The organism is Plantibacter cousiniae (nom. nud.) (assembly GCF_977070315.1).
This window is the reverse complement of record NZ_CDRVEU010000001.1, coordinates 688,670-745,643: the sequence shown is the minus strand read 5'-3', so window position 1 is coordinate 745,643 and position 56,974 is coordinate 688,670. Positions and strand designations below refer to the sequence as shown.

Genomic DNA, 56,974 nt, shown 5'->3' with positions numbered 1-56,974 from the left:
TGCATCGCTATCGCGACATGGGCTTCTCCATTGCGTTGGACGATCTCGGTGCCGGTTATTCGAGCTTGCGACTGTGGTCGGAGCTGCGCCCGGACTATGTGAAAATCGATCGGCACTTCATCGACGGCATTCATCAGGACGCGGTGAAGCGCGAGTTCGTCGGCTCCATGCTGCAGATGGCCAAGGCTTCCAGAGCGACGGTGATTGCCGAAGGCATCGAATTGCCCGAAGAGCTGGCGACGCTGAAAGACATGGGCGTGAACCTGGTTCAAGGCTATCTGCTGGCGCGCCCTCAGGAGCGCCCGCCGCGCGACACTCGCGCCATGCTGCCCAGGACAGAGATCGCAGTGACGCCGCTCAACGAAGAAGCGGCCGACCTGTCTGCCCTGCTCAACCCGCAGCCATCGGTCAGCCAGTCAACTCCCACTGCTGAAGTGCTGGAAGCGTTTCGCAGGCAGGCCAACCTCAACTCTTTGGCGGTGCTGGATGACGACGCCCGACCGTGTGGCATCGTCCACCGGCACTCATTGTCCGAGGCTTTGCTCAAGCCCTTCGGCACCGAGCTGTTTGCCCGCAAACCGATCAGCCGTCTGATGAGCAGTGACTTTCTGGCCGTGGAAGTCAGCCAGTCGCTGCAACAGGTCAGCCGGCTGTTGACCAGCCGTGCCCGGCAACGCATCGAGGAGGATTTCATCATCACCTCGAACGGTGCCTATCTTGGGCTGGGCCGGGTGATCGACGTGCTCAAGCTGATTACCGAAATGAAGATCCAGCAGGCACGTTACGCCAACCCGCTGACCCTGCTGCCCGGCAACGTCCCGATTCAGCAGTGCCTGACTCGACTGCTGCAGCAAGGCCGCGCATCGATGATCTGCTACGTGGACATCGACAGTTTCAAGCCCTTCAACGACATCTACGGTTATGCCCGTGGCGACGAGGTGCTGCTGTGTCTGGCGCAATGCCTCAACGACCGCATCGATCCGGCCAGGGACTTTGTCGGGCACATCGGCGGAGATGATTTTCTGATGGTGCTGGGCTTTGATGACTGGGAACGACGCCTGAAAAGCCTGCTGGATGATTTTCAGAATCAATGCCGTCGTTTCTACCGCGCAGAACACCTGGAAGCCGGGTGCTTCATCGCCCTCAACCGGCAGGGCCAACGCCAGGAATTCCCACTGCTGTCGCTGTCGATCGGCGTGGTGCACTTGCATGAAGAAAGCTGCACGTTGGTCGATGCCAGCCAACTGGCCGACCTCGCTTCACAGGCCAAGCACTTCGCCAAGGATGTCGCCGGCGCAAGCATTCACGTCATAGATTCGACGCGGCTGGATTTGTTGATGCAGGCGTGAGGGCCGGTGCCACTCCCCTACTGCGCTTCAACTTCCGGATAACTGTATTCGAACACCCGAACCACTTCCGAGGCATGCCATGAGGCTGCCGCGACGCCGTCCGAAGGTCCGGAGAAACGGCCCAGGCGTTCGGCACACTCGAAAAAACCAGGACGCGGCAGGCGGCTTGCGCCCTGGCTGATGACCAGCGAACTGCGCAAGGGCTGTTCAGCGCGGGCATCCATGGCGGCGAGGTGCTCAAGAGCCGCCGTCAGGGTCTGCATGGCCGGACTGGGCAGTTGCAGGCGTTCCACCAGCGCGCGATAGGTCAGCAGATGCCGTTGGCGACGGGCCAGATCGAGCTCATTGAGCAGCCCGTCCCAATGCTGACGACTGATGCGCACGCTCACGACTCACCTCGCCAGCCCGGCACCCCAAGCTCCCACGCCAGGCTGCGCTTGATGGCGCCGTCCGGCTCACGAGTACCGTTCTCGATCAATTCCAGATAGGACGGGCTGATCCCGACGGTACGCGCCAGGCTCGCCGCTTCAAGGCCCTTGGCCTCGCGCAGTGCACGCAACTCATCGAACCCGGGAAGCTCATCGGCGGTAGTGCCGGAAGTCGATACAGCCGGCTCGCTGGAAGGTTTGCCGGCCAGTCCGGCAGCCTTGAGCAGCGCTTGATACTGCACCCAGGGCAGCACTGCATATTCAGGCTCCCCGTCTCGGGATATCACTTGAAGATCCATAGAGTCACCTTGTACTACACGACCGCATACTGATCAGGCCTGATCCATAGGCAGTCATCTTAACAGCGGAACGCCAGGGCTTGTGTTCAATCCGTGAGACTTACACCTTACCCCGCTCTTGCTCCAGCAGTGCCTGAGTCTTCGGCAGTTGCTCGACCACGATGAGTTTCTCGGGCGATTGCTGCGCCCGCCATGCACGAAAGGCATCCAGTTCATTGCTCAAGTGCTTGGTAACCCATGCAAGCACGGCGATGTCATCGAGCATGCCGAGGCCGGGTATCCAGTCGGGGATCGCATCCAGCGGGCTGAGGAAGTACATCAGACCGGCGACGATGGACAGAATCGCTTTGGGGCTGATGCTGCGGTATTCGCCCCGCCAGTAAGCCAGGCACAAGACCTGCAGCAAACGCAGGTCTTCCTTGAGCTTGCCGAGACGATTACCTTCACTGTTGCCCTTGCGCGCGACAGCGAACAATAGCCCTGGCAATCGCCCGGCTGCCAGCAGACGCCGGGCTCCGGGCAGATAACGGATAAAATTCCACGGTGCTTTCATACCCACTCCCGCTCAGCAAAATGTCGTTCGATAAAAGCAGATCCGCTGGACCTGTCTGGCCAAAGCCACAAGGTTATCCACAATAATTGTGGATAACCTTGTGAACAGTGGCTTTTTTCCAGCCTCAACCCCCCGTTTTCGGGGGGCCACAGTCAAATCGGGCGTTTTTTACTCACAAAAAAACTACAAACGTGTGAACCCGACACCCTCTATGAGACGAGTGCCTTGATCCTGCCGGACTGTCGGACAATGCTTTTGCATGCATCCATGGTAGTGGGACTGCCCGAATGGCCAAGCGTTCGGGAAATAAGCCGGACACAAAAACGCCCTGTCGAGACAGGGCGTTTTCTGTAGCCAGGTAGAGCGTTACTTCTTGGCCGGAGCCGAAGCGGCAGGGGCTGCCTCTTCTTCTTCGTCGGCATCAGCACCCGCAGTCGGTGCCGCTGCAGGGTCTTTGATACCCAGCAGTTCGAGATCGAACACCAGTACCGAGTTGGCCGGGATCGCCGGGCTCGGGCTCTGTGCGCCGTAAGCCAGATCACTCGGGATGAAGAGTTTGATCTTCTCGCCGACGTGCATCAGTTGCAGGCCTTCGACCCAACCCGGAATCACACCGCCAACAGGCAGGTCGATCGGGCTGCCGCGCTCAACGGAACTGTCGAAGACCTTGCCGTCGATAAGCTTGCCTTCGTAGTGAACAGTCACAACATCGGTAGGCTTGGGCTGAGGGCCATCGGCTTTCTTGATGATCTGATACTGCAGGCCGGAAGCGGTGGTGACCACGCCGTCCTTCTTACCGTTCTCTTCGAGGAATTTCTTGCCAGCGGCAGAAGCCTCTTCGCTCATCTTCGCCAGACGCTCTTCGGAACGCTTTTGCAGCGCAGAGAAGGCTTCAACCAGCTCTTCGTCCTTGAGTTTCTGATCTTTCTTGCCGACAGCGTCTTCGATACCCAGGGCTACAGCCTTGGAATCCAGATCATCCATACCTTCCTGAGCCAGGCTTTTGCCCATGTTCAGACCGATGCCATAAGACGCTTTTTGTGCTGGGGTTTTCAGCTCAACGGTGCTGGCTTGCTTGTCACAACCTGCGAGTACCAGACCGACCAAGGCAATCGCCGCTGCCAACCGATGCTGTTTCATGCTAATTCCTTGTTCATGCGCCAAAAGGGCAAACGAGTAAAGCCGCGAGCTTATCAGGCCGCCGCGATCAATGGCTACCGGCATGAGAGGGAGAAAACGCCGATAAGTTCAGGTATCCAAAGGTTTTCCCGGATCTGTACCGCATTGTTCAGTTGCAGTTCAGTTTGTGATTCGCGACGGCAAGGCGCCGGCACGCTGCACAGGGCTCAGGCCACGGGACTGATCACACCGGCATCGGGCCAGCGCTCACTGGTCTGCAGCACGCGCAGATGCCCGGCCCGCGCCACCCGAAGAACGAAATCCTGCACGCTGAGGGTACCGGCCGCGAGTTGCGCCTGAATGGACCCGGCCCCCGAATAGACACGCGATACGCTTTGCAACAGTTGAAACTCCTCGTCGGACTGGCTGGGTGTGTAACAAAGCAGTGCGCCGTCGGCTGCCGAGAAATAAACGGCGGACATTTCGAAACCATAGCGAATCGGCACGCCTTTGCGGCGCTGGGCCGGTTTGTGCCGATAGCTGAACATCCGATGCAGGTCATCCGGCTCGAAGAAATCGTTCATCACTTCACGCCCACCCTCGACGGCCAGATTGGCTGAACAGAAATACATACCGTCCACACGATAGCCGTCAGGCAATGCAGGCCGGTAATACGCATCGGGATGGAACGCCGAACACGGCGCATACACTGGCATGCCGTCATCGAGCATCGGCTCGGCAATCCGATAGGCTCGGGTGACCGGATTGAACAGAAGAAAACCGATGATCTGTGAATGAATACGACTGCCGATACGGCCATGTGCGTAGCGTGCAGCCTCATCGGCGCTGTCGAACGGCGCGCTGAGGCTCAAAGATCGGGGCGGCCATTGCACGTCGCAGCTTGCGGGCGATTTGACCGGCGCCGCGCGAACAGCGGTTGCGTCAGGATATGGGTGCCAGTCGGCCAACACTTTGCCCGCCCGCCCCCACAGGAGGCTGGGCACTATCACGCGCAGATCCCCGGCACCGGCCAGCAGACGAACCACATCACTGGGCATCATGCTGAGGTTCTGCAACGCCTGGTGGATCTGGCTGAGTTCACACAGGTGCGGCATGCTCGGCGGACCGGAGACGCGCGCAAACAAGGCGTCTTCGGCGGCAGAGCGAGACAGTGTGTATTTGATCAGGGAACCGTCAGGCCCGGAAAGATAGGTCGCCGAACACACCTTCTGATCATCGATCACTGCGTAAATGTCGCCGACTGAAAGGCTGTTCGGGTAAGTAACCTTTTCACTCTCCGGCCACTCGTCGAGCCCGGCCTGCAGTGACGGGTGAGAATGGTAGACCGCATAGTCGTCATGCCCATGCGGGTAGAGCACATAACCTTCCTGCTCGTTGCGCGGGAAGACTTCATTGGGATCGAAGCTGAACTGGCTGCCATTCATGGGTTCGGTCGCGATGTATTTGCCATCCCTGCGAACCAGAATGAAACCGCCGTATTCGCGATCACGCCGGTCGCCGATCCGCTCATGAGCATAACGCGCCGCATCATCAGGATGATCGAACGGCGCGCTGAGCGTCGGCATATCGGGGTGGTGATCGATGGATCGCTTGAAGAGTCTTTTTCTGGGGTGCATGCACGGTTCCTTGAAAGCCTGACTGATTGAGCCATGAGCGTAAGGAAACCCGAGACAGCGAGTGACATAGATGAATATGACGTTATGTAGATCGGCCAGCGCCGAACAACATGAAATTAAAGATAATTTTTAAGCGTTCCGGGATGTGCTTCGATCCGCGGCGTGGGTGAATCGGCCCAGACCCTGCGTCGACCATCGCGACTGGCGACCAGGGCTTACGCAGTTTGTCGTGCTCAGGAACATTTTTATGCAACCGACCACTCGTTTTCGCTCAACGCGCTCGACAGCTCGCCAATTGGCAAGCCTGGCCTTGATCGCCACAGCAGCCCTGTTGCCGGTCAGCGCAGCCTATGCCGCCAAGAAGCCGCCGTTGGTTGTCACTGAGGGCATCAAGGCCTACCGCCTGTGCACAGGCCCCGACAATCTGTCACACGTCATCGAGGGTTCGATCGATCAAAAAGCCATGACCGATGTCAGCACCCTGCACTTCAAGGAAACCCCGGCTCACTCCACCTATGACTGGCATCCGGCACCCGAAGAGCAGTACGTGATCACCCTGTCCGGCACTCTGGAATTTTCCACCACCGGCGGCGAGAACTTTGTCCTGCACCCCGGAGAAGTGTTGCTGGCGCAGGACACCACCGGCCCTGGCCATCGCTGGAAACTTATCGACGACCAGCCGTGGCGACGCGCGTACATCATCACCAAGCCAGGTGACAAAGGCGCGTTCGTGCCGAAAGACGGAGCGCCTGCGAAGGGCTGCTGATGCAGTGATGCAGCCGCCCTCATAGAGTGCGATTAAATCGACACATCCGCCGCTGGCTCGGAAATTTCGATCAGGTTCAGATCCGGGTCACGCACATACACCGACCAGATCGGCCCGGTAGCACCGGTGCGCTCGACCGGGCCTTCGACGATCGGCCAGTCCTGCTCCTGCAGGTGCACAATCACCTGCTCCAGCGGGATGGTGGCGATGAAACACAGATCCAGCGCACCCGGTACTGGCAAATGAGCCTTGGGCTCGAACTCCTTGCCGCGTTCATGGACGTTGATTTTCTGATTGCCGAAGCGGAATGCCAGACGCCCCTGACGAAAGCGTTCAGGGGTCATACCCAGAACGCGTACGTAAAAGTCCTTGCAGGCGTCGATATCGGCAGTGGTCAGTACCAGGTGGTCCAGATGATCAATCACGGGATCAGCTCCGTTTGAAATAGAGTTCTTTTTTACGACAACGGCCACGTTTCGGATCAGATAATGCCGAGCCGACGCCATTCGGCACGTGTGGCAGCGTCTATACCATGCGCTTCAAGCACGGCATCGGTGTGTTGACCGAGTGTTGGCGCAGACGATGTTACCTGACCCGGCGTGGCTTGAAGTTTAGGCACAATCCCCGGAAGGGTGACGGGTGTTCCGTCGTCCAGCGTGCCCTGCAACAGCATGTCCCGCGCCTGATAATGCGGGTCACTGGCAATGTCGGCAGCGTCGTAAATCTTGCCTGCCGGAATGCGTGCTTCGTTGAGCGCCGCAAGGACTTCGTCCATCGAGCGTTCGGCGGTCCAGGTCGAAATGGCCGCATCGATGCGCGCAACGTGCCTGACCCGCCCGTCGTTATGCTGAAGTTCGGGGTCGCTGGCCAGGTCCATGCGGCCGATCTTTTCCATCAGGCGCCGGAAGATGCTGTCGCCATTACCCGCGATCAGCGCGTACTTGCCGTCATTGCAGCGGTAGGCATTGCTCGGAGCGATGCCAGGCAGACTGCTGCCAGCCGGCTCGCGGACAGTATCGAATACCGAATACTCGGGAATCAGACTTTCCATCATGTTGAACACTGACTCGTACAACGCGACATCTATCTGCTGCCCCTCGCCACCGTTCTGCTCGCGGTGACGAAGCGCCAGCAGAACGCCGATCACACCGTGCAGCGCAGACAGCGAATCGCCAATCGATACGCCGACACGTACTGGTGTGCGCCCTGCCTCACCGGACAGATGACGCAAACCGCCCATCGCCTCGCCGATCACGCCAAAACCCGGCCGGTTGCGATACGGGCCGGTCTGCCCGTAGCCAGAGACACGCAGCATGATCAGTTTTGGATTGAGGGCGTGCAGCGCTTCCCAGCTCAACCCCCAGCCTTCAAGTGTGCCGGGGCGGAAGTTCTCGACCAGTACATCGGCATCCCGGATCAGCCGCCGTACCATTTCCTGCGCCTGAGGCTGGCGCAGATCGAGGGTCACGGACTGTTTGTTGCGGGACTGCACCGCCCACCAGACGGACGTGCCGTTATGCAGCAAACGCCATTTGCGCAGGGGGTCCCCGGTCAGCGGCGGCTCGACCTTGATGACCTCGGCACCGAACTCGGCGAGGATCTTCGCCGCGAACGGCCCGGCAATGAGCTGACCCAGCTCCACCACCTTGATGCCCTGAAGAGGCAGGCTCATGACACGTCCTTTCTTGTTGGGAGGTGGAGGAATGATCTGCGCAAATGCGCTGGATGGAAAGCCGGACGGTGCGCTGCCAGATCGGACCGCCGTAAAAAACCCCGCACCAGGCGGGGTTCATTGAATCAATTACTGCAGGCCAACTGGAAACTCATCGAGGCATCACCCGAGGCTCCCCGTTTGCCGACCATAAGCCCCAATACATTGACCTGCTCTGTTGTTGCAGCGCCGCCCAACTTGGCGTGCCCGTAGAACAGCCGCTCATGATCACTGGTATCGATGGAAGATACCGAGCAAAAACCTGGAGACTTTTCAAACTGCCCTTCCTTGAAGAGCACTTTATAAGTCGCGAAGTAGTCTTTCTGACTGCTGTAACTTACAGACTTGATCCACGGCGACGACTGAGCAACGACATTGCCGTGCTGGTCGATGGTTGCGGTGTGCAGTGCTGGCGTGGCCAGCGCGCCCGCAGAGAGGATCAAGGCTGTGGTGCCTGCAAGCAGTTTAAAACGATTTTTCATAGTTATCCCTTAACTCACTACCGTATCAGACCGCCTCGATTCGGCGGTCGGCTTGGATTAATTATTCTGGGTAATCAAGAGCACTCCTGATGCCTGAATACCCGATCAACCCATGCAGCTAATACCAGCAAAGAGGATAAATCAAGCGTTCACCGGAGCTAACTAACAAGCCTGGTTTTAACTTCAATATTTAAGGAAATTACTTACATTCGCGAAGAGTAATTCTTACAGAACTTCAATAGAACTGCCGCAGGGGCATTGCACGAGGAGGGTTGGGATTTCCAGACGACAAAAAGCAAAAAGCCCGCACTAGGCGGGCTTTCTGTTTGCTTCAAGGAGTTCAAGGGCCTTGAAGCGCAATATGGCGCAGCGGACGGGACTCGAACCCGCGACCCCCGGCGTGACAGGCCGGTATTCTAACCGACTGAACTACCGCTGCGCGTAACACTAAAAGCGAGTTTGGTGGGTGATGACGGGATCGAACCGCCGACCCGCTGCTTGTAAGGCAGCTGCTCTCCCAGCTGAGCTAATCACCCTTCACTCTCGGTGTGGCGCGCATTCTACGGAGCGATCTGTACTCTGGCAAGCACTTTTTCAAATAATTTTTATAATCCTTCCAAAGGCTTACAAACGCTCTGTACAGGGTTGGCCCCAGCGGCTGAGGAGCGAATAATGCCCGCCTTTGTATAGAAAGAGAGATTCACCTCATGTGGTTCAAAAACCTGCTTGTCTATCGCCTGACCCAGGACGTGCCTTTTGATGCCGAAGCGCTGGAGACAGCACTGGCGACCAAGCCGGCGCGCGCCTGCGCCAGCCAGGAGGTAGCCACCTATGGTTTCGTCGCTCCTTTCGGCAAGGGCGAAGACGCTCCATTGGTACACATCAGTCAGGACTTCATGCTGATCGCCGCACGCAAGGAAGAACGCATTCTGCCGGGCAGCGTCGTGCGTGACGCGCTCAAGGAAAAGGTCGACGAGATCGAAGCCGAGCAGATGCGCAAGGTCTACAAGAAGGAACGTGATCAGCTCAAGGATGAAATCATCCAGGCGTTCCTGCCGCGCGCCTTTATCCGCCGCTCCGCCACCTTCGCCGCCATCGCGCCGAAACAGGGCCTGATCCTGGTCAATGCCTCCAGCCCGAAACGCGCCGAAGACCTGTTGTCCACCCTGCGCGAAGTCATCGGCTCGCTGCCGGTACGTCCGCTGACGGTCAAGGTTTCACCGAGTGCGACCATGACCGACTGGGTCAAGACCCAGAAAGCAGCCGACAACTTCTTCGTGCTGGACGAGTGCGAGCTGCGCGACACCCATGAAGATGGCGGTATCGTGCGCTGCAAGCGTCAGGACCTGACCGGCGACGAAATCCAGCTGCACCTGAGCACAGGCAAGGTCGTGACCCAGCTGTCGCTGGCCTGGCAGGACAAATTGTCGTTCGTGCTGGACGATAAACTGGTGGTCAAGCGTCTGAAGTTCGAGGACCTGCTGCAGGATCAGGCCGAACAGGACGGTGGTGACGAAGCGTTGGGGCAACTGGACGCCAGCTTCACGCTGATGATGCTGACCTTCGGCGAGTTCCTGCCGGAGCTGTTCGAGGCACTGGGCGGCGAAGAGATTCCGCAAGGCATCTGATACGCGCTTTTGCAACATTGCCGCTCGAAACACCGCGCCGTCTCGTCAGACGGCGCATTCATTTCATCCCGGTTATTCAACAAGAAGGAGCAGGCCATGCGTGCGTTGGCAGCCTTGAGTCGTTTTGTCGGCAACACGTTTGCCTACTGGGTTTTGTTGTTCGCCATTCTGGCATTTCTGTTTCCGCAGGTTTTCATCGGCCTGAAAAGCTGGATCGTGCCGCTGCTGGGGCTGGTCATGTTCGGCATGGGCCTGACCCTGAAACTTGACGACTTCTCCGAAGTGGCGCGTAACCCGTGGCGAGTGGCGCTGGGTGTGATCGCGCACTTTGTAATCATGCCCGGTGTAGCCTGGTTGCTGTGCCAGGTGTTTCAACTGCCGCCGGAGATCGCCGTGGGCGTGATTCTGGTCGGTTGCTGCCCGAGCGGCACTTCATCCAACGTCATGGCCTGGCTGGCAAAGGGTGATCTGGCGCTGGCGGTGGCAATCGCTGCGGTCACTACCCTGCTCGCCCCGCTGCTGACCCCGACCCTGATCTGGTTCCTCGCTTCGGCGTGGCTGCCGGTGTCTTTCCTCGATATGTTCTGGTCGATCCTGCAACTGGTCATGCTGCCGATTGTGCTCGGTGTGGTTGCACAGCGCCTGTTGGGTGCGCGGGTCAGCTATGCCGTGGACGTGCTGCCGCTGGTCTCGGTGGTCAGTATTGTGATGATTGTCTGCGCCGTAGTCGCCGCCAGCCAGGCGAAAATCGCTGAATCCGGCCTGCTGATCATGGCAGTGGTGATTTTGCACAACACGTTCGGTTTTCTGTTGGGTTATTTCACTGGCAAGGTTTTCAAGCTGCCATTGGCGCAACGCAAGTCGCTGGCGTTGGAGGTCGGTATGCAGAACTCGGGGCTGGGCGCTGCGCTGGCGAGTGCTCATTTCTCGCCGCTGGCGGCGGTGCCAAGTGCGCTGTTCAGTGTCTGGCACAATATTTCCGGGGCGTTGCTGTCGACGTATTTCAGGAAGATGCCGGAGGAAGAGAATACGTCCAGGCCGCAGTGACGCTTTGCTTCATACAGCTGTTCTGTGACATCAGGCGGATTGGGGTTCAGGCTCGACTAGCGTTCCCACGCTCCGCGTGGGAATGCCGTTCGTGACGCTCCGCGTCACACGGCGGTTCTGTGACATCAGGTGGATGTGGGTTCCGGCTCAGGTCACCTTTGGCTATCGTGCCAACGCGAAGTGGTTGGCACGTCAGTCGTACGGAGCGCCGACGCTACTGCACTTTCCCTCTCAGTGCTTTCACTTCTTCGCGCACGTCCACGGGGGTTGCCACGTCTGCTGCAATGGGCGAGCCGGCAACCAGCACGACGCGAGACCACAGGCGGCGAAACAGGGTCTTGCTCGGGTCGCGGCTGAAGAAGCTTCCCCACAGGCCTTGCAGTGCCAGTGGAATGACCGGCACCGGGGTTTCCTGAATGATGCGGCTCATGCCGTTCTTGAAGCCGTTGATTTCGCCGTCGGTGGTCAGTTTGCCTTCCGGGAAGATGCACACCAGTTCGCCTTCTGCGAGGTACTGGGCGATGCGTTTGAACGATTTCTCGTAGATGTCCATGTCTTCGTTACGCCCGGCAATGGGAATGGTCCCTGCAGTGCGAAAGATGAAGTTAAGCACGGGCAGTTGGTAGATCTTGTAGTACATGACAAAGCGGATCGGGCGCCTCACTGCGCCGGCAATCAGCAATGCATCGACAAAGGACACATGGTTGCAGACCAGCAGCGCCGCGCCTTCGTCAGGGATACGGTCCAGATTGCGGTGTTCGACGCGGTACATGGAATGGCCAAGCAGCCAGATCATGAAGCGCATGGTGAACTCGGGGACGATCTTGAAGATGTAGATATTGACCGCGATGTTCATCACCGATACGGCCAGAAACAGCTGCGGGATCGACAGTTTGGCAACGCTCAGCAGCAGGATCGAGACAATCGCCGAGACCACCATGAACAGCGCGTTGAGGATGTTGTTGGCGGCGATGACGCGCGAGCGCTCTTTCACCGGCGTGCGCGACTGGATCAAGGCGTACAGCGGCACGATGTAAAAGCCGCCGAAGATGCCGATACCGAGAATGTCGAACAGCACCAGCCAGCCCTGCCCGGAAGACAGCACCGCCAGCCAGTCGTTGGCCTGCACGTTCTGCGGGAAACCGCCCGAATGCCACCACAGCAGCAGGCCGAAAATCGTCAGGCCCATCGAGCCGAACGGCACCAGCCCGATCTCGACCTTATGCCCGGACAAGCGCTCGCAGAGCAGCGAGCCCAGCGCGATGCCGATGGAGAACACGGTCAGAATCAGGGTAACGACCGTTTCGTCGCCGTACATCCATTCCTTGGCATAGGCCGGGATCTGCGTCAGGTAGATCGCCCCCACGAACCAGAACCACGAGTTGCCGACAATCGAGCGCGAAACCGCAGGCGTTTGCCCCAGCCCCATGCGCAAGGTCGCCCATGACTGGGTGAAGATGTTCCAGTTGAGCTTCATCTCCGGCGAGGCGGCATCGGCGCGCGGTATACCGAAGCTGGCCAGGAACCCCAGGCAGGCGACCAGCACGATGGCAGCCGCCACCACCCAGGCATAGTGCGAAGAAGACATCATCACACCCGCGCTGATGGTGCCGGCCAGAATCGCCAGAAAGGTGCCCATCTCGACCAGCGCGTTGCCGCCGACCAGTTCGCTCTCGCGCAGGTGCTGGGGCAGGATCGAATACTTGACCGGTCCGAACAGCGCCGAATGCGTGCCCATGGCGAACAGCGCGGCGAGCATCAACTCCAGATGATTGAACAGAAAACCTGCGGCACCGACCGCCATGATGACGATCTCACCGAACTTGATGATCCGGATCAACTGGTCCTTGGGGTACTTCTCACCGAACTGCCCGGCCAGCGCCGAGAACAGAAAGAACGGCAGGATGAACAGCAAAGCGCACAGATTGACGTAGATCGAACGATCCCCGTCGATGCTCAACTTGTAAAGGATGGCAAGGATCAATGACTGCTTGAAGATATTGTCATTGAACGCCCCAAGGGACTGCGTAATGAAAAACGGCAGGAAACGGCGTTTCCCGAGCAGGCTGAATTGTGACTGTTGGCTCATCGTCCGTGGTCCTGAGAGGCTGGGGTGAACTGACGCAGCGGCCAATCCGAGGCACATTGAAGACGTAACGCTGACGAATGTCGATAGGACATTTCTTTTTACAAAACCTGTGTCGCTTTTTTTATCACCTCGGGCTTGGTCGGGGCAGCTGCGACACCGCGCCACGCTCGACCTTGGTCGACAAAGACGAAGCGCAGCCATCGTGCGAGACTGCGCGTTATCGATACGGTGTGGAATTTGATATGTCGCTGTCCAGCGGGCTGATTGCGGCCGTTGCCTTGTCCTATATGGCCATCATGTTTGCTATCGCCTTTTACGGCGACCGCTACAGCGCGTCGCTGCGCCCGACCATGCGCGCCTGGGTCTACAGCCTGTCGCTGGCGGTCTACTGCACCAGCTGGACGTTTTTCGGCGCAGTGGGTCAGGCCGCCGAGCAGTTGTGGTCGTTCCTGCCGATCTACCTGGGGCCCATCGTGCTGATGGTACTGGCACCCTGGGTGCTGCAAAAAATGGTGCTGATCAGCAAACAGGAAAACATCACTTCGATCGCCGACTTCATCGCGGCGCGCTATGGCAAATCCCAATCCCTAGCAGTCATGGTGGCGCTGATTTGCCTGATCGGCATGCTGCCGTACATCGCGCTGCAGCTCAAAGGCATCGTGCTGGGGGTGAATATCCTGATCGGTGCCGTGGCCGATTCCACCGGTATTCGTGCTCAGGACACCGCGCTGGTGGTGTCGCTGATTCTCGCGCTGTTCACCATCGTCTTCGGTGCGCGCAATCTGGATGTCACCGAACACCATCGCGGCATGGTGCTGGCCATTGCTTTCGAGGCGCTGGTCAAGCTGTTCGCCTTCATGGCAGTCGGTGTGTTCGTCACGTTCGGCCTGTACGACGGATTCGACGACCTGTTCAATCAGGCCAAACTGGCGCCACGCCTCGAGGAATACTGGAAAGACACGATCAACTGGCCGTCGATGTTCGTGCAGACCGGCGTGGCGATGATGGCGATTGTCTGCCTGCCCCGTCAGTTCCACGTGACGGTGGTCGAGAACATCGAGCCTCAGGACCTGAATCTCGCCAAATGGGTGTTCCCGGCCTATCTGGCGCTGGCTGCGCTGTTCGTGGTGCCGATTGCGCTGGCCGGACAAATGCTCCTCCCCGGCTCCATGCTGCCCGACTCGTTCGTGATCAGCCTGCCGCTGGCGCACGCTCACCCGTCGCTGGCGCTGCTGGCCTTCATCGGCGGAGCATCGGCAGCAACCGGCATGGTGATCGTCGCCTGCGTGGCGCTGTCGACGATGATTTCCAACGACATGCTGCTGCCGTGGCTGTTGAGACGCAAAAACACCGAGCGGCCGTTCGAGGCGTTTCGTCACTGGATGCTTTCTGTAAGACGCATCAGCATCGTGATGATTCTCCTGCTGGCCTACGTCAGCTACCGGATGCTGGGGTCGACGGCCAGTCTGGCAACCATCGGCCAGATCGCCTTTGCCGCGATCACCCAGCTGGCGCCCGCGATGTTCGGTGCCTTGTACTGGAAGCAGGCCAATCGGCGTGGCGTATTTGCAGGGCTGGCGGCCGGTATCTTTATCTGGTTCTACACCCTCGTGCTGCCGGTGGCGGCGCATGGCATGGGCTGGTCGCTGAGCACTTTCCCACTGCTCTCCTGGCTGCACAGCAACCCGTTCGACCTGCCTATCTCGCCGATGACCCAGGGCGTGGTGCTGTCGATGGCCGGCAACTGTACGTTGTTCGCCTGGGTGTCGATGTTGTCGCGCACGCGAGTAGCCGAGCACTGGCAGGCGGGTCGTTTCATCGGCCAGGAAACCCAGGGACGCGACTTCAGCCGCCCCCTGCTCGCGGTGCAGATCGAGGACCTGCTGAGCCTGTCGGCACGCTTCGTTGGTGAGGACCGCGCGCGACAGAGTTTCATCCGCTTCGCCCACAGGCAGGGCAAGGGTTTCAACCCCGGCCTGAATGCCGATGGTGAATGGATCGCGCATACCGAGCGGCTGCTGGCCGGCGTGCTCGGCACCTCTTCGACCCGCGCCGTGGTCAAGGCCGCTATCGAAGGTCGCGACATGCAGTTGGAAGACGTTGTACGCATCGCCGACGAAGCCTCCGAAGTTCTGCAGTTCAACCGCGCGCTGCTGCAGGGTGCCATCGAAAACATTACCCAGGGCATCAGCGTGGTGGACCAGTCCTTGCGGCTGGTGGCCTGGAATCGTCGTTACCTTGAGCTGTTCAACTACCCCGAAGGCCTGATCGGCGTTGGCCGGCCGATTGCCGACATCATCCGTTACAACGCCGAGCGCGGACTCTGCGGACCGGGCGAGGCAGAGGTTCACGTTGCGCGGCGTCTGCACTGGATGCGCCAGGGCCGCGCTCATACCTCGGAGCGGTTGTTTCCCAATGGCCAGGTGATCGAACTGATTGGCAACCCGATGCCGGGCGGCGGATTCGTCATGAGTTTTACCGACATCACCGAGTTCCGCGCCGCCGAACACGCCCTCAAAGGCGTCAATGAAAGCCTTGAGCAGCGGGTAGCCGCACGTACCCACGAATTGTCCCAGCTCAACCAGGCGCTGACCGACGCCAAGGGCACCGCTGAAGCCGCCAACGAATCGAAAACCCGCTTCCTGGCCGCGGTGAGTCATGACCTGATGCAGCCGTTGAACGCTGCACGGCTGTTCTCCGCTGCGCTGTCACATCAGCAGGAGGGGATTTCCAGCGAAGCCCAGCAATTGGTTCGGCACCTGGACAGCTCGTTGCGCTCTGCCGAAGACCTGATCAGCGACCTGCTGGATATTTCCCGAATCGAAAACGGCAAGATCACCCCGGATCGTCAGCCGTTTCCGCTCAGCGCACTGTTTGACACCCTGGGTGCCGAATTCAAGGCGCTGGCCCAGGAACAGGGTCTGAGCTTTCGTGTGAGGGGCAGTTCACTGCGCGTCGACAGTGATATCAAACTGTTGCGCCGGGTGCTGCAGAACTTTTTGACCAACGCTTTCCGCTATGCCAAAGGCCCTATTCTGCTGGGTGTCAGGCGCTACGGTGACAGCCTGAGCCTGGAAGTCTGGGACCGGGGGCCGGGCATTCCCGAAGATAAACGCAAGGTAATCTTCGAAGAATTCAAACGCCTCGACAGCCACAAGACTCACGCGGCCAAGGGGCTGGGTCTGGGGCTGGCGATTGCCGATGGTTTGTGCCGCATTCTCGAGCATCCTTTGCAGGTGCGCTCATGGACCGGCAAAGGCAGCGTGTTCAGCGTCCGGGTACCGCTGGCCGCGCCTCAGGCGGCAGTCCCCGCAACACTGCCCGATGTCAGCCGCCCCGCGCTGAACGGCACACAGGTGCTGTGTGTCGACAACGAGGACAGCATCCTGATCGGTATGCACAGTCTGCTGTCACGCTGGGGCTGTCAGGTCTGGACCGCACGCAATCGCCAGGAATGCGAGGCGCTGTTGAACAATGGCATCCGGCCGCAGATTGCTCTGGTGGATTACCACCTGGATGAGGGCGAAACCGGTACTGAACTCATGGCCTGGCTGCGCACCCGACTGGGTCAACCGGTACCGGGCGTGCTTATCAGTGCCGATGGGCGTGCGGAGTTGATCGCTCAGGTGCACGCGGCGGGGCTCGATTACCTGCCCAAGCCGGTCAAGCCTGCAGCGCTGCGCGCGCTGTTGAGCCGTCATGTGAGCCTGGACGGGTAACGGAATGCCGGTTGTTCGCAGAGGCTGCGAACAACCGGATCAGAGGGGGAATAACCGGAAAGACTGTCGCTTAACCGAACAACCAGTAGCCCAGCAGCGTCAGTACCACGACTGCCAGAACAGGGCGCAGTACGCGGTAAGCCTTGGGGTTGGCGCGCTTGAACTGCTTGACCTTGCCACTGAAACCATCGCTGAAACGCTTGCTGAATGCATACGCCTGATTGATTCCGCCGACGCGCTCGTCGTCAAGGTTCTGCGGAGCGGTGGCGCGGCCCAGAAACGCGCTGACGCTGCGGTTCATACGGGTCATGAAGCGGTTGGTCAACGGACGCTCGACATCACAGAACAGAATTACACGGGTCTGGTCGGTCTCGTTCTTGACCCAGTGAACGTAGGTCTCATCGAACATGACGTCCTGACCGTCACGCCAGGCGTATTCCTTGCCATCGACGAAGATCCGGCAGTCATCGGAGTTGGGTGTCGACAGGCCCAGGTGATAACGCAGCGAGCCGGCGAACGGATCGCGGTGCGGATTGAGGTGACTGCCACCCGGCAGCAGCGCGAACATCGCGCCCTTGACGTTGGGAATGCTGTTGACCAGTTCAACGGTTTTCGGGCACAGCGCCTCGGCAGACGGCAGGGCCTTGTCGTACCACTTCAGGTAAAAGCGCTTCCAGCCCTTCTTGAAGAACGAGCCAAAACCGGCGTCGTTGTTTTTCTCCGCTGCACGAATATAGCCTTCGTCGAATAGGTGCATGGCTTCGTCGCGAATGGTTTCCCAGTTGTCCTTGAGGATGTCCAGCTCAGGGAATTTGCTGCGGTCCAGATAGGGCTCGGACGGGACGCGGGAAAACAGGTACATCAGTGCGTTGTACGGTGCGAACAATGCCGAATGGTTGACGAACTGCCGCAACAGAGGCAGTCGGGCCCGACCGCGCAAATGAACGTACAGCGTGCTGCCCAGAAACAGCATCAGGATCGATGCCTTGGCAACAAATGAAAGGGTCATGAAGCTCTCCTTGAAGCGGGCAGATAACGCCAAACGTCACGCGGGCAGTGCTGATGCATGATTCTGAATAATGACTGGAGCGCCGGGCGGACAGCGCTGATCGTCCGGCGAGTCGTAAGCTGGCCATCATAAACCCTTGCGTTGCCCGCATGAAGTACGCACTTGCGAAGATGTGTTACTGGGAAAGCTCCTGATCGGTAAACAGATCGCTGAACAGCATGCTCGACAGGTAACGTTCGCCGGAGTCCGGCAGGACCACCACGATCGTCTTGCCCTGCATCTCCGGTTTTTCAGCCAGACGAACGGCGGCCGCCATCGCCGCGCCGCAGGAAATACCACAGAGAATGCCCTCCTCCTGCATCAGACGCCGGGCCATGGCCTTGGACTCTTCATCGGTGACACGCTCTACCCGGTCGACAATCGACAGGTCGAGGTTTTTCGGGATGAAGCCGGCGCCAATGCCCTGAATCTTGTGTGAGCTGGGGGTGATCGTTTCACCGGCCATCGCCTGGGTGATAATCGGCGAACCGTCCGGCTCGACTGCGACCGACAGGATCGGCTTGCCTTCGGTGTGCTTGATATACCGGGAGATACCGGTGATAGTCCCGCCAGTCCCTACGCCTGCTACCAGGACGTCGATGGCACCGTCGGTGTCTGCCCAGATTTCCGGGCCGGTGGTTTTTTCATGGATGGCCGGGTTGGCCGGGTTCTCGAATTGCGCCGGCATGAAATATTTCTCGGGGTTGTCTGCCAGCAGTTCTTCGGCCTTGGCAATCGCACCTTTCATCCCCTTGGCCGCTTCGGTCAGCACCAGTTCTGCGCCCAGTGCCTTGAGTACCTTGCGACGTTCTATGCTCATGGAAGCGGGCATGGTGAGCATCAGTTTGTAGCCACGGGCAGCGGCAACGAAGGCCAGACCTATGCCGGTGTTGCCCGAGGTCGGTTCGACGATGGTCATGCCCGGCTTGAGCCTGCCGCTGCTTTCGGCGTCCCAGATCATATTGGCGCCGATACGGCATTTAACGGAATAACCCGGATTACGCCCTTCAATCTTGGCCAGAATGGTGACACCGCGCGGCGCGATACGGTTGATCTGCACCAACGGCGTATTACCGATGGAATGGGCGTTATCAGCGTAGATACGGCTCATGAGGGTGTCCTTGTGCACATCGGTTAAAGACCCAAAGCCTATGCCGCCAACTGTGGGGCGTCCAGTCTGACCGAACGGATGACGGCGCGAGCAGTCAATCCTTCATTGAAACAGGAGACTCATGTCATGAAACGTCGCTACAGCTGGCCGCTATGGACCCTGGCCGCTCTGGTAGTCCTGCTGATCGCTGTCAATATCGCCCTGCCGTATCTGGTGCGTGACTATCTGAACGACAAACTGGCCGACATGGGTGACTACCGGGGCGAGATCACCGATGTGGACCTGGCACTGTGGCGAGGGGCGTACCGGATCAAGGGGCTGAAGATCGTCAAGACCGACGGCAAGGTCCCGGTGCCCTTTTTCGACGCACCGATGATCGAACTGGCTGTCAGCTGGCATTCACTCTGGTATGACCATGCAGTGGTCGCGAAAGCACTCTTCACCGGCCCGCAGATCAATTTCGTGGACGGCGGCAGCAAGCAGGACTCGCAGACCGGTCAGGGCACCGACTGGCGTACCCAGATGGACAAGCTGCTGCCCATCACCCTCAACGAATTGCGCATCGATAACGGGCGCATCACCTTCAATAACTTCAACTCCACGCCCAAAGTAAAAATCGAGGCGGATCAGGTCAATGCCAGCATCTATAACCTGACCAACGTGGTCGACGTGGAAGGCAATCGAGATGCCGAGTTCAAGGGCAAGGCACGTCTGCTGGGCCATGCCGATCTGGAGAGCTCAGCCAGATTCGATCCGTTCAGCAACTTTGAAGACTTCGACTTCAAACTGCGCGCCACCGGCATCCAGCTCAAGAAACTCAACGATTTCTCGTCGGCCTACGGCAAGTTCGATTTCAACGCCGGCGATGGCGATGTGGTGATTGAAGCGCAGGCCGACAAAGGCCAGCTCAAGGGCTACATAAAGCCGCTGCTGCGCAACGTGGACGTGTTCAACTGGCAGCAGGATGTCGAAAACAAGGACAAGGGTGTTTTCCGCTCGATCTGGGAAGCGCTGGTCGGAACCAGCGAAACCGTGTTGAAAAACCAGCGGGAAAACCAGTTCGCCACACGCGTCGACCTCAGCGGCAGCGTTCATCAGCAGGACATCAGCGGCTTCCAGGCGTTTCTGCAGATCCTGCGCAATGCTTTCGTGCAGGCATTCAATGCGCGTTATGAGAGCAGCAAGGGGTCTTAGCGGTTTTTTCAGGCGCGCCAACGATGAAAAAGCGTACGTTTTCATCAGGGGCAGCGTTAACTTAACTGTCGGAAAACAAAGTATCCGCGCCTATCTGGATGTCCAGTTCAGGCCATTCGACGCTCCAGCCATGGTCGCCCAACTGTGCCTGGGAAGGCCTGCACATCGGAGCTCATGTCGAAGGTGTGTTGCTGATCATCTATCAACGTCAACGCCAGCCGGTGGCCGGCCAATACTTGAACATCCTTAAAGCAGCGTTACAATTTCGACCCGGTCACTGCGTGACGCCCCATTCAAGAACTGAATGAGGCGTCTTCGTTCACAGCCATCGGGCCGCCACGTTATAGTCAGGGCATTGCTTGCCCTATTACGGCGCGCGTGCCGACCGGTTACGCGCACCCACGCGAAAAGGATGGATCAATGAAGTTCGAAGGTACGCCGGCCTACGTTGCCACTGACGATCTCAAGCTGGCGGTCAACGCGGCCATCACGCTGGAGCGTCCACTGTTGGTCAAGGGCGAGCCCGGCACCGGCAAGACCATGCTCGCCGAACAACTGGCCGAGTCCTTCGGCGCGAAACTGATTACCTGGCATATCAAGTCCACGACCAAGGCCCATCAAGGCCTGTACGAGTACGATGCGGTGAGCCGTCTGCGCGATTCGCAACTGGGCGTCGACAAGGTCCACGACGTACGCAATTACCTGAAGAAGGGCAAGCTCTGGGAGGCCTTCGAGTCTGACGAGCGGGCGATTTTGCTGATCGACGAGATCGACAAGGCCGATATCGAATTCCCCAACGACCTGTTGCAGGAACTCGACAAGATGGAGTTCTACGTTTACGAGACGAATGAAACCATCAAAGCCAGGCATCGACCGATCATCATCATTACCTCCAACAACGAGAAGGAGCTGCCGGATGCCTTTCTGCGTCGCTGCTTCTTCCACTACATCGCCTTCCCGGATCGGGCCACGCTGCAACGCATCGTCGATGTGCATTACCCGGACATCAAGAAAGACCTGGTGAGCGAAGCGCTGGACGTATTCTTTGACGTGCGCAAGGTGCCGGGGCTGAAGAAGAAGCCCTCCACCTCCGAGCTGGTCGACTGGCTGAAGCTGCTGATGGCCGACAACATCGGTGAAGCCGTGCTGCGCGAACGCGACCCGACCAAGGCGATTCCGCCATTGGCCGGCGCGCTGGTCAAGAACGAGCAGGACGTGCATCTGCTGGAACGTCTGGCGTTCATGAGCCGTCGCGGCAATCGCTGATCGTGTCTATCCAACCTGCCATGTAAAAGGGCGACAGCCATGCTGCTCAACCTGTTCAACGAAATGCGCGCGGCCAAGGTGCCGGTGTCTCTGCGTGAACTGCTGGACCTGATCAATGCGCTGAAACAGCGGGTCGTGTTCGCCGACATCGATGAGTTCTACTTCCTGGCGCGCACGATTCTGGTCAAGGACGAGCGCCATTTCGACAAGTTCGACCGGGCCTTCGGTGCGTATTTCAACGGCCTGGAAAACCTCGACGAGCATTTGCAGGCGCTGATCCCGGAAGACTGGCTGCGCAAAGAGTTCGAGCGTTCGCTGACGGACGAGGAACGCGCGCAGATTCAATCGCTGGGCGGCCTCGACAAGCTGATCGAAGAGTTCAAGAAACGCCTGGAAGAACAGAAGGAACGCCATGCCGGTGGCAACAAATGGATCGGCACCGGTGGCACCAGCCCGTTCGGCTCGGGCGGCTACAACCCGGAAGGCATCCGCGTCGGCGATGCAGGCGAGCGCAAAGGCAAGGCCGTCAAAGTCTGGGACCAGCGCGAATATAAAAACCTGGACGATCAGGTTGAGCTGGGGACGCGCAATATCAAGGTGGCCCTGCGTCGCCTGCGCAAGTTCGCTCGTCAGGGCGCTGCGGATGAACTGGACATCGACAGCACCATCGATCACACCGCACGCGATGCGGGCCTGCTGAACATTCAGATGCGTCCGGAGCGGCGCAACACCATCAAGTTATTGCTGCTGTTCGACATCGGTGGCTCGATGGATTCACACATCAAGGTCTGTGAAGAGCTGTTCTCCGCATGCAAGACCGAGTTCAAGCACATGGAGTATTTCTACTTCCATAACTTTATTTACGAATCGGTGTGGAAGAACAACCAGCGCAGAAACTCGGAGCGGACCGCCACCCAGGACCTGCTGCACAAGTATGGCGAGGACTACAAAGTGATTTTCATCGGCGACGCCTCGATGGCGCCCTATGAAATCACCCAGCCCGGCGGCAGCGTCGAACACTGGAATGAAGAGCCAGGCTATGTGTGGATGCAGCGCTTCATGGCCAAATTCAAGAAGATCATCTGGATCAATCCCTATCCGAAAGATGCCTGGGACTACACCACCTCGACGCATGTTGTGCGTGATTTGATCGAGGGTCAGATGTATCCGCTGACCCTTAGCGGTCTGGAAGAAGGCATGCGCTACCTGGCGAAGTGAAGGCGGCGGGCGCGCGACCATAGCGACGCCCGCTCTGCTTGTCACAACGGCCTGCAGTCAACTCCTGTGGCGTTCGAACTGCGGCTTGCGTCGTCCGCCGTGGATCACCCAGCCGAGCAACAGCACGAAGCTTTCGATCACCAGCGCCAGCAGCAATGCACTGATAATGCCCCAGGCAATGACCTCGGGGGCCAGCAGAACCTGCCACGTATAACCGTTGAAGGTTTCGCGACGGATATCCGGATCGGAAGAAGTGGCCACGAACAAGGCTCTGGAATACCAAGGCCCCTGAAGCCCGAGCCACTGACGCTCAAGGATGTGGGTGCGGTTCATCAGGGTGTCGATAGTGTCCGCATCGCTGCGAAAAACCGGGTCCTCACTGCTGCGATAATGCTGGATCAGCGCCTGAATATCGCCCTTGAAGAACTGCTGCGCGGTGGCGGTATAGCCCTTGACGGATTGCTGCGCCTCGATCAGATGCGCTTCGACACGCTTGCTGTAGTCACTGATGAAACCGGGAATCTGTACCCCGAACAGCAGGCCCATGGTGAACAGGACCAATCGCAGATAACTTCGCAGCATCAATATCCCTCTTCTTTTTTATCCAGTAAGCCGATGGGCCGGTGTCTCAGGGCCTGGTCGTTTCAGTGACGGTGTCGACCGAGCCCTGCGCCACGCACTCACCCTTGCGCCACAGGCTCCACTGGCCCGGCTCATAGCGGTTCCAGTTTTCGTTCTCGGTCAAAGGTTCGGTCGCGATGACCGTGACCACGTCGTGCGGCGTCGTTTCAGCCTGAAAATCGACAATCACGTCGACATCTTTCAACCTCGCCGGACCGAATGGGGCACGGCGGGTGATCTGAACCAGTTTGGTACTGCAAAAGCAAAACAGCCAGTCACCGTCGCTCAACAAACAGTTGAACACGCCTTTGCTGCGATATTCGGCACACGCCTGGATCAGAGAAGGCAGCAATTCCTCGACTTCGACCGGTTCGGGAAAGGCTTCGCGGACGCGATTGAGCAGGTCGCAGAATGCCGCTTCGCTGTCGGTATCGCCCACCGGCCGATAAAAGGTAACGCCCGGGGTAAAATCCGCCAACTGACCATTATGGGCAAAGCACCAGTTACGGCCCCAGAGTTCACGCACGAAAGGATGGGTATTGGACAGGCAGACCTTGCCGACGTTGGCCTGACGAATATGGCCAATCACGACTTCGCTTTTGATGGGATAGCGCTGCACCAGTTGTGCGACTTCCGATTCGCTGCTGGCTGCCGGGTCCTGAAACAGGCGCAGGCCGCGGCCCTCGTAGAAGGCAATGCCCCAGCCATCGCGATGCGGACCAGTGCGGCCGCCCCGCTGCATCAGCCCGGTAAAGCTGAAGACTATGTCGGTCGGGACATTGGCGCTCATGCCCAGTAGTTCACACATGCTCAGGTTCTCGCTTCAAGACGTTTTGCAGCAGGTCACGCGCCGCTGCTAACGGTGCTTGCCAACGAAGCGGGAGCTACAGCCGCGGCTCGACCCGTGCAGCCCTGGTCGGCGGAAGGGGCGCAGCGTTTCTGCGAGCGTAGTGATCGTCTTCGGCAAACGGTTCGTCAGCAGGGTCGGTGTCCACAGGCTGGGCCGCAGGCTTGGGTTGGCGAGCCTTGCGGCTGCGTTCGATCGGCCAGCGGATCAGCACGAACAGCAGGTACGCGGCGAAGGCGAACATGCCGTACATGGCAAGGTCCGACACGGCGGTCCAGACATTGCTGCCGACCTTGAACATCAGGTCGAGCGCGGTGATCGCCACGGCTGGCGCCATCGCGTCCTTGGCAGGGTCGACCATGGTCGGCGTAAACAGCAGCACCGCGACCGCCACCAGCAACGGCTCCTTGAGATACCGCCACATCCAGCGGGTCATCAGAAACCATACCAGCAGGCAACCCAACGCGGCGAAGGCGTAGACGCTCCAGGCGATCAGATAGTCGTTTTCGGTCATGACGTCCGTGGTAAGCCAGGTAAGGAGGCGCTTATGATAACGGCTTTTGCCTGACGCGGCTTGCCTCGCTGCAGTATTCGGTTCAGCGTGTACCGATATTTTCCTGATTGATGCCTTAACAGAGAGCCTAGCATGTCCTTCTCGAATGCAACCTCCAGCGCCCCGATCGCTCGCAAGGCCGACGGTTCCGACCCCTACGCCTGGCTGCAGAACCGCGACACTGACGAAGTGCTCGACTACCTCAAGGCCGAAAACGCCTGGCAGGAGCAGCAACTGGCAGAGCAGGCCGGACTGCGCGATAGCCTGTTTGAAGAGATCAAGGGCCGTATCCTCGAAACCGACCTGTCGCTGCCCTCCCCCTGGGGGCCGTACCTTTATTACACCCGCACCACACAAGGCGACGAATACGCCCGGCACTACCGCTGCCCGCGCCCGGCCGACGACAGCAACACGGTGGATGAAAACGCTGAGGAGCTGTTGCTCGACCCCAACGAGATGGCCGATGGCGGCTTTTTCTCACTGGGCGCGTTCAGCATCAGCCCGGATCACCAGCGTCTGGCCTACAGCCTGGACACCAGTGGCGACGAGATATACGAGCTGTACGTCAAAGAGCTGAGCACCGGTCAGATCAGCAGCCTGCCTTTCGAAAACTGCGACGGCAGCATGACCTGGGCCAACGACAGTCAGACCCTGTTTTTCGGCGAGCTGGACGAAACCCATCGTCCGGGCAAGCTGCATCGCCATACTCTGGGCACGTCATCAGCCGAGCTGGTGTTCGACGAGCCGGACGGCAGATTCTTCCTGCATTGCTTCCGCAGCAGCTCAGAGCGCCAACTGATCATTCTGCTCAACAGCAAAACCACCAGCGAAGCCTGGGTACTGGACGCCGATCATCCGCAACAGGCCTTCACCTGCCTCGCGCCACGCAGCGAAGGCCACGAATACTATCCGGACCACGGGCTGCTCAATGGCGTCTGGACCTGGTTCATCCGCAGCAATCAGAGCGGCATCAACTTCGCGCTGTATCACGCTGCGCAACAAGCCAGTGATGTACCGGGGCGCGAGGACTGGCAGACACTGGTCGCGCACGACGACCAGGTCATGCTCGAAGGCGTCAGCCTCAACGCCAAAGGCATCAGTCTGAGCCTGCGCGAGGGCGGCCTGCCGATCATCGAAGTGCGTCCGCAGGCCCTGCCGACTTATCGCGTACAGCTGCCTGACACCGCGTACAGCCTGTACGTGCAGGACACGCTGGAATTCGACAGCGACAAGATTCGCTTGCGCTACCAGTCGCTGAACCGTCCGGCCCAGGTCCGCCAATTGACCTTGGCCAGCGGCGAGCAGGTAGTGCTCAAGGAAACCCCGGTACTGGGCACCTTCGACGCCGATGGCTACGTCAGCCAGCGTTTGTGGGCCACGGCCAGCGATGGCACCCAAGTGCCGATCAGCCTGGTGGTCAAGCGCGAACTGGCCGGACAGGCCACCCCGCTGTATCTGTACGGCTACGGCGCCTATGGCGAGAGCCTCGACCCGTGGTTTTCCCACGCCCGTCTGAGCCTGCTCGACCGTGGCGTGGCGTTCGCCATTGCTCATGTGCGCGGCGGCGGCGAGCTGGGCGAGGCCTGGTATCGCAACGGCAAGCAGGAACACAAACAGAACACCTTCGGTGATTTCATTGCCTGCGCCGAACACCTTGTTGCCCAGGGGCTGACCAGCGCCGAACAATTGGTGATCAGCGGTGGCAGCGCCGGTGGCCTGCTGATCGGTGCGGTGCTCAACCAGCGGCCAGAGCTGTTCAAGGCAGCGATTGCCGAAGTGCCGTTCGTCGATGTGCTGAACACCATGCTCGACCCGGACCTGCCGCTGACCGTCACCGAATACGACGAATGGGGCAACCCGCAGGAGCCCGAGGTCTACGCGCGTATCAAGGCTTACGCGCCCTACGAAAACGTCACGGCCCAGGCCTACCCGGCCATGCTGGTCATCGCCGGTTATAACGACAGCCGCGTGCAGTATTGGGAAGCCGCCAAATGGGTCGCGAAGTTGCGCGCCACCAAGACCGACGACAATCCGCTGCTGCTCAAGACCGAACTGGGTGCCGGGCACGGTGGCATGAGCGGTCGCTATCAGGGCTTGCGTGACGTGGCGCTGGAGTACGCGTTTATCTTCAAGGTATTGCAGATCGCTGAATGAACTTGGTGTGAAACACCTGTCTTACTAGGATCGGGGGCAGCGGAGTTGCCCCTTTGTCAGGATTACCAGACCTCACATGTCAGAACCACTGTCCAACCTGAACAACGCCATACGCGACATGCTGCTGGATTGCGGCCTGTTCGACACGCTGCTGCCGGGCGATTTCTCTACCGTAGCCGGCTATTTCAGCATTACCGATATCGATAAAGGCGAGACCATCTTCGCCGAGGGCGATGCCGGAACCTTCATGTGCATCATCCATCAGGGCACCGTGTCTGTGCAGAAGCTTGCTGCAGACGGTCAACAGGTGGAAATCGCCGTTCTGCGGCGCGGACGCGCCTTCGGAGAAATGGCGGTGCTGGATGGCGAGCGCCGCTCCGCCAGTTGTATCGCAGCCACCAGTTGCCAGCTATTGAACCTGGGCCGTGATTCGCTGGACAAGATGCTCGAGGACGCGCCGAAAATCGCCGCCAAGATCATTCGCGCCCTGGCCATCTCGTTGTCCAAGCGCCTGCGCATGGTCGATGGTCAATTACTCTCCCAGCAGGTGTGAGTTTGCCCATCTGGCGCTAAACTTGCCGACATTCCGCTTTCAATGCGCACACGCACAGGTGACACCATGAGCACGGCCAATCCTCCTTCCCATACTGCCAAGCTGGACCGCATCCTGGCCGACGCCCAGCGCGACCGCGAGATGGGCTACCGCGACAAGGCGCTGCGCATGTACCCGCACGTTTGCGGCCGCTGCGCGCGCGAGTTCGCAGGTAAACGCCTCAGCGAACTGACCGTACACCACCGCGACCACAACCATGACAACAACCCGCAGGACGGCTCCAACTGGGAGCTGCTGTGCCTGTATTGCCACGACAACGAGCACTCGCGCTACACCGATCAGCAGTACTTCGCCGATGGCTCCCTGGGCAGTCCGAAAACCGCCAAGGCGACCCACAACCCGTTCGCTGCACTGGCCGGGCTGATGAAAAAGGACGAGTGACCTCGGTACCTTCAACGCCCCGCGCTCCCACGCCCTACCCGCACTTCTCCTGGCCTGCGGCCACCCGACCGACCGGATATTTCGCCATGCCCACCCGAACCTCAAGACGAACCTTTGTGAAAGGGCTGGCCGCCAGTGGCCTGCTCGGCGGCCTCGGGCTATGGCGCAGTCCGGCGTGGGCGGTGACCAATCCGGGTCAGCCCAACGGGTTGTCCGGCACTGAGTTCGATCTGTATATCGGCGAAACCCAGGTCAACATCACCGGCAGCGCCAGGACCGCGCAGACCATCAACGGCGGCATTCCTGGCCCGCTGCTGCGCTGGCGCGAAGGCGACACCGTGACCCTGAGGGTCAAGAACCGGCTCGACGAAACCACGTCCATCCACTGGCACGGCATTATCCTGCCGGCCAACATGGACGGCGTGCCAGGGTTGAGCTTTGACGGCATCGCGCCGGATGGCCTGTATGTCTACCGCTTCAAGGTCAGGCAGCACGGCACCTACTGGTATCACAGCCACTCCGGCTTCCAGGAACAGTCGGGGGTCTACGGGCCACTGGTGATCGACGCGAAAGAGCCGGAGCCGTTCGAATATGACCGCGAACACGTGATCATGCTCAGCGACTGGACCGACGAAAAGCCGGTCCAGCTGATGAAAACGCTCAAGAAACAGTCCGATTACTACAACAATAACCAGCGCACCGTTGGCGACTTCATCAACGACGTGGGTGAAAAGGGCTGGAGCGAGACCACCAGGGATCGCTGGATGTGGGCGAAGATGAGAATGGACCCGACCGATCTCGCGGATGTCAGCGGCGCAACCTACACCTACCTGATGAACGGTCAGGCGCCGAACATGAACTGGACCGGGCTGTTCAAGCCTGGCGAGCGGATCCGACTGCGGCTGATCAACGGCTCGGCAATGACGTACTTCGACGTGCGTATTCCGGGCCTGAAGATGACCGTGGTGGCCAGCGACGGCCAGCACGTCAAGCCGGTGACCGTCGATGAGTTGCACATCGCAGTGGCGGAAACCTTCGACGTGATTGTCGAGCCGGCGGAAGGTGCCTATACCCTGTTCGCCCAGTCGATGGACCGCACCGGTTATGCCCGTGGCACCCTGGCCAGCAGGCCCGGCCTGCTGGCTGTCGTTCCGCCCCTCGATCCACGCCCGCTGTTGAGCATGGATGATATGGGCATGGCGGGCATGGATCATGGCAGCATGAACCACGCCGCAGCCCCGACAACGCACGACATGTCAGGCATGGACCACAGCAAGATGGGTCACGACGCGATGCCCGCAATGGACCACACGCAGATGCCGGCCCCGAAAACGCCGAACCCGCAATCGCACCCCGCGAGCGAAAACAATAACCCGCTGCTCGACATGCAAGCCATGAGCACCTCGCCCAAGCTCGACGATCCGGGCATCGGCCTGAGGGGCAATGGCCGTAGAGTCCTGACCTACGCTGATCTGCGCAGCACCTTCGAAGACCCGGACGGTCGTGAGCCAAGCCGCACGATCGAGCTGCACCTGACCGGGCATATGGAAAAATACGCCTGGTCGTTCGACGGTGTGAAGTTCTCGGACGCCAAACCGCTGATGCTCAAATACGGTGAGCGGGTGCGTGTCGTGCTGGTCAACGACACGATGATGACCCACCCCATCCATCTGCATGGCATGTGGAGCGACCTCGAAGACGAAAACGGCCGGTTCATGGTGCGTAAACACACCATCGACATGCCACCAGGATCACGCCGCAGCTATCGGGTGACCGCCGATGCGCTGGGCCGTTGGGCTTATCACTGTCACATGCTGTACCACATGGAAATGGGCATGTTCCGCGAAGTGCGGGTGGAAGAATGAGGACCTTGATGTTGAGCAGAACGCTGAATTCGCCCCGCCTGCCGATGCTGTTGCTGGCTGCCGGGCTGACCGCTGCACCGTGGACCTTGAGCATGGCCGCCGGTATGGAAGGCATGGACCACGGCAGCCATGCGATGCATATGGATGCCAGCGACAGCGAGGACGCGTCCTCGACGCAGTCTGCGCCCGCCCAGAGCCGAACCCCGATCCCGCCGATCACCGATGCGGACCGGGCTGCGGTGTACACCAGCCACGCCGGCCATCAGGTCCATGACAGCGCCATCAACAGTTACTTTCTGGCCGACAAGCTGGAATGGCAGGACGCCAATGACGGCAGCGCGCTGGCCTGGGACCTGTCCGGCTGGATCGGCGGTGATATCGACCGCCTGCTGCTGCGCTCCGAAGGCGAGCGAACCAACGGCAAGACCGAAGAAGCGGAAATCCAGGCGTTGTGGGGCCACTCGATCAGCCCTTGGTGGGACGTGGTCGCCGGAGCACGTCAGGATTTCAAACCGGGCGCGCCGCAAACCTGGGCCGCCTTTGGCCTGCAGGGCCAAGCCATTTCGGATCTGGACATCGAGGCCACTGCGTTCATCGGTGAAGCCGGACAGACCGCCGCTCGCCTGGAGGCCGACTACGACCTCCAGTTGACCAACAACCTGGTGCTGCAGCCCACCGCGGAGCTGAACTTCTATGGCAAGAACGACCCGCAACGCGGCAACGGTTCGGGCCTGTCGACCAGTGAGTTCGGCCTCAGGCTGCGCTACGAGATCACCCCGCAATTCGCCCCTTATGTCGGCGTGAGCTGGGACCGCTCCTACGGCAAGACGGCTGAGTACGCGCGCGAGGACGACGAAGACACCCAGGACGCGCGACTGGTGGTCGGCGTGCGCATGTGGTTCTGAACACAGTCAATGGCATTGCTCTGAGGCTGCCGTATAATCCCCGGTTTTCTTCAGAGCACCCTCCCCGTGGCCAACAAACGGTACGCCTGCATCGGTCTTTACAACCCCAAGTCCCCGGAAAACGTCGGCTCCGTGATGCGTGCGGCCGGCTGTTACGGCGTGGCGTCGGTGTTCTATACCGGTAAACGCTATGAGCGCGCGCGGGACTTCATCACCGACACCAAGAAAATCCATCAGGACATCCCGCTGATCGGCATCGAAGACCTCAAAAGCATTCTGCCGCTGGGTTGCATCCCGGTGGCCGTCGAATTGGTCGACGGCGCCCGCGCACTGCCCGAATACACCCACCCTGATCGCGCGCTGTATATCTTCGGCCCGGAAGATGGCTCGCTGGATCAGGAGATTCGCGACTGGTGTGAAGACGTGGTCTATATCCCGACCGAGGGCTGCATGAATCTGGCGGCGACCGTCAACGTCGTCCTCTACGACCGCATGGCCAAAGGTATCAATACCCGTTCGGGCCCGCAGTTCGGTCGCGAGAAAATTGATCCGGCCAGTGACCGCTGACGGAAAAGCATTGAACCTGTGTCGCGCGCGGGCAGTCAGTTTCTCTGAATCGAGCAACTGCTTCCAATTTGCCAACTCCGACCTACTACCTCATGGAGAGCCATCATGCGCGACACCCCGATCATCGAACGCATCGACACACCTGAACTGCTTCAACGCAACCCCGAGCAGAATGTACAGGGCTGGGAGCGCATCGGCTCACTGGCTGGCGGCGTACTGCTGATGGGTAAAGGCGTCCGTCGTGGCGGCTTTCTGGGCCTGATTCAACTGGCCATCGGCGGCGCGGCACTGGCTCGCGGCATCAGTGGTCACAGCTCGGCGAAAAGCCTGATGGAAAAAGGCCGCAGCGATCTGCAAAGCGCACGCTCGACCATCGAACGTGCTGGTGCAGAACTGAACACCCTCAAGGACGACGCTGAAAATGCCGTGAAGACGGCGGCTGTCAAAGGCGTGGAAGCGTTGACCGAGCCAAAGCCGGTCATTTAAGCGTTCAACCTGCGCGAAAAATCAGGTAATCCTCCCAGTCGTCTTCGGCCACATTGTTCTCGCTGAGCATGCGGCCTGACTGGGAGATGCGTTCGTGATGCACGGCCGTGCGATCACCACACACCAGATGGTGCCAGAGCGGCAAATCCTTGCCCTCGCTGACCAGACGATAGCCGCAGGTCGGTGGCAGCCATTTGAATTCATCTGCCTGACCAGGCGTTAGCTGAATGCAATCGGGCACCGAGGCACGACGGTTTGCGTAGTCGGAGCACTGGCAGGTTTTCAGATCCAGCAGCTTGCAGGCAATTCGCGTGTAATAAACCGCGTTGTCTTCCTCATCCTCAAGCTTCTGCAGGCAGCACAGACCACAGCCATCGCACAACGACTCCCACTCCTGGGTATCGAGCTGGTCAAGGGTCTTGCGAATCCAGAAGGGTTCAACTTTAGCGGCCATGGTTCGGACAACGGTATCGATAATGAAAAGGCCGCCAGTCTAGAGGTACACGCGGTGCGGGCCAAGCACTTGCGACTGCCGGTAGCCGGGACTTGTCAGCGACGGGGCAAAACAGTAGCGTTAACGGGTTTTCAGTGCGTTCAAGCGATGCCTGCCGACCACGGCCCATCAAGCCACGCTCGTTTTCAACCTTCGCTATCAAGGACTTCCATGAGCACGAACCCTCGCATCGCCGATCACCCTATCGACCCGCAATTCACCGAGCGCTGGTCGCCACGTGCCTTCAGTGGCGAAAGCATCGACCAGGAAATCCTGCTGAGCTTTTTCGAAGCCGCACGCTGGGCACCCTCAGCGTATAACTCGCAGCCCTGGCGCTTTCTCTATGCACGTCGCGATACGCCAAACTGGGAGCGTTATCTGGGCCTGCTGAACGAGTTCAACCGCAGCTGGGCGCAACACGCGGCGGCCTTGGTGATCGTCATTTCCAAGACCACCTTCGTCGCCCCCGGCGCAAGCGAAGAGAGCCCGGCGCTATGGCACACCTTCGACACGGGTTCGGCATGGGGTTACCTGGCACTGCAGGCCAGCCTGAGCGGCTGGCACACCCACGGCATGGCCGGTTTCGATCAGGATCTGACCCGCAAGGAACTGAATATTCCCGAGGGCTACGCTGTGCACGCGGCCATCGCGATCGGCAAGCTGGGTGACAAGTCGACCCTGCCGGACTACCTGCAAGGCCGCGAAGTGCCAAGCCCGCGCAAGCCGCTGGCAGAACTGGCCGCCGAAGGTGATTTTTCGCTGTAACTGACTGGTTGCAGTAATCGATGCGTGCGAGCCGGCGCCTGAAACGTCGGCTCGTTGGCAAGGGCGTCAGTAACCTCGCGAAAAATCGACCTCGCCGCGCAGCGCTTCTCCTGCCTGGAAAGCTTGCAGGTTATGGACGAAAAGCTCGGTCATGGCCACGGGCGAGGTAGGCGCCGAGCTGTGTCCGGTCAACAGCAGACCGTAGGCAGTCCAGAACGGATGCCGCTGCGGCAAAGGCTCCTGACGGCAGACGTCAATCACCGCGCCAGCCAGATGCCCTTCCTTCAACGCCTCTACCAGATCCGCATCGACAACCGCCACGCCGCGCCCGACGTTGATGAACAACGCCGTGGGCTTGAAGCTGGCGAACAGCTTGGCATCGTACAGGTCGTGCGTCTCGGGCGTGTTGGGCAGCAGGTTGATGACGTAATCCATCTCGCCGAGCAGACGCGTCATGTCTGACAACGCCGTCACTTCGATGAACGGTTCCTGTGTGCGCGCACTGGAAGCCACACCGTACACCTGCACACCGAACGGCAAGAGGAACTCGGCAACCCGCTGACCGATATCACCGGCACCGACGATCAATGCCTTGCGGCCCGACAGACTCTGCCCGGTCCGGTTGTCCCACTTGCGTTCGACCTGGCTCATCAGGCGCGCCAGCACCTCGCGCTCATGGCCAAGCATGTAGGTCAAAACGAATTCGGCCATGACCTGACCGAAAATCCCGACTGCACGGGTCAGGCGATATTCCCGCGACAGGCTGTCAGCCAGCAGCGGTGTGATGCCCGCCCAGGTGGATTGCAGCCACTGCGGCTTGTGCCCCTGCCGCAACAGGTTGGCCATCAGGTCCGGCTGTCCCAGCCAGACCGGGCAGTCGCTGGCCATGCGCGACAGCTCGGCAGAATCGCCAGTGCTGAAAACTTCCAGATCAGGCGCAGCCTTGCGCAACAATTGGGTGTAAACGTGGTAATCGTGCTCGGCAATCAGAACGCGCATGTTTCAAAAACCTTAAAAACAGGACAGGCAACCCACGTCGATGTGGGCTGCTTTACAACGTGGGCAACGATTACATGGGATCGTTGCGGCGCAGCAGCTCTTCGGGCAGGTGCTCGATGTAATCGTCTTCAGCCGGCGGCATCTGCAAGTGATAGCCCTGGCTGTCAAGGTTCTCAAGCACCACATTGATATCTTCACGCGACAGCGCCCGCTCGGGGCTCAGCACCAGATCGAATGCATGAACCGGCTTGCCGAACGCCACCATCAGCTCTGGAGGCACACGCTTGAGAACGTCGCTCTTCAGGACGTAAAGGTACATCTCGTTTCTTTTCGGGCTGCGATAAATCGAGCAGATGCGCTTCAAGACGGTTCTCCGGGGGTGGCCAGGCTGTCCAGCAGCGCCTGACCCATCAACTCGAGACGCCAGCCACGCAGCGAGTCGGGTAATTGGTAAGGACCATCGGGGTAGCCGCTCTTGAGCAGGGCTTCGAGGGTCTTCTTGCGCAGCATCAGTTCCGGGGCCATGTCCAGTTGCTCGGCATACTGCTGACCGATTGCACGCAGACGCTTGATCGACCCGGCGGCATCGATGGGCAATGGCTCGGGCAACGCAGGTGGCCACTCTTCTGGAGGCAGCACGCTCGCGGTCTTGATCAGCTCGAGCAGAAACTCGCCGTCATGGCGAACCGTACGCGGGTGCATGTCTTCGATCCGCGCCAGCGCGCCGAGGTTGTCCGGCTGGGTCTTGGCCAATGGCCAGAGCGAGTGTTCGCGCACGATACGGTTGCGCGGCAGGTTGCGGGCACGCGCCTCGCGCTCACGCCAGGCACACAGCTCGCGCAGCACCGCCAGCTGGGCACGGGACAACTTCCAGGCCAGCTTGGCGTCGCGATACACCTCGTATGGGTCCACCTCACGGCGCAGGTTGGCGACCAGTTCAGCGCCATCATCCAGCAGCCAGGCGTATTTGTCGTCGGACAAGCGCGGGCGCAGGATGGTGAACAGCTCGGCCAGGTGCACGGCATCTTCGGCCGCGTAGCTGATCTGCGTTTCCGACAGCGGACGCTGCAGCCAGTCGGAGCGGGTTTCGCCCTTGGGCAGGTCGATGTCGAGGACCTCCTGCACCAGACGCGAGTAACCCATGGAAAAACCGAGGTTCAGGTAGGCAGCTGCCAATTGGGTATCGAACAGCGGAACCGGCAGGCTGCCGGTCAGGCGCAGCAATACCTCAAGGTCTTCGCTGCACGCGTGCACCACTTTGATGACGTCGGGGTTTTCGAGCAACGCAGACAGCGGCCGCCAGTCGTTGATCAGCAATGGATCAATCAGCCAGGCGCTCTGCCCGTCGCCGATCTGCAGCAGCGCAGCGATCGGATAAAAAGTGTCGACCCGCATGAACTCGGTGTCGAGCGCCACGAAAGGCAGTGACTGCCATTGTGCGCAATGCCGGGCGAGGCTGTCGTCGTCGCGAATCCAGTGAATATCGATGGCCACACGGCTCTCCCTTCAACAATGGCGCGCAGTATATATCGTCATGGGAGATTATCGCGCGTCTGTCGTCCGGGTCTGGCGCATCTTCATGCAAATGAAGGACAGGAGGAGCTATTGCCTCACAGACACGCTGCCAATGATCGCCCCCACGGCTTGAGAGGACGATCAATACCCGGCACGCCGCGCATGTCGTTACTTGTCGGTGGTCGCCAACTCGCTGCGGCATGCGGCAAACATATCGAGACTGGGGTCATAGACCTTGGTATCGACTTTCAGCAGACCGAGCATGGAATGGAAAAGATTGTCCTGGCTCAACGGTGCATTGCGCTGTTTGGCCAGACACTCCGGCGTAACGGCAAAGGACTTCTGATAGGTATCGGACAACCAGACCATCATCGGCACATGCTTTTGCTGATCAGGCGCCAGCACATAAGGCGTGCCATGCAGGAACAGATTATATTCGCCCAGAGATTCGCCATGATCCGACAGGTACACCATGGCGGTATCGACCTTGTTTTGATTGGTGCGCAGAAGATCAATCAGCGTGGACAATACATGGTCGGTGTACAGCAACGTATTGTCGTACCCATTGACGATGCTGTCCCGGCTGCAATTGTTCAGCGCATTGCTTTCACACACCGGGGTAAACGTTTCAAAGTCTTTCGGGTAACGTTTGTAGTATTCAGGACCGTGGCTGCCCATCTGATGCAGAACAAGCACCGTGTCCTTGTCGAGGCCGTCGATAAAGGCCTGCAGGTTTTGCAAGAGTATCTCGTCCCGGCATTCATGGTTGTTGCACAACAGCGGGTCCTTGAGATTGCTCACGTCCTGGAAGGTCACTCGATCACAGGTGCCCTTGCAGCCCGCTTGATTGTCACGCCATATCACGTCTATACCCGCGCGCTTCAGTACGTCCAGCAAGCCTTCCTGATTACGCGCCTGGGTAGCGTTGTAGTTCTTGCGTCCCATATTGGAAAACATGCAAGGCACCGATACTGCGGTTTCGGTACCGCAGGAATACACATCGGTAAACGCCACCAGCCCGCTTTCCTTGTTCAGGTTGGGCGTGGTGTTACGACCGTAGCCAAGGATTCCGAAGTTCTCGGCCCGGGCACTTTCGCCGACCACCAGGACGGTCAATGATTTGCGGGCGTGCGTGGCCCAGTCCGCAGAACGCTTGGCGTCCTCGCCGATCTTGACGAAGGGACGCCTGGCGGAGATCACCTGCTCACTCAGGTAGCCCAGCGACGCACCAATGTAATTGCTTGGCACGACCATCAGGCGCAATTCATGGTGGTTGCGGAACAACGACGACAAGCCCTGGTAATTGGCCAGTGCAACGGCGCCGATTGCCACGCAGCACGCCACCGTCACCAACAGTTTGCTGAACAATTCGAGGTGCCAGCGACGGTAGCTGATCGGCAGTTTCCAGAGTATCAGCGAAGGCACTATGCCCAGCAGAAGGATATACAAAGCCAGTTTTAAAGACAGCAGCCCCTGCACTTCCGTGACGTTGGTTTCGGCGAAGTTTCGAAACATGCCCGCGTCGATCATGACCCCGTATTCGGTCATGAAATAAACCACCCCCGCGCTGATCATAAACAGACTGATCAACACCGGTTTAAGCACACGACGAAATGCCAACAGCGTCAACACGATATTGAACACGCAGAAAATCATCAAGCCAAACGCAAAGCGCATGGCCAACCCTTTGCTATCGGCGCTGGTAATCGAGAAAAGATGCTGCCAAAGATTGATATTGAAACCCAGTAACAGAAACGCACTGGCAAGTAGGGTTACAACCTCTGGACGAACAGTTCTGGGTGTCGGCATCGTGGTCTGCTTATCGAATTAATATGCATCGGGCATTCAGGAGCCAGTGAACACTCCGATGGCGCGCACTGTAGGCAGCGCATCATCAATTTTATGTGAAAAAGGTGAGAGGATTGGGTTGAATGAAGCTTATTTCACTGTAAAGAAACTCATTGCAGCGTTACTGCATTTGCAGAGCAGCGTGTCTCCGCAAGCAAGCTTGCGGAGACGTCATCCTCGCAGATACGCCCGATCAGACCGAGCGGCGGCGATAGGCCCGGTAGCCCGGCAACCAGAAATTACGCTCGATGGCCTCAAGCAGCGCCTCTTCGGTGGTTTCCAGCGCCAGCCCTTCAGCTTGCGCTTCCTTGGCCACAGCCAGGGCGATCTTGCGGCTGACCTGCTGGATTTCCTTGAGCGGCGGCAACACCGCATCGCCCTTCCCTGTCACCATCGGCGAGCACTCGGCCAGCGCATTGGACGCCGCCATGAGCATCCGGTCGGTGATGCGCGATGCCTTGCAGGCCACCACGCCGAGGCCGATGCCCGGAAAGATGTAGGAGTTGTTGCACTGCGCGATGTGTACCGTGCGGCCGTTGATCTCCACTGGCGCAAACGGACTGCCGGTGGCCACCAGCGCATTACCGTCGGTCCAGCGCAGGATTTCTTCCGGAGTGGCTTCTACCTTGGAAGTCGGATTGGACAGCGGCATTACCAAGGGTTTGGCGCAATGCTTGTGTAATTCGCGAATCACCTGCTCGGTGAACAGACCCCGTTGCCCGGACACACCGATCATTACGGTGGCCCCGGCGTGGGTGACCACGTCGAGCAACTGCGGGAAGGCTTCGGAGCCGGCAGTCCAGCCAGATACGTCGGCAGTCTTTTGCGCCAGTCGCTTCTGGAAGTCGAGCAGGTTATCCATGCCTTCGGTCAACAGGCCGAAACGATCGACCATGAAGATACGTTTGCGCGCTTCGCTTTCGCTCAGGCCTTCGATGCGCATCGCTGCGATGATGTGCTCGGCGATCCCGCAGCCTGCCGAACCGGCACCGACAAACACCACCTTCTGCTGGCCGAGGGTTTCATTCTTGGCCTTGCAGGCCGCCAGCAACGTACCCACGGCAACCGACGCGGTGCCCTGGATGTCATCGTTGAAGCAGCACAGCTCGTCCCGATACTTTTCGAGCAGCGGCATGGCGTTGGACTGGGCGAAATCTTCGAACTGCAACAGCACGTCCGGCCAGCGACGCTGCACCGCGTCGATGAACAGCGCGATGAAGTCTTCGTATTCCTTGCCCGATACCCGCTCGTGACGCCAGCCCATGTACATCGGGTCGTCCAGCAGCTCACGGTTGTTGGTGCCGACATCCAGCACGATCGGCAGCGTGTACGCCGGGCTGATCCCGCCACAAGCGGTGTACAGCGACAGTTTGCCGATCGGAATGCCCATGCCGCCGATGCCTTGATCACCCAGACCGAGAATTCGCTCGCTGTCGGTCACGACAATGATCTTGATCCGGTCCTTGGTCGCGCTGCGCAAAATATCATCGATGCGGTCGCGCTCGGGGTAGGAAATGAACAGGCCGCGATGCGTGCGGTAGATCTTGGAAAACTCCTGACAGGCCTGCCCCACCGTCGGCGTGTAGATGATCGGCAGCATCTCGTCCAGGTGGGAGTCGAGCAGACGGAAAAACAGAGTTTCGTTGTTGTCCTGGATCGAGCGCAGGTAGATATGCTTGTCCAGGTCGCTCGCACACTGTTTGTACTGGCTGTAGACCCGGGTGACTTGCTCTTCGATCGTCTCCACGTTCTGCGGCAGGAGCCCGATCAGATTGAATTCGACCCGCTCTTGCGGGGTAAAGGCACTGCCTTTGTTCAGCAGGGGCATTTCCAGCAGTGAAGGTCCTGCGTAGGAAATGTACAAAGGTCGCGAAGTTTTGGTCATTTTCTCTAATCGCCTTTTTCGTCTACTCATTAATTCTTTACGTCGACCGGGGCGGGCAGCCTGGCTCAGTTCTTGTTGTTTTTTCTTGTCGCCAGCTCTCTATCAGGCCATGCCGAAAACCATTCGGCAGATAAGGTCAGGGCGAACATATTACTCGCCTGACAGCGGCTTGCGACATTTTGTCGCGCAAAGAGTGGCTAAGTGACGCTACTGCAGGTGCAGCATTCCGTGACCAACCAGTGCATTCTGCAAGCTGGAAGCCATCATGGTCTCGGGTTGAAAAAGCCCCGACGGACGTCGAGGCTCCATGGGGTCAGGCTGCGTCAGGCTTTTCGGCGATAAGCCCGATGGTGAACCCATCGACGGCCGAGATTCGGCCCCGCCACAGCACACCGGCATCACAAATCGGGTTGCCGTCAGTGGAATAGGTGCGGCAGTCCTTCAAGTGAATGAAATGGAAGGCCGGGGTGTCTTCAGATGACTCACCGGGCTTGAAGGACAGGATCATCTCTTTCATGGTCGCGTCAGTGCCGTTGGCGAACGAGCTGAACGGTGCCGAGATATCGTCGGCCAACTGCTCGAAATACGCATCGTGAGAAATCAGATGCCCGGAAACCAGATTTCCACCCACCGACAGCGTCACGCCCATCTCAACCTTGGTGTTGGCAACAAACTTGACCAACCATTGCAGCAACCAGTCGATCTGCTTGCCCTGCCATTTGAACTGAGCAATCACGTCATCGTGGCTCTGGCTGGGAGAAGGTTGCGACTTTTGTACCTGATCTACGTCTGACATCTGAAAGCTCCTCGCCTCACAAAACGTTGAACCCAAGGTATAGATCAGAAAGGACGAAAGCGAAACCGGGAGGCAGGATTAGTTTGCGAATGGCCGAATGGGACGAGTGAGACCAGGCGATTTCGCAGGAGGATGGTGACAGTGTTTCTACCCTGCACGGGATGCCAGTGGTTCGGTTAGGTGCTGCAGACCGACTATTCGTGATTTTTTTTCACCATGACTGATCCAAAAGGTCTGAGATCAGCCTGAAGGTCATCTATAGAATCAAATGATCGATTTCCGAAACGGAGTAAAACGATGACTCAGAACAATCAATCGCTCGGCCTGGAGAACCATACGGCGTTCAGCGGTACATTCCAGCGTGATCAGTTGACCATCGGGTTCATCTCGCCCGCGCGAGGCTATCCTGACGGCCCTTTTCCCAGCCTGGAGGACCAGGCCGAGATCGTGCAGCGCCTCGATCAGAGCGATGCTGCGGCGCTGTGGCTGCGCGATGTGCCGTTTTACGATCCGTCATTTGGTGATACCGGCCAGGTCCTTGATCCGATGGTGTACGCGGGCTGGCTGGCAGCGCTCACGACCAGAATCGCCATCGGCACCGCAGGCATCGTCAGCCCGTTGCGGGAGCCGGTTATCACCGCCAAGCAGATTGCGACGGCGGACCAACTCCTCGGAGGCCGCTTTCTCGCGGGCATGGCTTCGGGTGATCGGGCAACAGAATATCCGACTTTCGGAGTCGACTTTGCCAGCCGGGCTGAACGCTATCGGGAAGCGGTAACGCTGATCAAAACGCTGCTTTCAGAGTCGTTTCCGCGGCTGAAGACACAGCATTTCGGCCAGTTGCGGGGCGACATCGATCTGGTACCCAAACCCGTTGCTCAACCGGTCCCTGTCATCGCCATCGGTCGTGCTGGACAGAGCCTGGAGTGGCTTGCGGCCAATGTCGATGCCTGGTTCTGGCATGGCGATGCGCTGCGCATGCCGGAGGCTGTACCGCATTGGCGTGAGGCAACCGCTTCCAGGGGATTCATCCCTTTCGGCTACGGCGCGATGTTCGACCTCGACGCCAATCCTGACGCGCCGCTACAAACGGGGCGGATGCTACGGGGTGGTCGAAAGGCGCTGAAGGACTTCTTCTCCCGGCAACGCGAAGCCGGGATCAATCATGTCGCATTGAACCTCAAGCCGACGCGGCGTCCCTCTCTGGAGGTGATCGATGAACTTCAGGAGCACATTCTCCCCGAGTTTTCCATCACGTCCCAACACGCCCGGCAGGCGTGAGATTGGCTCTCAGGCAGGCACTTAACGCGCTGACTTTTGGCAGCGCCTCGCGACTTCGCAGCCAGACAAGACTCAGCGGCAGGCCTTCGGTAGCAAGATCCAGTAGCACCGCCACCAGCCTGCCGCTATTCAGATGCCGCTGGCCAATCAATACGCGCCTTGCCCTGTGGCTCGGTCTGGGTTGAAGTCAGCGCAATCTCGACTTCCTGCAGATCTGAAACGACCGTCGTGCAGGTACGGTAGAAGGTTTCCCCCGCCTCGGTGAGCGGCAACCGACGCGTGGTTCGCTGAAACAACCGGGTGCGCACACGCCCTTCCAATCATGCTACTGGTGAGGCACCGCGTTCGAGCGGTGGCTCGGCTGGTCTCACGGTAAAAGCAGCCTTTCAGGATAGAAGTGAGGGGCTGGGCTGAGGATCATCAAATCCCGGAAACCAAAAAGCCCCGCATTGCGGGGCTTTTTGGATAAATAATGGCGGAGAGATAGGGATTCGAACCCTAGGTACCGGTGAAGGTACAACGGATTTCGAATCCGTCCCATTCGGCCACTCTGGCATCTCTCCAACGGCGCGCATCATAACAGCATCAACGCAGAAGGCGAAGCCCTTCTGCTGTTTTTTTTCGTGCTATCAAGCGCTTGCGTGCTTTTTCCGCTTACAGCGGCACGCCTAGACGGTTTGCGACTTCTTCATAAGCTTCGATAACGTCGCCCAGACCCTGACGGAAGCGGTCCTTGTCCATTTTCTTGCGGGTGTCCTTGTCCCAGAGACGGCAGCCGTCAGGGCTGAATTCGTCGCCAAGGACGATTTCACCGTGGAATACGCCGAACTCGAGTTTGAAGTCGACCAGCAGCAGGCCAGCGTCGTCAAACAGCTTGGTCAACACGTCGTTGACCTTGATCGACAGCTCTTTCATGCGAACCAGTTGCTCGGCGGTACCCCAGCCGAATGCCACAACGTGGGATTCGTTGATGAACGGGTCGCCCTTGGCGTCGTCCTTGAGGAACAGTTCGAAGGTGTACGGATTGAGCCTGGTGCCCTCTTCGATGCCCAGACGCTTGACCAGGCTGCCAGCGGCGTAGTTACGCACGACGCATTCGACCGGGATCATGTCGAGCTTCTTGACCAGGCACTCGTTGTCGCCCAGCAGCTTGTCGAATTGGGTGGGGATACCCGCCTCTTCAAGCTTCTGCATGATGAAGGCGTTGAACTTGTTGTTCACCATGCCTTTACGGTCCAGCTGCTCGATGCGCTTGCCGTCGAACGCCGAGGTGTCGTTGCGGAACAGCAGGATCAAGCGGTCAGCGTCGTCGGTCTTGTAAACCGATTTGGCTTTGCCGCGGTAGAGTTCTTCACGTTTTTCCATGATGGGCTCCGCTTGCTAAGTAGTTGGGCTAGGCGATATGTCGCCAGTCGAGCCCTGAATCTTGATCGGCCAGTTGCAGCCAGTCCGGATCGCACCCGAGAGTGTCGACGAAACATTGCCGGGCCAGATGCGGCAGGTTGTTCTTGCTGCTGAGATGCGCCAGCACCAGGTGCTGAAGGTCCTGCCATCCCAGCTCGCTCACCAGGCTGGCGGCCTGATGATTGTTCAAATGACCTGTTTCACAGCCCACGCGCTGCTTGAGAAAGACCGGATACTGGCCTCGGGCAAGCATGTCGCGACAGTGATTGGCCTCGATCATCAAGGCATCCAGGCCTTGATAACGCTGTAATACGTTGGAGCAGTAAGACCCAAGGTCGGTCAGCAGGCCGAAGCGGCGCTTGCCGTCACTGAAGACGAACTGCGTCGGCTCGAGCGCATCGTGAGCGACCGACACCACGTCGATGTCCAGTGCGCCGATCCGCAAACTCTCCCCACCTGCCAGGAGGCCGGCAATTTCCACCGGCTTGCGCATTCCGCGCAAGGTCCCGTTGCTGAGGTAGACCGGCACATTGTAGCGCCGCGACAGCAAACCCACGCCATGCACGTGATCGGCATGTTCGTGGGTTACCAGAATAGCGCTCAGCTGGCTTGCCGAGACGCCCAGACGAGCCAGGCGCCGCTCGGTTTCCCGCAAGGAGAAACCGCAATCGACCAGTACGTACGTATCGTTGCTTGCGACCAGCGTGCCGTTGCCACGACTACCGCTGCCGAGAACCGCGAAACGCACTTAACCCAGGTTGTCTTGAATAACGCTCAACACCCGGCGCGCGATATCCGCTGGCGCAACGGTGTTGATGTTCTTCTCGACGGTCACTTGAACGTTGTCACCGACCTTGCTCAGGCGGACCTGATAGCGCTCGGCACGGGCATCGATCTCTTCCTTGGTCGACTTGCTGCCAAACATCCTGCCGAAGAAACCAGGCTCGTTTTCAGGCGTTTTGGCCTTTTCAGCCAGGTTGATGTAGTACAGACCCAGGCTGCGGTTGATGTCCTCGACACGCCAGTCGCCCTGATCCAGGGCGCGGCCAACACTCGACCATGCGCGGTCCAGATCGGCACCGAGGTTCAATACCGGGTTGCCGCTGCCGTCTTCGCTCAAGGCAACACGGCTCGGGGTGTCGTAGTCACGTGCCGCCAACAGGGAAATAGAGCCGCCCTTCTCGGCGTTGCGGCCCATGCTGGCCAGCAGATCGTCGGTCAGTGCGGCATCGAGGCCCAGGTTGGTGGTGCGCGTCGGGAAGGCCACGTCGGCAGTGCTGCCGGCAGGACGCTCGACGCTGACCACGTAGACTTCACTGGTATTGCGCTGCACGCCCGGCTCGATACGCACCCGCACGCGGGTTTCTGCATCGGCGGCGACGCCAGCGGCGCTCAGACGCTTGGCCACCGAAGCGGACAACTCATCGAGGCGCTGCCACGAGGAGCTGAACTCGCCTGTCTGCGGACGCTCTTCGGCGATACGGAAACCGTTGTCTTCGAAATACTGATGAGCCACCGGCCAGACTTCGGCAGGCTGGCGCTGAGCCAGGATCCAGCGCGCATCGCCACTCTTCTGCAGGCTGAAGTCGCTTGACTCGGAAGTCGTGCCCAGCGGCTGAGGACGCGGCACGATGTACTCGCCGTCTTTCTGGGTGCTGTCAGCCACGTTACGCGGGATCGGCAGCAAAGGATCCAGGCGTTTGACGCCGCTAACATCGGCGGGCAACTGCATGGGCGGGGTCTGGGTCGCCTGGAGGTAATCGCTGCCGCGATCACGGAAGTAACCATCTTCGCCCCAGAGCCAACCGCAACCGCTGGTGCTGGAGATAATAAGAGCAAGTGCGGAAAGTCCGGCCAATCGCTTCATTGCGTGATACTTCCTCAATTAAACCAGGACGCCGGACTGGCGCATGGCCTGACGCAGCGGTTCATGACAGGCTTCGCTGAGCCAGGTAAGCGGCAGACGGATACCGTCTGGCATCAAACCCATTTCATGCAAGGCCCACTTCACGGGGATAGGGTTGGATTCGATGAACAGGGTGTTGTTGAGCGGCATGAGCTTTTCGTGAATCGCCCGGGCCGTTTGCGCATCGCCACGCATGGCCGCTGCGCACAGATCGCTCATGGCGCGCGGTGCAACGTTGGCGGTGACGGAAATATTGCCCTTGCCACCCAGCAGCATTAACTCGACTGCTGTAGCGTCGTCGCCGGAGTACACCAGAAAATCGCTGCTGACGCTGGCCAGGATGTCCTTGGCGCGTTGCAGGTTGCCGGTGGCTTCCTTGATGCCGACGATGTTTTTTACCGTCGACAGACGCGCAACGGTCTCTGGCAGCATGTCGCAGGCCGTACGGCCCGGCACGTTGTAGAGGATCTGCGGGATGTCGACGGCATTGGCGATGTGGCTGAAATGCTGGAACAGGCCTTCCTGAGTCGGCTTGTTGTAGTAAGGCGTCACCAGCAGGCACGCGTCGGCACCCGCATTTTTGGCGTTGGTGGTCAGTTCGACGGCTTCACGCGTCGAATTGGCGCCTGTACCGGCGATGACCGGAATGCGACCTGCAACCTGAGTGACCACCCGGCGGATGACTTCGATGTGTTCGTTCACATCCAGCGTCGCCGATTCACCGGTGGTGCCTACGGCAACAATGGCGTTGGTGCCCTCTTGCAAGTGGAAGTCAACCAGTTTGCTCAGGCTGTCCCAGTCCAGACGACCTTGTGCATCCATTGGTGTGACCAGTGCCACCATACTGCCCGCAATCATGCAACCGCTCCTGCCGGAAAAAGAGAGCCGTAATGGTACTGGCGCTATCAGCCTTGTACAAGCGAAGTACCGCGCTCTGAGCATTCCCCTGAGCGATGGTTTTCGCTACCCTTCGTCCTTTGATCGGTACTGGTCACCTGCGCACCTCGCTCAATCGGTCGAATTTGTCGCCAGAAGCCCTGCCCCAGCGCACTCCAGCCCAGTCATGGTATATCCATGCAGGCCAGGCGCCGAGGGACCCGGCAAGTTATCTTGCGCCATCGATTGTCGAAACAGCCCCGCAAGTCCGAAAAAGTACCGACCGCTCATCGTCTAGGAATGCTGCATGTCGTCCACCCCCACAGTTCGCGAACAATTCCTTGTCATCAGTGCCCTTGGCGCAAACCCCATGGAGCTGACCAACGTCCTGTGCCGCGCCAGCCATGAAAACCGCTGCTCGGTCGTCACCTCGCGCCTCACCCGCCACGGCGAGTGCAGTGCGCTGATTCTTCAGGTGTCGGGCAGCTGGGACGCTCTGGCGCGCCTTGAAACCGGCCTGGCGAGTCTCTCCAAGAAGCATGCGTTCACGACCAGCGTCGTGCGCAGCGCCACGCTGGAGAACCGTCCGGAAGCCCTGCCCTACGTGGCCTACGTCAGCTCGGCGTACCGCCCGGACATCATCAATGAGCTGTGCCAGTTCTTCATCGACCACAATGTCGAGCTGGAGAACCTGATCTGCGACACCTATCAGGCTCCGCAGACCGGCGGCACCATGCTCAACGCCACGTTCACGGTGACACTGCCTGCCGGGACGCAGATCAGCTGGCTGCGCGATCAATTCCTCGATTTCGCCGACGCGTTGAATCTGGACGCACTGATCGAACCCTGGCGCCCACAAGCCCCAATGTAAGGAGTCCTCATGACTGTCACAGTAGATCATCCGGTTCCCGATTTTCAGGCACCCGCTACCAGCGGACAGACTGTCGAGCTGTCTGCGCTCAAGAGTCAGCAGGTCGTGATTTATTTTTACCCGAAAGACAACACGCCCGGCTGCACCACACAGGGCCAGGACTTTCGTGACCATATCGCGCAGTTTCAGGCAGCCAACACGGTTGTGCTCGGTGTTTCGCGGGACAGCCTGAAGACCCACGAAAACTTCAAGGCCAAGCAGTCTTTCCCGTTCGAGCTGATTTCGGACAAGGACGAAGCCGTCTGCCAACTGTTCGACGTCATCAAGCTCAAGAAGCTCTACGGCAAGGAATACCTGGGCGTCGACCGCAGCACCTTCCTGATCGACAAGGAAGGCGTACTGCGTCAGGAATGGCGCGGTGTGAAAGTGCCAGGCCATGTGGCTGAAGTATTGGCGCAGGCCGAAGCCCTGAACAAAGGCTGATCAACATGCCCCGCTGCGGCGCGCAAGGTGCCGCAGCGATTCAGTTCTGCTGTCGCAATAATCGCGTCAAAGCAACGGGGCTACCGTCGGCTCATTGCGTGGCCAGGCGTCGAGCACGGCCTTGAACAGCGTGGCCAGCGGAATCGCAAAGAAGATCCCCCAGAACCCCCACAGCCCACCGAACAACAGCACGGCGCAGATGATTGCGACCGGGTGCAGATTGACGGCCTCGGAAAACAACAGAGGCACCAGCACGTTGCCATCCAGCGCCTGAATGATCCCGTGAGCGATCATCAGGTAGATGAACTGATCACCCCAACCCCACTGAAACAGACCGATCAACGCCACCGGCACGGTGACCACCACTGCGCCGACATAAGGCACGACCACCGATATGCCGACCAGCATTGCCAGCAGCGCCGCGTAATTGAGCCCGAGCGCGGCGAAAGCGATGTAGGTCACGCCACCACAGATGAAAATCTCGATGACCTTGCCACGAATGTAATTGGCAATCTGGCGCTTCATCTCATCCGCCACCCGGTTGATCAAGGCACGCTCACGGGGCAGATAACCACGCGCCCAGCGGCCGATCATGTGCCGATCCTTGAGGAAGAAGAACACCAGAATCGGTACCAGCACCAGATAGATCATCAGGTTGACCAGCAGAGGCAGACTGGAGATCGAGAACGTCAGCGCCAACTGACCGATCTTGCCCACTTCACCACGGGCGACTTCAATGGCCAGCAGCACTTGCTCGTCGGACACCAGATGCGGATAACGCTCGGGCAGCAACAGCAGTACTGACTGCCACTTGGCAAGCATGCCCGGTGCTTCGTTGAACAAGGTGATCAACTGATGCCAGAGCAGAGGCACCAACACCAGCAGGAACACCAGCAATACGCCGATGAACAGGGTGAAGACCAGACCGACCGCGGCCATTTCAGGCATGCGCAGGCGTTCCAGAGCGCTGACCAGACCATGCATCAGAAACGCCAGCACCAGACCGGCGAGAACCGGCGCCAGCATGCCGCCCAGCGTCAGGACAAGGGTAAACGCCAGAAACAACAAAACTGCCAGGACCACCGCTTCCTCGTCAGAGAAATAGCGTTGCACCCAATTGCGAAGCACATTGAACATCAAACATCCTTTTCGAAAAAAACCGCAGCAATGGATCAGGCCTTGCGCAGCCAGTAACGATAAATGCCAGCATCGACCTCTTCATACAGCAACTCATGCCCGGCAAGCCTGGCAAAGGTTCGAAAATCGCGCTGCGAACCGGCATCGGTGGCAATGACTTTAAGCACCGCGCCGCTGGCCAGGCGGTTGAGTTCCATCTTGGCTTTCAGCAGGGGCAGCGGACAGTTGAGACCACTGGCATCCAGTTCGGCATCACAGGCCTCGGGGCGCACTACAGCGTCAGACATCGTTTCTCTCCAGGCGGACACATCGAATTACAAAGCGGGGCCGAAAAGGCAGCACGAACAAGGCGGCAAGAATACCTCACTCTGGTCAGCACGCCATTGAGCCAGCTACAGTACAGGTTCTTCTGACCAGAGCTTCGTGCATGAATTTTTTGCGTCCTACACTGCTCACTCTCGCCTGCCTGTTCGCTACACACGGCATGGCGGATGACCTCCCCTCACTGGGTGACGCCAGCTCCTCGATTGTCTCTCCCGAACAGGAGCACCGTCTGGGCCGTGCGTGGCTGGGGTTGCTGCGCGGCCAGGTGGCGCAGCTGTCGGACCCGCAACTCAAGGACTACGTCGAAACCTCGGTCTACAGCCTTGCCGAGACCAGTCAGGTTCAGGACCGGCGGCTTGAATTCATCCTGATCAACAGCCCGCAACTCAACGCCTTTGCCGCACCCGGCGGGATCATCGGCGTCAACGGCGGTCTGTTTCTCAATGCTCAGACCGAGGGCGAGTACGCTTCGGTACTGGCTCACGAGCTGGCTCACTTGTCGCAGCGCCACTTCGCCAGAGGCATAGAAGCCCAGCAACGCATGCAGGTGCCAGTCATGGCCGCGATGCTGGCAGGTATCGTCATGGCAGCCGCAGGCGCCGGTGATGCGGGTATCGCCACCATCGCCGGCTCACAGGCCGCCGCGATCCAGGAGCAACGGCGCTTTTCACGCCAGAACGAGCAGGAGGCCGACCGCATCGGCATTCTCAACCTGGAGAAGGCCGGTTATGACCCGCGTAACATGCCGACCATGTTCGAGCGCCTCATGCGCCAATATCGATTCGACGCCAGACCTCCGGAGTTTCTGCTGACTCACCCGGTCAGCGAATCGCGGATCGCCGACACACGCAACCGTGCCGAACAGGCCAAACCGGGCGGTAAGGAAGACAGCGTGCTGTATCAACTGATGCGCGCCCGCGTGGCACTGATCTATGAAGAAACGCCTGGCATCGCCGCCAAGCGCTTCCGTGCGCAACTGGTTGAAAACCCGAAATCCGATCCGGCGCGCTATGGCCTGGCCATCGCACAGATCAAGGGCGGACAGTTGAACGAGGCCAGGGAAACCCTCAAGCCATTGCTCGAAAAAGCGCCGAACGACATTACCTACAACCTGACGCAGATCGATCTGGACATCACCAATAACCGGCTGGCCGATGCGCAGCAGCGTGTCGATCGCATGCTGACGCTGTACCCCGGCAATTATCCGCTCAACGACGTGCGTATCGACGTGCTGCTCAAGCAGAACCGCACGGCCGAAGCCGAGAAAAGCCTTGAAGCGCTGCTCAAGACCCGCCCGGATGATCCGGACATCTGGTACGTCGTGGCGGAAACCCGTGGCCTGAATGGCAACACCATCGGACTGCATCAGGCGCGCGCCGAGTACTTTGCGCTGGTCGGTGATTTCCGTCAGGCGATCCAGCAGCTGGACTTCGCCAAACGCCGTGCGGCCAATAATTTTCAGCTGGCATCACGGATCGATGCGCGGCAAAAGGATCTGATCGAGCAGGAGCGGATGGTCAAGGACATGATGAACTGATCGTCCGGCGCAAGGCGCCCGATACGACCACAAATGAAAAGCCCGACGCTTCAGTCGGGCTTTTTCATCACAGCGGTCAGGCGTTGCCTGCCTGTCGCAAGCGCGCTGCCTGCGTGAAGTCCAGCATGCGTTGCAATGGGCGCACGGCATTGGGGATCAGCGCCGGGTCGACGAATATCTCGTTACCACCCTCACGCAGGCACTGCAAGGTGCGCTCAAGCGTATTCATCGCCATCCACGGGCAATGTGCGCAACTCCGGCACGCCGCGCCGTTACCGGCCGTAGGCGCCTCGATAAAGACCTTGTCCGGACACAGCTGCTGCATCTTGTAGAAGATGCCGCGGTCAGTGGCGACGATGAACGTCTTGTTGGGCAAGCGTTGCGCTGCAGCAATCATCTGGCTAGTGGAGCCGACCACATCAGCCAGCTCGATGACCGCTTCCGGCGACTCCGGGTGAACCAGGATCGCAGCCTCGGGGTACAAGGCTTTCATGTCTTCGAGCTGCTTGGATTTGAACTCTTCGTGGACGATGCAGGCACCGTCCCACAACAGCATGTCGGCACCGGTTTCACGCTGAATGTAGCGGCCCAGGTGCTTGTCTGGCGCCCAGATGATTTTCTCACCGTTGTCCATCAGGCTCTCGACGATCTCCAGCGCACAGCCTGAGGTCACTACCCAGTCCGCACGGGCTTTGACCGCTGCCGAGGTGTTGGCATACACCACCACCGTACGCTCCGGATGCTGGTCGCAAAAAGCGGAAAACTCGTCGACCGGGCACCCCACATCGAGCGAGCAGGTGGCCTCGAGCGTCGGCATGAACACGCGTTTTTCCGGGTTGAGGATCTTCGCGGTTTCGCCCATGAAACGTACACCCGCCACCAGCACAGTACTGGCCGCGTGGTTATTGCTGAAGCGCGCCATTTCCAGAGAGTCGGCCACGCAGCCACCGGTTTCCTCGGCCAGCGCCTGGATAACCGGATCGCAGTAATAGTGAGCGACCAGCACGGCGTCCTGCTTCTTGAGTTCCTCAGCGATGTCGGCACGGTAACGCGCCTGCTCTGCCGGGCTCAACGTCCTGGGCTGTTTGGCATCAAGATGCGCCTGCACCAGGAAACGTTCGGAGATCTGTGTCATGTTCACGGGACCTGAAAGCGCCAGTGCGCGAAAGGCAAGTTTACACCCGAAATACAGGCAATAAAAAAAGCCTGACAGAGGCTGCACCATCTGTACAAAGGCTTATGGCTGATACCCGGTGGATATCGGCCAGACTTCTTGAGGCGCGCCGATTCTAGCGCCAAAAAACTGATTTAACAGCTGTTTCTGGCTCATCAGGCAGCGATGAGAAGCGTTCCTGAAGACCCGCTTGCCGAGGCGTGATTCCGACCGGCGACTCAATGAAACGACGCACGTTATGCCCTGTCTACAGCCATTAGCCCCCTTGTGACGGAGAAAATGACATGGCAAGCGAATCGACCAATACCCCGGTGTGGTTCATCACCGGCTGTTCCACCGGCTTCGGCCGCGAACTGGCCAAACTTGTCATCGCGCGCGGCTGGCGCCTCGTGGCAACGGCCAGGGACAAGTCGCGAGTCGCAGACCTGGCCGAGGGTGCAAAAGGCCAGGTACTGGTGGTCGACCTCGACGTCGGCAAGGCAGACCAGATAGAAGCCGCCGTGGCTGCCGCAAAGGAGCAGTTCGGCAGAATCGACGTACTGGTCAACAATGCGGGTTACGGTTATCAGAGCTCGATCGAAGAAGGCGAAGACGCTGAAATCCGTGCCCAGTTCGATGCCAACGTGTTTGGTCTGTTCGCCGTCACCCGCGCCGTGCTGCCGATCATGCGCGAACAACGCAGCGGCCACATCATCAATATCACTTCGGTTGCCGGCCTTATCGGCTTTCCGGGCTCGGGCTACTACGCAGCCTCCAAGCACGCCGTCGAAGGTTTTTCCGACGCGCTGCTCGCGGAGGTCAAGCCATTGGGGATTTCCGTCACGTGCGTAGAGCCGGGGCCGTTTCGAACCGACTGGGCAGGACGCTCATTGCGCCAGACGCCATCGCGCATCGACGACTACAAGGACACTGCCACCAAGCGTCTGGAGTCGACCAGACAATCGAGTGGCAATCAGGCTGGGGACCCGGTACGCGCCGCAGAGGCGATGGTCGCCCTGACCCAAAAACCCGACGCGCCGCGTCATCTTGTATTGGGTAGCTGGGGATATGACGCCGTGGTGGCTGATCGTCAGGCACGCTTGAAGCAGATCGAGCAGGTTCGTGACATCAGCACCGGCGCGGACTTTCCGAAAGAGTGAGGTGCTGAGCACTGCACAGCTGCCAGGCAGGGACGATGAATGCTGTCAGGCACGCATCGCCCACCCGTTCTCAAACGTTGGACCAGTCACTTAAATCGCCAGCCCGCAGTCGAGAATTGATCTCCTGCAACTGATGCAAAGGGAGTGCTCCCAGAGGCTTCCCCTTTGCCTGCTCGGCCACTTGAGCTGCCAGGTTTTGCCGAAATGCCTGTATTTGTTGCGCGTCCAGATACTGAGCTTTTTCGCTTTTTTGGCCTTTAACACGCACGACTATGTCGGTAGGCAATTCAAAGCCCTTGACCGCGCACCCCAGGCACAATGTGGCGAAATCACCCAAGCTACGCACCTCCACTTCTTTCAGCTTCCCACCATTCTCCGGACTTCCGGCAAGTGGGTGCTCGGTATCCTGATAAGAGTGCTGTGTGGTTTTCGAGCGTAATTTGATTTCATGCGTAGACAGGTTGTTGATTTTCTCGAAACCGAACACCAGTGGAACAATGGCTCCCTTGTTCAACAAACCCAGGTAAGGGGCCTTGCCATTTTCCAGAGAACGCTGCAGTTCACTCGCCGCCTGATGATAAAAGCGATTCAGCTCTTCACCCTGTAACTTCTTTACCTGCCCATCGACTCTCAACTCAATCGAGCCAGGTAACTTCAGTGAGTCCAGATGCTCGCCCAGTGGGGCATTGATGAATGGGAGTCCGCCTAATTTATTGATGTACCCGCCATGCAGTAAACGTTGCAGCCACGCAGCACCTTCGATATGCAGCGTCTCTGGGCTGCTCACTTCGATCGATGGCGCGAGTTCATTGGTGGAGAGCGATCTGCCGTTGTCCAGCGCATGCAGGATCACTTGCGCCATTCGGTGTTGCTGAGCGCGCGAGTAAGCATTGCTGGGATGCATCCCCTCACCTTTCGCATAGATTCTGGGCTTGCTGCGCAAGTCTGCACGAGTGGTTTCAGCGCTCGCACTCTCCCGCGTTCGATCAGAGAAAAACACCTTGCCTTCAAGAGACTGGGTTCCACCCTTTGCATCATTGACACCGCCCCGGAGCGCTCCCGACTGCAGGATTTCCAGCCCCCAGGGCGTTCCGTGCAGAGCCTCGGGCTTGGTATAGCCCAGTGGCGCAGTCGGGTTGAGTGACTGCAGTAATGCCATGCGCAGACTGGAACGGCTGCGCTCGTCGATATCACGCATAGTGTCGAGGACGTCCAGAGGCGAGTGCCCTTGTGCATCCAGTTTATTGGCGCGCGCGCCCTCATTGCGCAGCTGCGCTACGGCCTTGCTGTCGCGACTGACCACTGCAGCATGCAGCGCAGTGCCAGGCGATGGCGCTTGAGTTGCCGGCGAATGAGCGGGCGGGATGAAAGACGGAGAATTACGAATGGGGTTCATGGCGGGTCTCATGGCCTAAACCCCCTTGGTGGACCCGACGCAGACAGCGGTTCCAATACAGACAGGTCTCTGTCCGTCACTGAAGGGCGTCTTGCCGTTACGCCGACTCCACCGCCACCTCAATCATGCGTTGCCTTGGATCGGCGACGCATATACCGCACCAACGCCGCGAGAGTCACCAGTGCTACCACCGAAAGGAAGATTGGCAGGCGATACGGCTTCAGGTCACCAAGTAAATGCTGTAACGCCTCTCCGGCCCAATAGCCGGCGCAGACGAACAAGGTTGCCCAGACTGCCGCACTCAGCACATTGATAAGCGCGAAACGCCAAGGCGACAGGCCACTTGCACCTATTACCATGGGCCCTACCAGGCGCATGCCGTAGAGAAAGCGAACAGCGAATACCGAGGTCGTGGGGTAGCGCTGGATGAGCCCCTCGACCCGCCTAATGGCAGACTGGTGACGCTTGAGTCTGGGCAGCAGGCGCTCCCCGGAATAACGTCCGGTCCAGAATAACAACTGATCGCCGAGCATACCGCCCAACGTGGCCAAGCCGATTACTTGCAGCAATTGCAAAGTGCCCTGATGCGCAGCGATACCGCCAAGGATCAACACTGTTTCACCTTCCAACAGGCAGCCCAGGAAGATGACCCAATAGCCGTAGGCGGCGATCAGCGCGTTAAGGTCGAGATGTTCGAACATGGTCTTTCCTGTACGTCTGACATCACTTGAATCCAGGCTGAAAGGCCAGCGTCGTCACTTTCTTCCCACGAGGTACCGTACGCCATGCTCACCAAACACTTCCGAATGGGGCTCGTTACATTCCAGGTGAAAAATATCTCCTGAGCTGTAGGTGAAATCACCATCAGATTTATGGATGACGAGGCTACCGTGCAGAACCAGCGCCATCGCCTCAAAGTTGTGGGCATGCGAGTTCAGCGTTCCAAACGCTTCGCGCTCAACTTCAACAACGGTTCCAAACCCTTCGGCAGCCAGCAGTTGCAAAAAAGCCTCTTTTTCCATTTTTCACTTTTCCTGAATCTTTTGGATGGAGTAGCGAACCTGATCGACGGCTGGAATGGCGGCGCCGGGACAGCTAATCACAGCGTTATAGATCACCTTGAGGGAGCAACATTCAATAAGTTTGCCAGCGCTTCCGGCCCTGCCTGCCGAGCACATTGGAGACCATCGCCTGGTGGCAGGGAGTTCCCGAAAAGCGCACACGCAAGCCCCGACTTCCGGCTGGTGAAAGGCCGATGGTCTGACAATCAAGGGGGCGTGTGACCGCTTACCGACTCAGTTGCCTAGGCTCGCTTCGTATCCGGCTCGTTGAGGCACTGACTAATGACATCTCTTACGACGATGAATCTGAGGTCGAGGATCGGCTACCCGATGCCTTCGGCCAGGATGTGTTCGTACTGCGCAGATCAAATGCGCAGGTGCGTCAGTTCGACCAGTTGGGATTTCCGGAAGACACCTGCAACACGCCAACTGCCGTAAAGCGCGCTTTCTCCAAGCTGATCGCGCTTTGGAGGATCCATACTGACTGCGCATCCTGTCAGCGACAACATAATCAGAAAGGATGAGCTGAAAGAAAATCGAGATCTCATAAATGGGATCCGTGATTTTGGTGAATGCGAATATCGAATCCTCGTGCTGAGCAACCCTTGGATCGACATCAGGCCGTGGCGGGCATTAGAACGACTTTTATGAGTTCGTGGAGTGGCTGTTGTCCAGAATAGCGTCGCCCTGGATAACGGCAGCCAGCAAGCCCAAAGGCGCGCTAGCCACCCTCACCACTGCTCAGAACCCCATCAATGTTCTGCCCAGCTACACCATATCTGGTGATTGGGTGAACGCGCTAGCCACACCCACCAGCGACACCTGCGCGGTTGGCGCAAAGATCATATCGTTGTTGCCCAGATCCTGGGTCCAGTCGTCGGTGAGGGCAATCTCAAACCGATGGCCCTGAGCGTCAGGTTCCACATCCTTGAGGTAGGTGCGGTCCAGATCCGCATTATAGGCCATCTTCAGTGTAGTGCCGGTACCGTCACCGAACCCTGTGTAACCCAGCGCCGACACATCTATCTTGTCGTTGTTGTTTGCGAAGCGGACAATCAGGTCCACGAAACTCTGGCTGTCCGTGCGGTAGCTGTCAGTGGCTGCCGTGTAGCGGAATACGTCAGCGTCATTGATGCCATTACGGCCAGAGACCGAAAGGTTCGGGTCGTCGCCGCCGATCAGCAAGTCGGCGCCCGCGCCTCCGATGATCACATCCGAGCCTCTGCCGCCGTCGATACGGTCGTTGCCGGCCAGGCCATAGATGACTTCCGACATTGCGCTTCCCGTGATTACGTCCTTGCCAGCCGTTCCTTCGACGGTGGGGGTCGTGAACACCAGATTGGTGCTGTTAAACTGCCCCGTCAGGTTGCCTTCGAACGCCAGTTCGAAGCGCTGTCCGTTGGCGTCGGCATCGAAGCTTTTCAGGTATGTGCGCGTGCCCTCGGCGTTGGCCTGGATGGCCAGCGTGCCATTATGGCCATCGCCAATGCCGGTAAAGCCCAACGAAATCAGATCGACACGGTCCTGAGAGGCGTCGAAGTCCAGAATCCGGTCGCTGCCTGTTTCGGTAGCGGTACAGTAGCTGTCGCTGATCTGGGTGAAGCGGAAAATATCTGAGCCCGTCCCGCCTGCCAGCACGTCACGGCCACCCGCGCCTTGCAGCACATCGTCTCCGCCCAGGCCACGGATAATCTCGGCTGTGTCGTTGCCAATCAGGTGGTTGGCCTGGCTGGATCCGTCCACGTGGTATTGGCCGTCCTGGCTGCCGAAGGTGGTGTCCAAGCTGCCATCGGCGTTCAGTCGGGTGATCACGTCGCCGGCGATAAGGATTTTGCCATCCGGCTGAACGATTGCCGAGTGGGCATAGTTCTTCGCGCCTTGGGGCACCTGGATCGTCAGCTTGCCATCGTCACTAAAGGAGGTGTCGAACGAGCCATCCGCATTCAGCCGCAGTACGTTGAAGGCGTTATTGTCGTTACTCTCACCGGCCACGATGATCTTGCCATCGGCTTGCACGGTTATCGCAGCCCGGTAGTCCAGCCCCAGCGCAGTATCAAAATACACCACACCGTCCACACCGAACGCGGTATCCAGGTTGCCGTCGGCTGCAAGTCGCTGAACGGCATAAACCGGATCGCCCGGGTCGTGGGGGCCGTCGGCGCCCACATACAGCCAACTGCCGAGCAATAAGCTGCCGTCGGTCTGCACAACGGTGGCGATATTACCGGTGCCGTAATGCCCCGTCGGGTTGAGGAGAAGTGCGCCGTTGGCACCGAAATCCTCGACCGGCGCCCCGGTGCTGTCCAGCTTGAACACGATCGCTTGGGACGTGCCGCGAAGGCTGACGTACACCGAGCCATCTGCTGTGGCGTAAATAGCCATTCCATCAGCGCCGATCGGTACATCAAGGCCAGCCGCGCCGCCTTTG

The 56,974-nt window shown here is 59.1% G+C and carries 53 protein-coding genes and 3 tRNA genes (2 of these 56 cut by a window edge); 21 read left to right on the top strand and 35 right to left on the bottom strand.

The features are described from left to right. On the top strand, positions 1-1,349 hold the 3' portion of the coding sequence (locus ACW55A_RS03475) for a GGDEF domain-containing protein (protein WP_498810604.1). Its footprint begins 424 nt before the window's first position; the window shows 1,349 of its 1,773 coding nt (coding positions 425-1,773); its start codon lies beyond the left edge, outside the window; it ends in the stop codon at positions 1,347-1,349. Positions 1,350-1,366: 17 nt separating this feature from the next. Here the strand turns inward: ACW55A_RS03475 and ACW55A_RS03470 are convergent, their stop codons facing one another. From ACW55A_RS03470 to ACW55A_RS03450, 5 genes are all read right to left on the bottom strand, one after another. Continuing rightward, positions 1,367-1,738 (bottom strand): hypothetical protein, encoded by a 372-nt coding sequence (locus ACW55A_RS03470; RefSeq protein WP_003430937.1) that lies wholly within the window; start codon positions 1,736-1,738, stop codon positions 1,367-1,369. Beyond that, a complete protein-coding gene (locus ACW55A_RS03465) occupies positions 1,735-2,076 on the bottom strand; it encodes a helix-turn-helix domain-containing protein (RefSeq protein ID WP_455809515.1) in 342 nt (113 codons plus the stop codon). The genes ACW55A_RS03470 and ACW55A_RS03465 overlap by 4 nt, the downstream gene beginning before the upstream one ends. A 100-nt stretch (positions 2,077-2,176) precedes the next feature. After that, entirely contained in the window at positions 2,177-2,629 is a 453-nt protein-coding gene (locus ACW55A_RS03460) for a YkvA family protein (protein ID WP_498810603.1), read from the bottom strand. Positions 2,630-2,995: 366 nt separating this feature from the next. Continuing rightward, positions 2,996-3,769, bottom strand: coding sequence for a BamJ family beta-barrel-assembly machinery protein (gene bamJ, locus ACW55A_RS03455; RefSeq protein WP_003368330.1), 774 nt, complete (start codon positions 3,767-3,769; stop codon positions 2,996-2,998). A 206-nt stretch (positions 3,770-3,975) separates the two neighbouring features. Beyond that, positions 3,976-5,385, bottom strand: a complete 1,410-nt coding sequence (locus ACW55A_RS03450; protein ID WP_455809516.1) for a DUF4329 domain-containing protein — start codon at positions 5,383-5,385, stop codon at positions 3,976-3,978. Between the two features lie 247 nt (positions 5,386-5,632). On the opposite strand from ACW55A_RS03450, the gene ACW55A_RS03445 reads away from it, so the two are divergent. Then, entirely contained in the window at positions 5,633-6,151 is a 519-nt protein-coding gene (locus tag ACW55A_RS03445; RefSeq protein WP_003430928.1) for a cupin domain-containing protein, read from the top strand. A 32-nt stretch (positions 6,152-6,183) separates the two neighbouring features. Here ACW55A_RS03445 and ACW55A_RS03440 read toward each other — a convergent pair whose 3' ends face one another. The 5 genes from ACW55A_RS03440 to ACW55A_RS03420 all read right to left on the bottom strand — a co-directional run bounded on the left by ACW55A_RS03440 (position 6,184) and on the right by ACW55A_RS03420 (position 8,880). Continuing rightward, positions 6,184-6,576, bottom strand: coding sequence for a VOC family protein (locus tag ACW55A_RS03440; protein ID WP_003368327.1), 393 nt, complete (start codon positions 6,574-6,576; stop codon positions 6,184-6,186). A 56-nt stretch (positions 6,577-6,632) separates the two neighbouring features. Continuing rightward, complete coding sequence (locus ACW55A_RS03435; RefSeq protein WP_455809518.1) at positions 6,633-7,823, bottom strand: CaiB/BaiF CoA transferase family protein; 1,191 nt, start codon at positions 7,821-7,823, stop codon at positions 6,633-6,635. Positions 7,824-7,948: 125 nt separating this feature from the next. Beyond that, positions 7,949-8,344 (bottom strand): hypothetical protein, encoded by a 396-nt coding sequence (locus ACW55A_RS03430; protein WP_003368325.1) that lies wholly within the window; start codon positions 8,342-8,344, stop codon positions 7,949-7,951. A 362-nt stretch (positions 8,345-8,706) separates the two neighbouring features. Continuing rightward, a tRNA-Asp gene (locus tag ACW55A_RS03425) sits at positions 8,707-8,783 on the bottom strand. A 21-nt stretch (positions 8,784-8,804) separates the two neighbouring features. Further along, a tRNA-Val gene (locus tag ACW55A_RS03420) sits at positions 8,805-8,880 on the bottom strand. Positions 8,881-9,051: 171 nt separating this feature from the next. Between ACW55A_RS03420 and rdgC the strand changes: the two genes are divergently transcribed. Then, positions 9,052-9,972, top strand: coding sequence for a recombination-associated protein RdgC (gene rdgC, locus ACW55A_RS03415; protein ID WP_003317427.1), 921 nt, complete (start codon positions 9,052-9,054; stop codon positions 9,970-9,972). 96 nt (positions 9,973-10,068) lie between these two features. Continuing rightward, positions 10,069-11,019 (top strand): bile acid:sodium symporter family protein, encoded by a 951-nt coding sequence (locus tag ACW55A_RS03410; RefSeq protein WP_003368323.1) that lies wholly within the window; start codon positions 10,069-10,071, stop codon positions 11,017-11,019. 214 nt (positions 11,020-11,233) lie between these two features. Here ACW55A_RS03410 and ACW55A_RS03405 read toward each other — a convergent pair whose 3' ends face one another. Continuing rightward, complete coding sequence (locus ACW55A_RS03405; RefSeq protein WP_003430909.1) at positions 11,234-13,108, bottom strand: MFS transporter; 1,875 nt, start codon at positions 13,106-13,108, stop codon at positions 11,234-11,236. A 242-nt stretch (positions 13,109-13,350) separates the two neighbouring features. On the opposite strand from ACW55A_RS03405, the gene ACW55A_RS03400 reads away from it, so the two are divergent. Further along, positions 13,351-16,827 carry a hybrid sensor histidine kinase/response regulator gene (locus tag ACW55A_RS03400; protein WP_003430908.1) on the top strand — a complete coding sequence of 1,159 codons (3,477 nt, stop codon included), beginning with the start codon at positions 13,351-13,353 and terminating at the stop codon, positions 16,825-16,827. A gap of 70 nt (positions 16,828-16,897) precedes the next feature. On the opposite strand, the gene ACW55A_RS03395 is transcribed toward ACW55A_RS03400, so the two are convergent. Continuing rightward, the gene (locus ACW55A_RS03395) at positions 16,898-17,836 is read right to left on the bottom strand and encodes an aspartyl/asparaginyl beta-hydroxylase domain-containing protein (protein ID WP_044310477.1); all 939 of its coding nucleotides are present in this window, start codon (positions 17,834-17,836) and stop codon (positions 16,898-16,900) included. A gap of 175 nt (positions 17,837-18,011) precedes the next feature. Continuing rightward, complete coding sequence (gene cysK / locus ACW55A_RS03390; RefSeq protein ID WP_054080789.1) at positions 18,012-18,986, bottom strand: cysteine synthase A; 975 nt, start codon at positions 18,984-18,986, stop codon at positions 18,012-18,014. A gap of 126 nt (positions 18,987-19,112) precedes the next feature. On the opposite strand from cysK, the gene ACW55A_RS03385 reads away from it, so the two are divergent. The 3 genes from ACW55A_RS03385 to ACW55A_RS03375 all read left to right on the top strand — a co-directional run bounded on the left by ACW55A_RS03385 (position 19,113) and on the right by ACW55A_RS03375 (position 22,664). Next, the gene (locus ACW55A_RS03385; protein WP_054080788.1) at positions 19,113-20,180 is read left to right on the top strand and encodes a DUF748 domain-containing protein; all 1,068 of its coding nucleotides are present in this window, start codon (positions 19,113-19,115) and stop codon (positions 20,178-20,180) included. A 420-nt stretch (positions 20,181-20,600) separates the two neighbouring features. Continuing rightward, positions 20,601-21,446, top strand: coding sequence for an AAA family ATPase (locus ACW55A_RS03380; RefSeq protein WP_003368308.1), 846 nt, complete (start codon positions 20,601-20,603; stop codon positions 21,444-21,446). 39 nt (positions 21,447-21,485) lie between these two features. Beyond that, positions 21,486-22,664, top strand: coding sequence for a vWA domain-containing protein (locus ACW55A_RS03375; protein ID WP_003368305.1), 1,179 nt, complete (start codon positions 21,486-21,488; stop codon positions 22,662-22,664). 57 nt (positions 22,665-22,721) lie between these two features. On the opposite strand, the gene ACW55A_RS03370 is transcribed toward ACW55A_RS03375, so the two are convergent. The 3 genes from ACW55A_RS03370 to ACW55A_RS03360 form a co-directional block, all read right to left on the bottom strand. After that, complete coding sequence (locus tag ACW55A_RS03370) at positions 22,722-23,246, bottom strand: DUF2937 family protein (RefSeq protein WP_455809522.1); 525 nt, start codon at positions 23,244-23,246, stop codon at positions 22,722-22,724. A 46-nt stretch (positions 23,247-23,292) separates the two neighbouring features. Then, positions 23,293-24,093 (bottom strand): class II glutamine amidotransferase, encoded by an 801-nt coding sequence (locus ACW55A_RS03365; protein WP_003368302.1) that lies wholly within the window; start codon positions 24,091-24,093, stop codon positions 23,293-23,295. Between the two features lie 76 nt (positions 24,094-24,169). Next, complete coding sequence (locus ACW55A_RS03360) at positions 24,170-24,646, bottom strand: hypothetical protein (RefSeq protein ID WP_044310482.1); 477 nt, start codon at positions 24,644-24,646, stop codon at positions 24,170-24,172. Between the two features lie 132 nt (positions 24,647-24,778). Here ACW55A_RS03360 and ACW55A_RS03355 point away from each other — a divergent pair, with 132 nt between their 5' ends. The 7 genes from ACW55A_RS03355 to ACW55A_RS03325 all read left to right on the top strand — a co-directional run bounded on the left by ACW55A_RS03355 (position 24,779) and on the right by ACW55A_RS03325 (position 31,656). After that, positions 24,779-26,839 (top strand): S9 family peptidase, encoded by a 2,061-nt coding sequence (locus tag ACW55A_RS03355; RefSeq protein WP_455809523.1) that lies wholly within the window; start codon positions 24,779-24,781, stop codon positions 26,837-26,839. A gap of 76 nt (positions 26,840-26,915) precedes the next feature. Next, a complete protein-coding gene (locus ACW55A_RS03350; RefSeq protein ID WP_498810602.1) occupies positions 26,916-27,392 on the top strand; it encodes a cyclic nucleotide-binding domain-containing protein in 477 nt (158 codons plus the stop codon). Positions 27,393-27,458: 66 nt separating this feature from the next. Continuing rightward, positions 27,459-27,833 (top strand): YajD family HNH nuclease, encoded by a 375-nt coding sequence (locus ACW55A_RS03345; RefSeq protein WP_003317410.1) that lies wholly within the window; start codon positions 27,459-27,461, stop codon positions 27,831-27,833. A gap of 86 nt (positions 27,834-27,919) precedes the next feature. Further along, on the top strand, positions 27,920-29,698 hold the full coding sequence (locus ACW55A_RS03340; protein WP_498810601.1) for a copper resistance system multicopper oxidase: 1,779 nt from the start codon (positions 27,920-27,922) through the stop codon (positions 29,696-29,698). An 8-nt stretch (positions 29,699-29,706) separates the two neighbouring features. Next, positions 29,707-30,603, top strand: a complete 897-nt coding sequence (locus ACW55A_RS03335; protein WP_455809525.1) for a copper resistance protein B — start codon at positions 29,707-29,709, stop codon at positions 30,601-30,603. Positions 30,604-30,669: 66 nt separating this feature from the next. After that, positions 30,670-31,170 carry an RNA methyltransferase gene (locus ACW55A_RS03330; protein WP_003317406.1) on the top strand — a complete coding sequence of 167 codons (501 nt, stop codon included), beginning with the start codon at positions 30,670-30,672 and terminating at the stop codon, positions 31,168-31,170. Positions 31,171-31,275: 105 nt separating this feature from the next. Beyond that, entirely contained in the window at positions 31,276-31,656 is a 381-nt protein-coding gene (locus ACW55A_RS03325; protein ID WP_498810600.1) for a hypothetical protein, read from the top strand. Positions 31,657-31,660: 4 nt separating this feature from the next. Here ACW55A_RS03325 and ACW55A_RS03320 read toward each other — a convergent pair whose 3' ends face one another. Then, entirely contained in the window at positions 31,661-32,110 is a 450-nt protein-coding gene (locus ACW55A_RS03320) for a YcgN family cysteine cluster protein (RefSeq protein ID WP_003368281.1), read from the bottom strand. Between the two features lie 210 nt (positions 32,111-32,320). Here ACW55A_RS03320 and ACW55A_RS03315 point away from each other — a divergent pair, with 210 nt between their 5' ends. Next, a complete protein-coding gene (locus ACW55A_RS03315) occupies positions 32,321-32,914 on the top strand; it encodes a nitroreductase family protein (RefSeq protein ID WP_455809526.1) in 594 nt (197 codons plus the stop codon). Between the two features lie 66 nt (positions 32,915-32,980). Here ACW55A_RS03315 and ACW55A_RS03310 read toward each other — a convergent pair whose 3' ends face one another. The 6 genes from ACW55A_RS03310 to gvpU all read right to left on the bottom strand — a co-directional run bounded on the left by ACW55A_RS03310 (position 32,981) and on the right by gvpU (position 39,957). Then, entirely contained in the window at positions 32,981-33,913 is a 933-nt protein-coding gene (locus ACW55A_RS03310) for a D-2-hydroxyacid dehydrogenase (RefSeq protein WP_003430860.1), read from the bottom strand. A 70-nt stretch (positions 33,914-33,983) separates the two neighbouring features. Next, positions 33,984-34,277 (bottom strand): YcgL domain-containing protein, encoded by a 294-nt coding sequence (locus ACW55A_RS03305; protein WP_003317401.1) that lies wholly within the window; start codon positions 34,275-34,277, stop codon positions 33,984-33,986. Then, complete coding sequence (gene rnd / locus ACW55A_RS03300; protein ID WP_498810599.1) at positions 34,274-35,407, bottom strand: ribonuclease D; 1,134 nt, start codon at positions 35,405-35,407, stop codon at positions 34,274-34,276. The genes ACW55A_RS03305 and rnd overlap by 4 nt, the downstream gene beginning before the upstream one ends. A gap of 189 nt (positions 35,408-35,596) precedes the next feature. Then, positions 35,597-37,237 (bottom strand): phosphoethanolamine transferase, encoded by a 1,641-nt coding sequence (locus tag ACW55A_RS03295; protein WP_080479501.1) that lies wholly within the window; start codon positions 37,235-37,237, stop codon positions 35,597-35,599. Positions 37,238-37,469: 232 nt separating this feature from the next. Continuing rightward, a complete protein-coding gene (locus ACW55A_RS03290) occupies positions 37,470-39,161 on the bottom strand; it encodes an NAD-dependent malic enzyme (protein WP_003345569.1) in 1,692 nt (563 codons plus the stop codon). A 313-nt stretch (positions 39,162-39,474) separates the two neighbouring features. Further along, positions 39,475-39,957, bottom strand: coding sequence for a gas vesicle accessory protein GvpU (gene gvpU / locus ACW55A_RS03285; protein ID WP_003409447.1), 483 nt, complete (start codon positions 39,955-39,957; stop codon positions 39,475-39,477). Between the two features lie 297 nt (positions 39,958-40,254). Between gvpU and ACW55A_RS03280 the strand changes: the two genes are divergently transcribed. Continuing rightward, a complete protein-coding gene (locus ACW55A_RS03280) occupies positions 40,255-41,238 on the top strand; it encodes an LLM class oxidoreductase (RefSeq protein ID WP_498810597.1) in 984 nt (327 codons plus the stop codon). A gap of 473 nt (positions 41,239-41,711) precedes the next feature. On the opposite strand, the gene ACW55A_RS03275 is transcribed toward ACW55A_RS03280, so the two are convergent. The 5 genes from ACW55A_RS03275 to dapA form a co-directional block, all read right to left on the bottom strand. Beyond that, a tRNA-Ser gene (locus tag ACW55A_RS03275) sits at positions 41,712-41,801 on the bottom strand. A 91-nt stretch (positions 41,802-41,892) separates the two neighbouring features. Continuing rightward, positions 41,893-42,603, bottom strand: coding sequence for a phosphoribosylaminoimidazolesuccinocarboxamide synthase (purC, locus tag ACW55A_RS03270; protein WP_003430849.1), 711 nt, complete (start codon positions 42,601-42,603; stop codon positions 41,893-41,895). 28 nt (positions 42,604-42,631) lie between these two features. Beyond that, the gene (locus ACW55A_RS03265) at positions 42,632-43,390 is read right to left on the bottom strand and encodes an MBL fold metallo-hydrolase (protein ID WP_003430848.1); all 759 of its coding nucleotides are present in this window, start codon (positions 43,388-43,390) and stop codon (positions 42,632-42,634) included. Next, a complete protein-coding gene (gene bamC, locus ACW55A_RS03260) occupies positions 43,391-44,509 on the bottom strand; it encodes an NlpB/DapX family lipoprotein (protein ID WP_003368268.1) in 1,119 nt (372 codons plus the stop codon). Positions 44,510-44,527: 18 nt separating this feature from the next. Beyond that, entirely contained in the window at positions 44,528-45,406 is an 879-nt protein-coding gene (gene dapA / locus ACW55A_RS03255) for a 4-hydroxy-tetrahydrodipicolinate synthase (protein WP_003368265.1), read from the bottom strand. Positions 45,407-45,731: 325 nt separating this feature from the next. Between dapA and ACW55A_RS03250 the strand changes: the two genes are divergently transcribed. Further along, entirely contained in the window at positions 45,732-46,295 is a 564-nt protein-coding gene (locus ACW55A_RS03250; protein WP_003368263.1) for a glycine cleavage system transcriptional repressor, read from the top strand. Positions 46,296-46,304: 9 nt separating this feature from the next. Then, positions 46,305-46,778, top strand: coding sequence for a peroxiredoxin (locus ACW55A_RS03245; protein WP_455809532.1), 474 nt, complete (start codon positions 46,305-46,307; stop codon positions 46,776-46,778). Positions 46,779-46,844: 66 nt separating this feature from the next. On the opposite strand, the gene ACW55A_RS03240 is transcribed toward ACW55A_RS03245, so the two are convergent. Both ACW55A_RS03240 and ACW55A_RS03235 read right to left on the bottom strand, forming a co-directional pair. Next, the gene (locus tag ACW55A_RS03240) at positions 46,845-47,915 is read right to left on the bottom strand and encodes an AI-2E family transporter (RefSeq protein WP_011267087.1); all 1,071 of its coding nucleotides are present in this window, start codon (positions 47,913-47,915) and stop codon (positions 46,845-46,847) included. 35 nt (positions 47,916-47,950) lie between these two features. Beyond that, on the bottom strand, positions 47,951-48,202 hold the full coding sequence (locus ACW55A_RS03235; RefSeq protein ID WP_003368260.1) for a sulfurtransferase TusA family protein: 252 nt from the start codon (positions 48,200-48,202) through the stop codon (positions 47,951-47,953). Between the two features lie 140 nt (positions 48,203-48,342). Between ACW55A_RS03235 and ACW55A_RS03230 the strand changes: the two genes are divergently transcribed. Further along, complete coding sequence (locus ACW55A_RS03230) at positions 48,343-49,776, top strand: M48 family metalloprotease (RefSeq protein WP_003368258.1); 1,434 nt, start codon at positions 48,343-48,345, stop codon at positions 49,774-49,776. Between the two features lie 76 nt (positions 49,777-49,852). Here the strand turns inward: ACW55A_RS03230 and nadA are convergent, their stop codons facing one another. Further along, positions 49,853-50,911, bottom strand: a complete 1,059-nt coding sequence (gene nadA, locus ACW55A_RS03225) for a quinolinate synthase NadA (RefSeq protein ID WP_096136964.1) — start codon at positions 50,909-50,911, stop codon at positions 49,853-49,855. 323 nt (positions 50,912-51,234) lie between these two features. Here nadA and ACW55A_RS03220 point away from each other — a divergent pair, with 323 nt between their 5' ends. Beyond that, complete coding sequence (locus ACW55A_RS03220) at positions 51,235-52,089, top strand: oxidoreductase (RefSeq protein WP_455809533.1); 855 nt, start codon at positions 51,235-51,237, stop codon at positions 52,087-52,089. Positions 52,090-52,159: 70 nt separating this feature from the next. On the opposite strand, the gene ACW55A_RS03215 is transcribed toward ACW55A_RS03220, so the two are convergent. The 4 genes from ACW55A_RS03215 to ACW55A_RS03200 form a co-directional block, all read right to left on the bottom strand. Beyond that, positions 52,160-53,485 carry a hypothetical protein gene (locus ACW55A_RS03215; RefSeq protein WP_498810596.1) on the bottom strand — a complete coding sequence of 442 codons (1,326 nt, stop codon included), beginning with the start codon at positions 53,483-53,485 and terminating at the stop codon, positions 52,160-52,162. Between the two features lie 119 nt (positions 53,486-53,604). Continuing rightward, positions 53,605-54,186 (bottom strand): DedA family protein, encoded by a 582-nt coding sequence (locus ACW55A_RS03210; RefSeq protein ID WP_003368249.1) that lies wholly within the window; start codon positions 54,184-54,186, stop codon positions 53,605-53,607. Between the two features lie 54 nt (positions 54,187-54,240). Beyond that, positions 54,241-54,507 carry a cupin domain-containing protein gene (locus ACW55A_RS03205; RefSeq protein ID WP_455809535.1) on the bottom strand — a complete coding sequence of 89 codons (267 nt, stop codon included), beginning with the start codon at positions 54,505-54,507 and terminating at the stop codon, positions 54,241-54,243. A gap of 807 nt (positions 54,508-55,314) precedes the next feature. After that, positions 55,315-56,974, bottom strand: the 3' portion of a protein-coding gene (locus ACW55A_RS03200; protein ID WP_498810595.1) for a hypothetical protein. 425 nt of this gene lie beyond the right edge of the window; the window shows 1,660 of its 2,085 coding nt (coding positions 426-2,085); its start codon lies off the right edge, out of view — the gene reads right to left on this strand; the stop codon is at positions 55,315-55,317.

Excerpts from the sequence above, each read along its gene's own strand:
- ACW55A_RS03465 (WP_455809515.1), bottom strand. The coding sequence starts at position 2,076 with ATGGATCTTCAAGTGATATCCCGAGACGGGGAGCCTGAATATGCAGTG.
- ACW55A_RS03460 (WP_498810603.1), bottom strand. The coding sequence starts at position 2,629 with ATGAAAGCACCGTGGAATTTTATCCGTTATCTGCCCGGAGCCCGGCGT.
- bamJ (WP_003368330.1), bottom strand. The coding sequence starts at position 3,769 with ATGAAACAGCATCGGTTGGCAGCGGCGATTGCCTTGGTCGGTCTGGTA.
- ACW55A_RS03450 (WP_455809516.1), bottom strand. The coding sequence starts at position 5,385 with ATGCACCCCAGAAAAAGACTCTTCAAGCGATCCATCGATCACCACCCC.
- ACW55A_RS03445 (WP_003430928.1), top strand. The coding sequence starts at position 5,633 with ATGCAACCGACCACTCGTTTTCGCTCAACGCGCTCGACAGCTCGCCAA.
- ACW55A_RS03435 (WP_455809518.1), bottom strand. The coding sequence starts at position 7,823 with ATGAGCCTGCCTCTTCAGGGCATCAAGGTGGTGGAGCTGGGTCAGCTC.
- ACW55A_RS03430 (WP_003368325.1), bottom strand. The coding sequence starts at position 8,344 with ATGAAAAATCGTTTTAAACTGCTTGCAGGCACCACAGCCTTGATCCTC.
- rdgC (WP_003317427.1), top strand. The coding sequence starts at position 9,052 with ATGTGGTTCAAAAACCTGCTTGTCTATCGCCTGACCCAGGACGTGCCT.
- ACW55A_RS03410 (WP_003368323.1), top strand. The coding sequence starts at position 10,069 with ATGCGTGCGTTGGCAGCCTTGAGTCGTTTTGTCGGCAACACGTTTGCC.
- ACW55A_RS03405 (WP_003430909.1), bottom strand. The coding sequence starts at position 13,108 with ATGAGCCAACAGTCACAATTCAGCCTGCTCGGGAAACGCCGTTTCCTG.
- ACW55A_RS03400 (WP_003430908.1), top strand. The coding sequence starts at position 13,351 with ATGTCGCTGTCCAGCGGGCTGATTGCGGCCGTTGCCTTGTCCTATATG.
- ACW55A_RS03395 (WP_044310477.1), bottom strand. The coding sequence starts at position 17,836 with ATGACCCTTTCATTTGTTGCCAAGGCATCGATCCTGATGCTGTTTCTG.
- cysK (WP_054080789.1), bottom strand. The coding sequence starts at position 18,986 with ATGAGCCGTATCTACGCTGATAACGCCCATTCCATCGGTAATACGCCG.
- ACW55A_RS03385 (WP_054080788.1), top strand. The coding sequence starts at position 19,113 with ATGAAACGTCGCTACAGCTGGCCGCTATGGACCCTGGCCGCTCTGGTA.
- ACW55A_RS03380 (WP_003368308.1), top strand. The coding sequence starts at position 20,601 with ATGAAGTTCGAAGGTACGCCGGCCTACGTTGCCACTGACGATCTCAAG.
- ACW55A_RS03375 (WP_003368305.1), top strand. The coding sequence starts at position 21,486 with ATGCTGCTCAACCTGTTCAACGAAATGCGCGCGGCCAAGGTGCCGGTG.
- ACW55A_RS03370 (WP_455809522.1), bottom strand. The coding sequence starts at position 23,246 with ATGCTGCGAAGTTATCTGCGATTGGTCCTGTTCACCATGGGCCTGCTG.
- ACW55A_RS03365 (WP_003368302.1), bottom strand. The coding sequence starts at position 24,093 with ATGTGTGAACTACTGGGCATGAGCGCCAATGTCCCGACCGACATAGTC.
- ACW55A_RS03360 (WP_044310482.1), bottom strand. The coding sequence starts at position 24,646 with ATGACCGAAAACGACTATCTGATCGCCTGGAGCGTCTACGCCTTCGCC.
- ACW55A_RS03355 (WP_455809523.1), top strand. The coding sequence starts at position 24,779 with ATGTCCTTCTCGAATGCAACCTCCAGCGCCCCGATCGCTCGCAAGGCC.
- ACW55A_RS03350 (WP_498810602.1), top strand. The coding sequence starts at position 26,916 with ATGTCAGAACCACTGTCCAACCTGAACAACGCCATACGCGACATGCTG.
- ACW55A_RS03345 (WP_003317410.1), top strand. The coding sequence starts at position 27,459 with ATGAGCACGGCCAATCCTCCTTCCCATACTGCCAAGCTGGACCGCATC.
- ACW55A_RS03340 (WP_498810601.1), top strand. The coding sequence starts at position 27,920 with ATGCCCACCCGAACCTCAAGACGAACCTTTGTGAAAGGGCTGGCCGCC.
- ACW55A_RS03335 (WP_455809525.1), top strand. The coding sequence starts at position 29,707 with ATGTTGAGCAGAACGCTGAATTCGCCCCGCCTGCCGATGCTGTTGCTG.
- ACW55A_RS03325 (WP_498810600.1), top strand. The coding sequence starts at position 31,276 with ATGCGCGACACCCCGATCATCGAACGCATCGACACACCTGAACTGCTT.
- ACW55A_RS03320 (WP_003368281.1), bottom strand. The coding sequence starts at position 32,110 with ATGGCCGCTAAAGTTGAACCCTTCTGGATTCGCAAGACCCTTGACCAG.
- ACW55A_RS03315 (WP_455809526.1), top strand. The coding sequence starts at position 32,321 with ATGAGCACGAACCCTCGCATCGCCGATCACCCTATCGACCCGCAATTC.
- ACW55A_RS03310 (WP_003430860.1), bottom strand. The coding sequence starts at position 33,913 with ATGCGCGTTCTGATTGCCGAGCACGATTACCACGTTTACACCCAATTG.
- ACW55A_RS03295 (WP_080479501.1), bottom strand. The coding sequence starts at position 37,237 with ATGCCGACACCCAGAACTGTTCGTCCAGAGGTTGTAACCCTACTTGCC.
- ACW55A_RS03290 (WP_003345569.1), bottom strand. The coding sequence starts at position 39,161 with ATGACCAAAACTTCGCGACCTTTGTACATTTCCTACGCAGGACCTTCA.
- gvpU (WP_003409447.1), bottom strand. The coding sequence starts at position 39,957 with ATGTCAGACGTAGATCAGGTACAAAAGTCGCAACCTTCTCCCAGCCAG.
- ACW55A_RS03280 (WP_498810597.1), top strand. The coding sequence starts at position 40,255 with ATGACTCAGAACAATCAATCGCTCGGCCTGGAGAACCATACGGCGTTC.
- purC (WP_003430849.1), bottom strand. The coding sequence starts at position 42,603 with ATGGAAAAACGTGAAGAACTCTACCGCGGCAAAGCCAAATCGGTTTAC.
- bamC (WP_003368268.1), bottom strand. The coding sequence starts at position 44,509 with ATGAAGCGATTGGCCGGACTTTCCGCACTTGCTCTTATTATCTCCAGC.
- dapA (WP_003368265.1), bottom strand. The coding sequence starts at position 45,406 with ATGATTGCGGGCAGTATGGTGGCACTGGTCACACCAATGGATGCACAA.
- ACW55A_RS03250 (WP_003368263.1), top strand. The coding sequence starts at position 45,732 with ATGTCGTCCACCCCCACAGTTCGCGAACAATTCCTTGTCATCAGTGCC.
- ACW55A_RS03245 (WP_455809532.1), top strand. The coding sequence starts at position 46,305 with ATGACTGTCACAGTAGATCATCCGGTTCCCGATTTTCAGGCACCCGCT.
- ACW55A_RS03240 (WP_011267087.1), bottom strand. The coding sequence starts at position 47,915 with ATGTTCAATGTGCTTCGCAATTGGGTGCAACGCTATTTCTCTGACGAG.
- ACW55A_RS03235 (WP_003368260.1), bottom strand. The coding sequence starts at position 48,202 with ATGTCTGACGCTGTAGTGCGCCCCGAGGCCTGTGATGCCGAACTGGAT.
- ACW55A_RS03230 (WP_003368258.1), top strand. The coding sequence starts at position 48,343 with ATGAATTTTTTGCGTCCTACACTGCTCACTCTCGCCTGCCTGTTCGCT.
- nadA (WP_096136964.1), bottom strand. The coding sequence starts at position 50,911 with ATGACACAGATCTCCGAACGTTTCCTGGTGCAGGCGCATCTTGATGCC.
- ACW55A_RS03220 (WP_455809533.1), top strand. The coding sequence starts at position 51,235 with ATGGCAAGCGAATCGACCAATACCCCGGTGTGGTTCATCACCGGCTGT.
- ACW55A_RS03215 (WP_498810596.1), bottom strand. The coding sequence starts at position 53,485 with ATGAACCCCATTCGTAATTCTCCGTCTTTCATCCCGCCCGCTCATTCG.
- ACW55A_RS03210 (WP_003368249.1), bottom strand. The coding sequence starts at position 54,186 with ATGTTCGAACATCTCGACCTTAACGCGCTGATCGCCGCCTACGGCTAT.
- ACW55A_RS03205 (WP_455809535.1), bottom strand. The coding sequence starts at position 54,507 with ATGGAAAAAGAGGCTTTTTTGCAACTGCTGGCTGCCGAAGGGTTTGGA.